At 62.4% G+C, this 56,812-nt stretch carries 56 protein-coding genes (2 of these 56 running past the window's edge); 24 read left to right on the top strand and 32 right to left on the bottom strand.

Annotated elements, in window-relative coordinates:
• The 4 genes from FXN63_RS25570 to FXN63_RS25585 all read right to left on the bottom strand — a co-directional run.
• Positions 1-194: the beginning of an MFS transporter gene (locus FXN63_RS25570; protein ID WP_148818378.1), read on the bottom strand. The gene continues 1,219 nt to the left of window position 1, outside the view; 194 of the gene's 1,413 nt are visible here — the first part of the coding sequence; its start codon is at positions 192-194; the stop codon falls past the left edge of the window.
• 96 nt (positions 195-290) lie between these two features.
• Positions 291-947 carry a methionine ABC transporter permease gene (locus tag FXN63_RS25575; RefSeq protein ID WP_148818382.1) on the bottom strand — a complete coding sequence of 219 codons (657 nt, stop codon included), beginning with the start codon at positions 945-947 and terminating at the stop codon, positions 291-293.
• Positions 925-2,082, bottom strand: a complete 1,158-nt coding sequence (locus FXN63_RS25580) for a methionine ABC transporter ATP-binding protein (RefSeq protein WP_148818384.1) — start codon at positions 2,080-2,082, stop codon at positions 925-927. The genes FXN63_RS25575 and FXN63_RS25580 overlap by 23 nt, the downstream gene beginning before the upstream one ends.
• An 82-nt stretch (positions 2,083-2,164) precedes the next feature.
• Positions 2,165-2,995 carry a MetQ/NlpA family ABC transporter substrate-binding protein gene (locus tag FXN63_RS25585; protein ID WP_148818386.1) on the bottom strand — a complete coding sequence of 277 codons (831 nt, stop codon included), beginning with the start codon at positions 2,993-2,995 and terminating at the stop codon, positions 2,165-2,167.
• A gap of 438 nt (positions 2,996-3,433) precedes the next feature.
• Here FXN63_RS25585 and FXN63_RS25590 point away from each other — a divergent pair, with 438 nt between their 5' ends.
• The 7 genes from FXN63_RS25590 (at position 3,434) to FXN63_RS25620 (ending at position 9,147) form a co-directional block, all read left to right on the top strand.
• Positions 3,434-3,769: a thioredoxin family protein gene (locus FXN63_RS25590; RefSeq protein ID WP_148818387.1), complete on the top strand. Its 336-nt coding sequence runs from the start codon at positions 3,434-3,436 to the stop codon at positions 3,767-3,769.
• Between the two features lie 98 nt (positions 3,770-3,867).
• Positions 3,868-4,806, top strand: a complete 939-nt coding sequence (rocF, locus tag FXN63_RS25595; protein WP_148818389.1) for an arginase — start codon at positions 3,868-3,870, stop codon at positions 4,804-4,806.
• A 137-nt stretch (positions 4,807-4,943) separates the two neighbouring features.
• Positions 4,944-6,167 (top strand): isochorismate synthase, encoded by a 1,224-nt coding sequence (locus FXN63_RS25600; RefSeq protein WP_148818391.1) that lies wholly within the window; start codon positions 4,944-4,946, stop codon positions 6,165-6,167.
• Positions 6,168-6,256: 89 nt separating this feature from the next.
• Positions 6,257-6,586, top strand: coding sequence for a lysozyme inhibitor LprI family protein (locus FXN63_RS25605; RefSeq protein ID WP_281290840.1), 330 nt, complete (start codon positions 6,257-6,259; stop codon positions 6,584-6,586).
• A 67-nt stretch (positions 6,587-6,653) separates the two neighbouring features.
• Positions 6,654-7,325, top strand: coding sequence for an isochorismatase family protein (locus tag FXN63_RS25610; protein ID WP_187395034.1), 672 nt, complete (start codon positions 6,654-6,656; stop codon positions 7,323-7,325).
• A complete protein-coding gene (locus FXN63_RS25615; RefSeq protein ID WP_246164968.1) occupies positions 7,322-8,194 on the top strand; it encodes a 2,3-dihydro-2,3-dihydroxybenzoate dehydrogenase in 873 nt (290 codons plus the stop codon). The genes FXN63_RS25610 and FXN63_RS25615 overlap by 4 nt, the downstream gene beginning before the upstream one ends.
• 173 nt (positions 8,195-8,367) lie before the next feature.
• Positions 8,368-9,147 carry an SDR family oxidoreductase gene (locus FXN63_RS25620; protein ID WP_148818395.1) on the top strand — a complete coding sequence of 260 codons (780 nt, stop codon included), beginning with the start codon at positions 8,368-8,370 and terminating at the stop codon, positions 9,145-9,147.
• Between the two features lie 61 nt (positions 9,148-9,208).
• On the opposite strand, the gene FXN63_RS25625 is transcribed toward FXN63_RS25620, so the two are convergent.
• Together FXN63_RS25625 and FXN63_RS25630 are read right to left on the bottom strand one after the other, a co-directional pair.
• Complete coding sequence (locus tag FXN63_RS25625; protein ID WP_148818397.1) at positions 9,209-9,649, bottom strand: DNA-binding protein; 441 nt, start codon at positions 9,647-9,649, stop codon at positions 9,209-9,211.
• Entirely contained in the window at positions 9,615-10,322 is a 708-nt protein-coding gene (locus FXN63_RS25630; RefSeq protein ID WP_246164969.1) for a MarR family transcriptional regulator, read from the bottom strand. Before FXN63_RS25630 ends, FXN63_RS25625 begins: the two co-directional genes overlap by 35 nt.
• A gap of 91 nt (positions 10,323-10,413) precedes the next feature.
• Between FXN63_RS25630 and FXN63_RS25635 the strand changes: the two genes are divergently transcribed.
• Positions 10,414-11,202, top strand: coding sequence for a competence protein CoiA (locus FXN63_RS25635; protein WP_148818399.1), 789 nt, complete (start codon positions 10,414-10,416; stop codon positions 11,200-11,202).
• A 106-nt stretch (positions 11,203-11,308) separates the two neighbouring features.
• On the opposite strand, the gene FXN63_RS25640 is transcribed toward FXN63_RS25635, so the two are convergent.
• The 4 genes from FXN63_RS25640 to FXN63_RS25655 form a co-directional block, all read right to left on the bottom strand.
• Positions 11,309-11,794 carry a secondary thiamine-phosphate synthase enzyme YjbQ gene (locus FXN63_RS25640; RefSeq protein ID WP_148818401.1) on the bottom strand — a complete coding sequence of 162 codons (486 nt, stop codon included), beginning with the start codon at positions 11,792-11,794 and terminating at the stop codon, positions 11,309-11,311.
• Between the two features lie 213 nt (positions 11,795-12,007).
• Positions 12,008-12,211, bottom strand: a complete 204-nt coding sequence (locus FXN63_RS25645; RefSeq protein WP_148818403.1) for a hypothetical protein — start codon at positions 12,209-12,211, stop codon at positions 12,008-12,010.
• A gap of 188 nt (positions 12,212-12,399) precedes the next feature.
• Positions 12,400-13,134, bottom strand: a complete 735-nt coding sequence (locus FXN63_RS25650; RefSeq protein ID WP_148818405.1) for an SDR family oxidoreductase — start codon at positions 13,132-13,134, stop codon at positions 12,400-12,402.
• A gap of 159 nt (positions 13,135-13,293) precedes the next feature.
• The gene (locus FXN63_RS25655; protein ID WP_148818407.1) at positions 13,294-14,403 is read right to left on the bottom strand and encodes a DNA alkylation repair protein; all 1,110 of its coding nucleotides are present in this window, start codon (positions 14,401-14,403) and stop codon (positions 13,294-13,296) included.
• Positions 14,404-14,578: 175 nt separating this feature from the next.
• Between FXN63_RS25655 and FXN63_RS25660 the strand changes: the two genes are divergently transcribed.
• A complete protein-coding gene (locus tag FXN63_RS25660; protein ID WP_148818409.1) occupies positions 14,579-14,959 on the top strand; it encodes a hypothetical protein in 381 nt (126 codons plus the stop codon).
• Positions 14,960-15,106: 147 nt separating this feature from the next.
• Here the strand turns inward: FXN63_RS25660 and FXN63_RS25665 are convergent, their stop codons facing one another.
• The 3 genes from FXN63_RS25665 to FXN63_RS25675 form a co-directional block, all read right to left on the bottom strand.
• Positions 15,107-15,424, bottom strand: a complete 318-nt coding sequence (locus FXN63_RS25665) for a YkgJ family cysteine cluster protein (RefSeq protein ID WP_148818411.1) — start codon at positions 15,422-15,424, stop codon at positions 15,107-15,109.
• 289 nt (positions 15,425-15,713) lie between these two features.
• The gene (locus tag FXN63_RS25670) at positions 15,714-16,826 is read right to left on the bottom strand and encodes an extracellular catalytic domain type 1 short-chain-length polyhydroxyalkanoate depolymerase (protein ID WP_148818413.1); all 1,113 of its coding nucleotides are present in this window, start codon (positions 16,824-16,826) and stop codon (positions 15,714-15,716) included.
• A 249-nt stretch (positions 16,827-17,075) separates the two neighbouring features.
• Positions 17,076-17,498: a CopG family transcriptional regulator gene (locus FXN63_RS25675; protein WP_148818415.1), complete on the bottom strand. Its 423-nt coding sequence runs from the start codon at positions 17,496-17,498 to the stop codon at positions 17,076-17,078.
• A gap of 232 nt (positions 17,499-17,730) precedes the next feature.
• Here FXN63_RS25675 and FXN63_RS25680 point away from each other — a divergent pair, with 232 nt between their 5' ends.
• Positions 17,731-18,150 carry a VOC family protein gene (locus FXN63_RS25680; RefSeq protein WP_148818417.1) on the top strand — a complete coding sequence of 140 codons (420 nt, stop codon included), beginning with the start codon at positions 17,731-17,733 and terminating at the stop codon, positions 18,148-18,150.
• A 54-nt stretch (positions 18,151-18,204) separates the two neighbouring features.
• Here FXN63_RS25680 and FXN63_RS25685 read toward each other — a convergent pair whose 3' ends face one another.
• A complete protein-coding gene (locus FXN63_RS25685; protein ID WP_148818418.1) occupies positions 18,205-19,128 on the bottom strand; it encodes a LysR substrate-binding domain-containing protein in 924 nt (307 codons plus the stop codon).
• A gap of 83 nt (positions 19,129-19,211) precedes the next feature.
• On the opposite strand from FXN63_RS25685, the gene FXN63_RS25690 reads away from it, so the two are divergent.
• The 4 genes from FXN63_RS25690 (at position 19,212) to FXN63_RS25705 (ending at position 22,008) form a co-directional block, all read left to right on the top strand.
• Entirely contained in the window at positions 19,212-20,135 is a 924-nt protein-coding gene (locus tag FXN63_RS25690) for a carbon-nitrogen hydrolase family protein (protein WP_148818420.1), read from the top strand.
• 27 nt (positions 20,136-20,162) lie between these two features.
• On the top strand, positions 20,163-20,894 hold the full coding sequence (locus tag FXN63_RS25695; RefSeq protein ID WP_148818422.1) for a glutamine amidotransferase: 732 nt from the start codon (positions 20,163-20,165) through the stop codon (positions 20,892-20,894).
• A gap of 108 nt (positions 20,895-21,002) precedes the next feature.
• Entirely contained in the window at positions 21,003-21,581 is a 579-nt protein-coding gene (locus tag FXN63_RS25700) for a nucleotidyltransferase domain-containing protein (protein WP_148818424.1), read from the top strand.
• A complete protein-coding gene (locus FXN63_RS25705) occupies positions 21,565-22,008 on the top strand; it encodes a hypothetical protein (protein WP_148818426.1) in 444 nt (147 codons plus the stop codon). Before FXN63_RS25700 ends, FXN63_RS25705 begins: the two co-directional genes overlap by 17 nt.
• A 59-nt stretch (positions 22,009-22,067) precedes the next feature.
• Here FXN63_RS25705 and FXN63_RS25710 read toward each other — a convergent pair whose 3' ends face one another.
• On the bottom strand, positions 22,068-22,964 hold the full coding sequence (locus FXN63_RS25710; protein WP_148818428.1) for a LysR family transcriptional regulator: 897 nt from the start codon (positions 22,962-22,964) through the stop codon (positions 22,068-22,070).
• Between the two features lie 181 nt (positions 22,965-23,145).
• Here FXN63_RS25710 and FXN63_RS25715 point away from each other — a divergent pair, with 181 nt between their 5' ends.
• Both FXN63_RS25715 and FXN63_RS25720 read left to right on the top strand, forming a co-directional pair.
• Positions 23,146-24,561 (top strand): coniferyl aldehyde dehydrogenase, encoded by a 1,416-nt coding sequence (locus FXN63_RS25715; protein WP_148818430.1) that lies wholly within the window; start codon positions 23,146-23,148, stop codon positions 24,559-24,561.
• 154 nt (positions 24,562-24,715) lie between these two features.
• A complete protein-coding gene (locus tag FXN63_RS25720; protein ID WP_148818432.1) occupies positions 24,716-25,405 on the top strand; it encodes a type 1 glutamine amidotransferase domain-containing protein in 690 nt (229 codons plus the stop codon).
• A gap of 261 nt (positions 25,406-25,666) precedes the next feature.
• Here the strand turns inward: FXN63_RS25720 and FXN63_RS25725 are convergent, their stop codons facing one another.
• The 8 genes from FXN63_RS25725 to FXN63_RS25760 form a co-directional block, all read right to left on the bottom strand.
• Positions 25,667-29,368 (bottom strand): hydantoinase B/oxoprolinase family protein, encoded by a 3,702-nt coding sequence (locus tag FXN63_RS25725; RefSeq protein ID WP_148818434.1) that lies wholly within the window; start codon positions 29,366-29,368, stop codon positions 25,667-25,669.
• Positions 29,369-29,518: 150 nt separating this feature from the next.
• On the bottom strand, positions 29,519-31,303 hold the full coding sequence (locus tag FXN63_RS25730; RefSeq protein WP_148818435.1) for a M14 family metallopeptidase: 1,785 nt from the start codon (positions 31,301-31,303) through the stop codon (positions 29,519-29,521).
• Positions 31,304-31,306: 3 nt separating this feature from the next.
• Positions 31,307-32,170, bottom strand: a complete 864-nt coding sequence (locus FXN63_RS25735; RefSeq protein ID WP_148818437.1) for an ABC transporter permease — start codon at positions 32,168-32,170, stop codon at positions 31,307-31,309.
• A gap of 4 nt (positions 32,171-32,174) precedes the next feature.
• Entirely contained in the window at positions 32,175-33,098 is a 924-nt protein-coding gene (locus FXN63_RS25740) for an ABC transporter permease (protein WP_148818439.1), read from the bottom strand.
• Positions 33,099-33,298: 200 nt separating this feature from the next.
• Positions 33,299-34,828, bottom strand: a complete 1,530-nt coding sequence (locus FXN63_RS25745; protein ID WP_148818441.1) for an ABC transporter substrate-binding protein — start codon at positions 34,826-34,828, stop codon at positions 33,299-33,301.
• 82 nt (positions 34,829-34,910) lie between these two features.
• Positions 34,911-36,782, bottom strand: a complete 1,872-nt coding sequence (locus tag FXN63_RS25750; protein ID WP_148818443.1) for an ABC transporter ATP-binding protein — start codon at positions 36,780-36,782, stop codon at positions 34,911-34,913.
• An 8-nt stretch (positions 36,783-36,790) separates the two neighbouring features.
• The gene (locus FXN63_RS25755; protein WP_148818445.1) at positions 36,791-37,312 is read right to left on the bottom strand and encodes a winged helix DNA-binding protein; all 522 of its coding nucleotides are present in this window, start codon (positions 37,310-37,312) and stop codon (positions 36,791-36,793) included.
• A gap of 235 nt (positions 37,313-37,547) precedes the next feature.
• Positions 37,548-38,456: a LysR substrate-binding domain-containing protein gene (locus FXN63_RS25760; RefSeq protein WP_148818447.1), complete on the bottom strand. Its 909-nt coding sequence runs from the start codon at positions 38,454-38,456 to the stop codon at positions 37,548-37,550.
• 212 nt (positions 38,457-38,668) lie between these two features.
• Between FXN63_RS25760 and FXN63_RS25765 the strand changes: the two genes are divergently transcribed.
• From FXN63_RS25765 to FXN63_RS25785, 5 genes are all read left to right on the top strand, one after another.
• A complete protein-coding gene (locus tag FXN63_RS25765; RefSeq protein ID WP_246164970.1) occupies positions 38,669-39,433 on the top strand; it encodes an ABC transporter permease in 765 nt (254 codons plus the stop codon).
• A gap of 51 nt (positions 39,434-39,484) precedes the next feature.
• Positions 39,485-40,513, top strand: a complete 1,029-nt coding sequence (locus FXN63_RS25770) for an ABC transporter ATP-binding protein (RefSeq protein WP_148818451.1) — start codon at positions 39,485-39,487, stop codon at positions 40,511-40,513.
• A 179-nt stretch (positions 40,514-40,692) separates the two neighbouring features.
• Complete coding sequence (locus FXN63_RS25775) at positions 40,693-41,772, top strand: extracellular solute-binding protein (protein WP_148818453.1); 1,080 nt, start codon at positions 40,693-40,695, stop codon at positions 41,770-41,772.
• 107 nt (positions 41,773-41,879) lie between these two features.
• Positions 41,880-42,698 carry an ABC transporter permease gene (locus tag FXN63_RS25780; protein WP_148818455.1) on the top strand — a complete coding sequence of 273 codons (819 nt, stop codon included), beginning with the start codon at positions 41,880-41,882 and terminating at the stop codon, positions 42,696-42,698.
• Complete coding sequence (locus FXN63_RS25785) at positions 42,685-43,203, top strand: TIGR00725 family protein (protein WP_246164971.1); 519 nt, start codon at positions 42,685-42,687, stop codon at positions 43,201-43,203. The genes FXN63_RS25780 and FXN63_RS25785 overlap by 14 nt, the downstream gene beginning before the upstream one ends.
• Before the next feature lie 110 nt (positions 43,204-43,313).
• Here FXN63_RS25785 and FXN63_RS25790 read toward each other — a convergent pair whose 3' ends face one another.
• Entirely contained in the window at positions 43,314-43,850 is a 537-nt protein-coding gene (locus FXN63_RS25790) for a cysteine hydrolase family protein (RefSeq protein ID WP_148818459.1), read from the bottom strand.
• 379 nt (positions 43,851-44,229) lie between these two features.
• Between FXN63_RS25790 and FXN63_RS25795 the strand changes: the two genes are divergently transcribed.
• Together FXN63_RS25795 and FXN63_RS25800 are read left to right on the top strand one after the other, a co-directional pair.
• Positions 44,230-45,450, top strand: coding sequence for an acetyltransferase domain-containing protein (locus FXN63_RS25795; RefSeq protein ID WP_148818461.1), 1,221 nt, complete (start codon positions 44,230-44,232; stop codon positions 45,448-45,450).
• Positions 45,451-46,863, top strand: a complete 1,413-nt coding sequence (locus FXN63_RS25800) for an OprD family outer membrane porin (RefSeq protein WP_148818463.1) — start codon at positions 45,451-45,453, stop codon at positions 46,861-46,863.
• A gap of 96 nt (positions 46,864-46,959) precedes the next feature.
• Here FXN63_RS25800 and FXN63_RS25805 read toward each other — a convergent pair whose 3' ends face one another.
• The 5 genes from FXN63_RS25805 to FXN63_RS25825 all read right to left on the bottom strand — a co-directional run bounded on the left by FXN63_RS25805 (position 46,960) and on the right by FXN63_RS25825 (position 52,027).
• On the bottom strand, positions 46,960-47,820 hold the full coding sequence (locus FXN63_RS25805) for a GNAT family N-acetyltransferase (RefSeq protein WP_187395035.1): 861 nt from the start codon (positions 47,818-47,820) through the stop codon (positions 46,960-46,962).
• Positions 47,817-49,001 carry an NAD(P)/FAD-dependent oxidoreductase gene (locus FXN63_RS25810; protein ID WP_246164972.1) on the bottom strand — a complete coding sequence of 395 codons (1,185 nt, stop codon included), beginning with the start codon at positions 48,999-49,001 and terminating at the stop codon, positions 47,817-47,819. Before FXN63_RS25810 ends, FXN63_RS25805 begins: the two co-directional genes overlap by 4 nt.
• Positions 48,998-50,371, bottom strand: coding sequence for an FAD/NAD(P)-dependent oxidoreductase (locus tag FXN63_RS25815; protein WP_148818467.1), 1,374 nt, complete (start codon positions 50,369-50,371; stop codon positions 48,998-49,000). The genes FXN63_RS25810 and FXN63_RS25815 overlap by 4 nt, the downstream gene beginning before the upstream one ends.
• The gene (locus tag FXN63_RS25820; RefSeq protein WP_148818469.1) at positions 50,353-50,661 is read right to left on the bottom strand and encodes a (2Fe-2S)-binding protein; all 309 of its coding nucleotides are present in this window, start codon (positions 50,659-50,661) and stop codon (positions 50,353-50,355) included. Before FXN63_RS25820 ends, FXN63_RS25815 begins: the two co-directional genes overlap by 19 nt.
• Before the next feature lie 88 nt (positions 50,662-50,749).
• Positions 50,750-52,027, bottom strand: coding sequence for an NAD(P)/FAD-dependent oxidoreductase (locus tag FXN63_RS25825; RefSeq protein WP_148818471.1), 1,278 nt, complete (start codon positions 52,025-52,027; stop codon positions 50,750-50,752).
• Positions 52,028-52,403: 376 nt separating this feature from the next.
• On the opposite strand from FXN63_RS25825, the gene FXN63_RS25830 reads away from it, so the two are divergent.
• Positions 52,404-53,873, top strand: coding sequence for an MFS transporter (locus FXN63_RS25830; RefSeq protein ID WP_425468636.1), 1,470 nt, complete (start codon positions 52,404-52,406; stop codon positions 53,871-53,873).
• 44 nt (positions 53,874-53,917) lie between these two features.
• Here FXN63_RS25830 and FXN63_RS25835 read toward each other — a convergent pair whose 3' ends face one another.
• The 3 genes in view from FXN63_RS25835 to FXN63_RS26855 are tightly spaced (at most 17 nt apart) and all read right to left on the bottom strand, a layout consistent with a single transcriptional unit that may run on beyond the window.
• Positions 53,918-56,293 carry a penicillin acylase family protein gene (locus tag FXN63_RS25835; protein WP_148818473.1) on the bottom strand — a complete coding sequence of 792 codons (2,376 nt, stop codon included), beginning with the start codon at positions 56,291-56,293 and terminating at the stop codon, positions 53,918-53,920.
• A gap of 17 nt (positions 56,294-56,310) precedes the next feature.
• Complete coding sequence (locus FXN63_RS25840; protein WP_148818475.1) at positions 56,311-56,802, bottom strand: Lrp/AsnC family transcriptional regulator; 492 nt, start codon at positions 56,800-56,802, stop codon at positions 56,311-56,313.
• Positions 56,799-56,812, bottom strand: the end of a protein-coding gene (locus FXN63_RS26855) for a hypothetical protein (protein ID WP_187395036.1). The gene runs 151 nt beyond the window's last position; only the last 14 of its 165 coding nucleotides appear in the window; its start codon lies beyond the right edge, outside the window; it ends in the stop codon at positions 56,799-56,801. Before FXN63_RS26855 ends, FXN63_RS25840 begins: the two co-directional genes overlap by 4 nt.

Here is a 56,812-nt window from a genome sequence, read left to right on the forward strand (position 1 = left end):
ACCAGCACCAGCATGCAGGCAATCGCGTAGGCGGCCTGCACCTGCACCACGGCTTGAGGCGGTGCGCCCACGCCGTGCATGATGGGCGACACGGCAAACACGAACATCGCGTTTTCCAGAAACTCGATGCCGGTGAGTGCGCCCAGCAGGCTCATCAGTAAATCGCGGCGGCGGCGATGTGCGGTCGTATCCATGTCTGCAGTCCGGGTAAGGACTGCAAGCTTAAGCCGATGCCGCAATCAATGTCTGGCAATTCTGCGCGGCGTGCGTGAGCTGCCTCAGCCGACAGCTCACCGCCGATGATCCACCTTGCGCGCAATCCACTCGCCCGTGAACTGCACGATAGACACCAGCGCAATCAGGATCGCGATGACCTCGAACATCACCCGCGTTTCATAACGCTCGTAGCCATAGCGGATCGCCAGGTCGCCCAACCCACCCGCCCCGACGGCACCCGCCATTGCAGACGCACCGATCATGCCGATGATGCACACCGTCATGCCGGTGACGATGCCCGGCAGCGCTTCGGGCAGCAACACATGGCGCACGATGTCGCGGCGGCGGCAGCCACTGGCGCGTGCGGCTTCGATCAAGCCGCGATCCACATCATTCAAGCTGACCTGCGCGATGCGCGTGTAGTAGGGCATCAGGCTCGCGCTCAGCGGCACGATGGCCGCCCAGGTGCCGAGCGTGGTGCCGACGAGGAACCGCGTCACCGGCAGCATCGCAACCAGCAAAATGATGAACGGGATCGCGCGGAACATGTTGATCACGATCGATAGGCTGCGGTTGAAACGCGGCAGTGGCCGTAGGCCGCCTACGGCCGTCACCGTCAGCGTCAATGCCAGCAAGAGGCCGCCGGAAATGGCGATCACGGCCGACACGCTGACCATCAGCAGGGTTTCCAGAAAGGCCTGGATGTACTTATCCAATACGGGCAGGGACATAACCAAGTATCTCGATGTGATCGGCCAGCGCGGTGTCGCCGACACGTGCTGCCTGGAACGTGTGCGTATGCAGGGTGGCGGCGGGCACTGACACCAGCAGACGGCCCTGGCCGTGGCCATCGATGCGATCCAGCCCGCCATGCAGCAGTGAAGCCCCTGGCCCCAACGCTGACAATGCCGCCAGTGGCACGCCCCCCATGTGGCTGTCCCCCGTGAACCGCAGCGCAATGATGGCGTTGCCTGCGCGGCCATCCAGGCTGGGCACCAGGGCTTGCGCAACATCGACCGGCAGATCGTGTTGCAAGGGGCGCAGCAATGCACGTGTGGCTGCCGCCTGCGGATCACCGAACACCTGCCACACATGGCCTTGCTCGACCAGCTTGCCACCATCGAGCACCAGTACACGCGTGCATACCTCGCGGATCACCGCCATGTCGTGCGTGATCAGCACCACCGTCAGGCCAAGGTCGCGATTGATGTCGCGCAGCAGGGCCAGGATGGATTGTGTGGTTTCAGGGTCGAGCGCGGACGTTGCTTCGTCGCACAGCAAGATGGCGGGCCGGTGCACCAGCGCACGCGCAATGCCAACGCGCTGCTTCTGTCCGCCCGACAGCTTGGCTGGATAGGTGTCGGCCTTGTCACGCAGGCCGACCAGGTCAAGCAGCGCATCGACGCGCTCGCGTACCTCGGCGGGTTTGACGCCCGCCACCTTCAAAGGCAGGCCGACGTTGTCGCGCACGGTCTTGGCCGACAGCAGATTGAAGTGCTGGAAGATCATGCCGACACGGCGGCGCAGGCCCAGCAGACCTGCATCGTTCAGGGTACTGACGTCCACATCGTCGATCAGCACGCGGCCCGCACTGGGCGGCTCCAGCATATTGATCGCGCGTAGCAGCGTGGACTTGCCTGCGCCGCTGCGCCCGATGATGCCGAATATCTCGCCACGCCCGATCGAGAAAGACACCTCGCTCAGCGCATTCACCTGTGCACCGCCCGGGCCGGCGTAAGCCTTGCGCACGCCGTCGAACACGATGTGCGCCTCGGCAGGCACGGTGGCAGCCACCGGCCGCGCGGGCGCAACGACCACTCCTTTCGAGGCGGCCAACGCTGACACCAGTTGCAGTTTCGCAGGCATGCTCAGAAAACCGGAATGAAGTGGCCCACGCAGGTAGGCAAGATCCGCAAGACAGAACGGCGAACGCTACGCATCGTCACGCTCAGAACACCGGCAGCACGGAACCTTCGAACTTGGTCAGGATGAACTTGCGCACTTCCTCGGACTGATAGGCCTTCACCAGCGGAGCCACCCACGGTGCGTTCTTGTCTTTCTCGCGCACCACGATGATGTTCACGTAGGGGTTGTTCTCTTTCTTCTCGACCGCAATACCGTCGCGCGTGGCGATCAGGCCGGCCTGATAGGCAAAGCTGTTGACGATGGCGGCGGCGTCGACGTCTTGCAGCGAGCGCGCCAGCACCACAGACGCGATTTCAACGAATTCCAGCTTCTTGCTGTTGGACGTGACGTCGGCCAGGGTGGCGGTGCCGGTAAACGGATCGAAGCCATCACGCAAGGTGATCAGCCCCTGGTCGCGCAGGATGACCAGGGCACGGGTCTGGTTGCTGGGGTCGTTCGGGATGCCGACCTTCGCACCCGCAGGCAGCTCGGCCAGGGACTTGTAGCCCTTCTTGGTATAGAAGGCGATGGGCGAGATCAGCGTATTGCCTACTGAGACGATGGTGTAGCCACGCTGCTTGACCTGGTCACGCAGGAAAGGAATGTGCTGGAAGGAATTGGCCTCCAGGTCACCGTTGTTCAGCGCCTCGTTGGGGCTGGCCGAACCGGTGATGACGATGGGTTTGACGTTCAGGCCCTGCTTCTTGGCAACCTCGGTCACAACTTCCCAGATCTGCTCATCGACGCCGCCGCGCACGCCCACACGCAAGGGGCTGGGATCGGCGGCATGCGCCGCGCCGGCTGCGATCACGGAAGTAGCAAGCACGCTGCCGATCAAGCGACCGAGCGCAGAAGTAAAGAAACGAGAAGTCATGTGAAGCGCCTTCCATCGAACGGGTTTGGGTGACCGCCGAGTGTAGGAAGCCGGGTGCGCGCCAACTACGAATCATTCGTTGGCTGTTAATAACCGAAGCCCTGACCAAGCTAATAACCAGGGATACAGATCGGTCCGGCCTATATCCCTGCAAGAAATAAGATCAGCACAAAGATATGGTTTGGCCCGCGCGCGCCCGCTTCTAGACTGCACCTTCCCCGATCCCTGTCAGACGCCACCGGAGGACAACCATGCGATCCAAGCTGCGGCAATCCCTGCGCGCACTGCTGCGTGCATTTGCGGACACCACCCCGGCCTTCATCCTGCCCGACGGTTTTGTGGCACTGCCCACACGCGCTGACGCGCCCGATGCACAGCACGGCGGTCAACGCGCCCGGTCGCACGCATCCGCTGCGGACGACGGGTTAAGCTTGTCGGATGGAACAGATCGAACTGAACGACGGCAATGCAGACCGTTTCTTGCTTGATGCCAAGGGCATCTCACTGGTTGTATTCACCAGCAAGACCTGCGGCAATTGCAAACTCGCCCGCGAGCAACTCCCCCTGATGGAATTGCCGGTTGAACGCGTCTGCTGGATCGACGCGGGCGACAGCGGCGGCATCACGCAGCGCTACGAAGTCTTCCATCTGCCGTCGATGTACGTGGTGCGCGACGGCGTGTATTACGGTGCGGTGGCTGCCACCTTGGCAGCCTGGGATATTCAGCGACAGGTGGGCTTGGCGCTGAACAGTTACCCGGCCGAGCTTCCCTGATGTAAACAACAAAAAGCGCACAGGCTTGCCTGCGCGCTTTTTTGCTTTGGGCAACACGGTTCCTCTGAATTCCCCCCAGCGTCGAGCAGAATCCTTCCATGACTCAATCCTCGCTTTATCCCGGCGTCAGCCTGATCGGCGTGCCCACCGACATTGGCGCGGGCGCGCGGGGCGCGTCCATGGGGCCGCAGGCGCTGCGGGTGGCGGGTCTGGCCGAAGCGCTGCTGCAACGCGGCGTAGACGTTGAAGACATCGGTGACCTGAGCGGACCACGCACGCCATGGCTGGCACCGGTCGAGGGCTTCCGGCACCTGGCAGAAACCGCCGAGTGGAACCGCAGCACACACGACGCCGTCTACGGCGAACTCAAGCGCGGCCGCCTGCCCATCATGATGGGCGGCGATCACAGCCTGGGCATCGGGTCGGTCAGTGCCGCCGCGCGCCATTGCCGCGACACCGGCAAGGAACTGCTGGTGCTGTGGCTGGACGCCCATGCCGACTTCAACACACACTTGTTGACCCCTACCGGCAACATCCACGGCATGCCGGTGGCCTGCTTGTGCGGACACGGGCCTGAAGTGCTGACCTCGATCGGCGGCCATGTGCCGGCGATTCGCCACGACCAGATTCATCAGGTGGGCATCCGCAGCGTCGATGACGGCGAACGCGAGTTCATCCACGAGGCCGGCATCGAGGTCTACGACATGCGTTACATCGACGAGATGGGCATGCGCGCCACCATGGAACGGGTGCTGGCAGGGGTAGACGACTCGGTGCACCTGCACGTGAGTTTTGATGTCGATTTTCTGGACCCGTCCCTGGCTCCCGGCGTCGGCACCACGGTGCCGGGCGGTCCCACTTACCGCGAAGCCCAGCTGTGCATGGAAATGATCGCCGATACCGGGCGGCTGTGTTCGCTGGACATCGTGGAACTGAACCCGGCGCTGGACTTGCGCAACCAGACTGCCGATATGGCAGTGGATTTGGTGGAAAGTCTGTTCGGCAAATCGATTCTGGTGCGTCGCCCGGCGGGCTGAACCGGCCTGGGACGTAGATATCCCGCATGACAATCAGTGTCATCCCAGGTGCAAGTCACCAAGCAGCGCTAAAATCGTGAACTATTCTTATTCTCACGACTGTGGTGCTGCGTGCACCGCATCTGCCTGGACCTTGCATGAACGCACCCGTCCCCAGTGTGGCCGCTGCCGGCCCCGCCGCTGATTCCTGGTTTGCGAACTACCGCGCCGACGACTACCTGTTCGTCTCGCCAACTGCCAGCGTGCTGGGGCGGGATGCTGCGCTTACGTTGGCACCGGGGCCAGAACCACTGTGGCAACGCGCAGCCGACTTGCTGGCTGAAGCCCAGAACAGCGGCATTGCCGCGCCCGTGCTGATCGGTGCGGTTCCCTTCGATGCGTCACGCCCTGCCCGTCTGGTCGTGCCACGCCAATGCCAGCTTGATGGCCCGCTGGACCGTCGATCCATGAAGCCGGCAGCAAAAACATCGATTGCTACGCCAATCACCATGACGTCGGTTCCGCCCGAGGAAGGCTACGAAGCGGCCGTGACCGATGCGCTGGAGCGCTTTGCGGCCCGCGAACTCGACAAGGTGGTGCTTGCCCGCACCCTGGACATCACCCTGACCAGCCCGCCTGATCGGCCGATGTTGATGCGCAGCCTGTTGCAGCGCAATCCGCATGGGTTCACGTTCGCCATCCCCTTGGACGATAGCCAGACGGACGCTGGCAACCCGCCCGTGTTCCTGGGTGCCAGCCCGGAACTGCTGCTGCGCCGCCAGGGCCGACGCGTCATTCTCAACCCGCTGGCAGGGTCGGCCGCCAGACAGGCCGATCCCGTCGCAGACCGCGCAGCCGCCGATGCCTTGCTGGCCTCGGCCAAAGACCGGCACGAACACGCCATCGTGATCGATTCGATCGCTGCCGCGCTGCGTCCCTACTGCCGTGACTTGCGTCTGCCGGATGGCCCGACGCTGACATCCACCGATGCACTGTGGCATCTGTCCACCTGGATCGAAGCCGAGTTGGATGACCCGGCCGTCAGTTCCCTGGAACTGGCTTTGGCCTTGCACCCCACCCCGGCTGTCTGCGGCCACCCCACGGGCGCGGCCTTTGCTGCCATTCACGACCTGGAGCCCTTCGACCGGGGCTTCTTTGCGGGCCTGGTGGGCTGGTGCGACGCGCAGGGTGACGGCGAGTGGGCCGTGTCGCTGCGCTGCGCCGAAAGTGATGGTGCCAGCCTGCGTTTGTACGCAGGCGCAGGCGTGGTGCCAGGGTCAGAGCCCGCGCGTGAGCTGGCAGAAACCGGTGTGAAATTCCGCACTATGCTGGCAGCGCTTGGGTTGATGACGAGTCAACAGCCTGCTTCAGGAAGAGACTAACCAGCGAGGAACCTATGTTTGCGAAGATATCTTTGGCCCTGTCGTGCTTCATATCCGTGGGCTGTTATGCCAGGATGCCTGAGCCAGCCATGTGCGCCGACAGCGACATGAACAATCAACAGATATACGAATGTTCCAGGCAAAAGATCATCGACGCAGATGCCGAACTGAACCGCAGCTACAAGATGTTGAACGACAGCATCTCAAGCGGCTACAAAGCAGATCCGAAGCTGGGCAATGAGCTCCTGGAGCATGTCAAAAAATCCCAGCGAGCCTGGATCACGGTCAGGGACGAAAACTGTGCCATCGAGAGCTTTGTGATCACCCCCAGCACGCCTGCATTTGCAGCCACCAGGAATCTCTGCCTGGCCAGAGAGAGTTTTGCCAGAAGTCGTTATCTGAAAGAACTGATGTTCTGACATCAGACCCAGCATTTCCCGCGCGGCCGCCTGTCGGCCCGCCAAGCCCCCAGGAGCAAGTCACGCCGTGAGCATCCCCGTCATCACCCCCTACGCCATGCCCAGCGGCGCTGTGAAAAACCGCGTCAACTGGCGTCCCGACCCCTCGCGCGCGGTGCTGCTGGTGCACGACATGCAGGAATACTTCCTGGCCAAATACGACATGTCGCAGGCACCGATTCCTACTTTGATCGACCACGCCGTTCAACTGCGCGCGGCGTGCAATGCAGCGGGTGTGCCGGTGGTCTACACCGCCCAGCCCGTCGAGCAACCCTCAGGCGATCGTGCGCTGCTGAACGACTTCTGGGGCCCGGGCCTGACAGCGGCCGACAAGCACGCGCAGCAACCCGTCATCGAGGCGCTGAAACCCGGTCCGCAAGACACCGTGCTGACCAAGTGGCGCTACAGCGCCTTCCAACGCTCCAACCTGCGCGATCTGATGCGCGAATGGGGCCGCGACCAATTGATCATCTGCGGCATCTACGCGCACATCGGCTGCATGGCGACCGCCCTGGAAGCCTTCATGCAAGACGTGCAGCCCTTCTTTGTGCTGGATGCCGTGGCTGATTTCTCGGCAGCGGAACACCAGATGGCAATCACCTATGTGTCGGGCCGCTGCGGTGCAAGCCTGACGGTGGACGAAGTGGTGGCGGCACTGTCGAGCGCGACCGCAGACAAGACAGCGGAGCAGATCTCATGAGCGCCATGCCCGACGACAACGGCGAAGACAGCATCGCCAAACCAGGCGAACCCGCCGCCAACGACCGGATCGTTCCCCACACCCGGCCCATCGTCGGCGACTTCGCCGAGTCCCGGGTGCTGGTCACGGGTGCCGCCAGCGGCATCGGCGCAGCCGTGGTGCGTGCCTTGCTCGCGCAAGGCGCACGAGTAGCTGCGTTGGATCTGGACGAACTTGGTCTGGAAACCCTGCGCACAGAAGCCGCGCCCGGGCAGCTTCACCTGGCAACGGTTGATGTGTCGGACTCGGCCGCCGTGGACCGTGCAGTGGTTGAGGCCGAAGCCGCCATCGGCCACTTGGACAAGCTCGCCTGTGTGGCCGGCGTATTGCAGATGGGCAAGATCGTCGACCTGAGCGACGAACAATGGGCACGCCCGTTCGCGGTGAACGCCACCGGCACCTTCAACGTCTGCCGCGCAGTCGCACGCGGCATGATCGAACGCCGCAGCGGCAGCATCGTCAACATCAGCTCGAACGCCGCCGGCACGCCGCGCACAGGCATGGGGGCGTATGCGGCATCCAAGGCGGCAGTCAGCCAGCTGACACGCTGCCTGGCGCTGGAACTGGCGGAATACGGCATTCGCTGCAACATCGTGTCGCCCGGTTCCACGGATACCGAGATGCAACGCGCCATGTGGCGTGAAGGTTCGTCACGCGAAACCGTCATCGAAGGATCGCTTGCCGGATACCGGCTGGGCATTCCGCTGCGCCAGATCGCCACGCCGGAAGAAGTGGCGGAATCGGTGCTGTTCCTGCTGTCGGACCGCGCCAGCCACATCACGCTGCATGATCTGCGGGTGGATGGCGGAGCGACCTTAGATCAGGGCTGATCTTCAAGCAGGTACAGGCGGTGTGTCGCTGAAGAGGATGCGCCGCCTGCGGCATGGGTAGACACGGATCATGATCGCGTCTGATCGATCCCTGCCCCGGGATCAACCCTGGCAACCCTAAAGCAGATGCGCATGCGTTCTACACTTTGCGTTCTCATCAGCAAAGGCCTGTCATGACCCCCATCGCTTCCGCTCCTGACTTCACGCTTTCGGGCCAGCGCGCCCTCGTCACCGGTTCCAGCCAGGGCATCGGCCTGGCGCTGGCCGTGGCCTTGGGGCGGGCGGGTGCACAGGTGGTCTTGAACGGCCGCAATATCACCAAGCTGGAAGCAGCCGTGGTCGCCTTGCAGGAAGCCGGCATCGACGCACATGCCAGCGTGTTCGACGTGCAGGACGAAGCCAGCATCAACACCGCCATTGCCGCGCTTGGCACGACGCTTGGTCCCATCGACATCCTGGTGAACAACGCCGGCATGCAACTGCGCCGCTCGCTGGAACAGATCGAAAGCCACGAATGGCGACAGGTGATCGACCTGAACCTGACCTCGGCCTTCCTGGTCAGCAAGGCCGTCGTGCCCGGCATGATCGAACGCCAGCGCGGCAAGATCATCAACACCTGCTCGCTGATGAGCGACCTGGGCCGCGCCACCACCGGCCCCTACACCGCCAGCAAAGGCGGTTTGAAGATGCTGACCAAGGCCATGTGCGTGGACTGGGCGCGCCACAATATTCAGATCAACGGCATCGGCCCTGGCTACTTCCGAACCGAGATGACCCAGGCGCTGGTTGACGATGCAGAGTTCAGTGGCTGGCTGGCGAAACGCACGCCGGCGGGGCGTTGGGGCGAGGTGGAGGAACTGGGCGGTCTGGCAGTGTTCCTGGCGTCACCTGCCGCGAATTTCATCAACGGACAGGTGATCTTTGTGGATGGGGGCTTGTCGGCGGCGTTGTGAGACGCGAGGGGTGATAGTGCGGCTCGCTCAAGGGGAACGATGCAAGCGTATCGCGAGTCCATCAGACCGGACGGTTGTGTTGATCAAGTGCCAACGATTTGCGTACCTGATCCAAAAGGTCTCTGGCATTGGCCAGGCAGTCGACCACCACAGAGTCCGGCACCAGATCTCCAGAGTAGTCCGACAAGTTGCGCTGCTTGCGCAGCGCATCGAGCACGATTACTTGCGTAGCTGATGTGCCTAAAGTCAGCGGCAGGGTCTGAATGACCGTCTGGTGATGACCGGGCTTGCTGGTCAGCGTGCGATACCCCTTCACATAGAGCGCCAGCATCGCGAGTTGCATAATGGCTTTGTATGCCGCGTCAAACCGATTTTCGGCGCTCAACTCATCAAGCTGCGCATCCAGGATGTTGCGCTCGGCCGCGGCAAGCAGCCGGGCGGCGTGAGCACCGTCGGGGCTGACTGCATCAAGGCTGATTCCCAACAAGTTCTGCAAGCTCACGGTCACTTCCCGTCAGGAACAACTTCGGTTTGGACAGCACGTCGTGCAGGAAAGCTTGGGTGCGCAGGGACGATACAAATGCGAGCTCAGAAAATACCTTGGGGTTGATTTCGCGCCCAAGGCTGGCCTGCGCGGGATGCAGCAGTTCAACTGCCTGCGCAAAGCCGATGTCCCCGATCAGCATTACGTCGACATCGCTGCCCGCCGTTTCTCGACCCTGGGCAACCGAGCCGAAAACGAAGGCTACACGCAGTTGCGGCATGACGGTTGTCAGTGCCTGGACCAAAACATCCACCACGCCGGAGGTCTTGCGAAGAATGCTGGCGACCTCGGCAAACACGGGGCAGTTGGTATCAGCCCAGTACAGCACCTGGTTTCCTCGCCGCTCGCGCGCGAGCAACCCGACTTCTGCCAGCCGTGTCAGCTCTCGGGTGATCGTGCCTGCGGGCAGACCAGTGCGACGCGCGATCTCGCGGCCATGCAGCGCTTCTTCGGGGCGAAGCAACAGCAGACCAAGAACGCGGCGACGATATTCGGGGAAAAGGGTAGCGGCAAGTGATTGATGCATAATTAGCGACGATTGTCGCCTTATTTGCATCGATATACCAAGCGATTTGCTTGGCGCTTGTCGGAAGCCAGCAAACTTGTGGGCCATCAGGAAGGAACTGGGCATTTACCTGCGCGCTGTTTGTCCACCCTCCCATTGACTAGGTGATCACCATCCACGATGGTGCTCGCTGGACATTCCGGGATGGGGACTACGCATGCTCACCGCAACTCGCCAGCAGGACGGGGTCAAGGTGGTGGCCGCTTATGTGGATAAATCCCATGGGCCTTTCCTGTGCACAAGTTGTCAACGCCCGCTGATCCTCAACAAGGGGCGGATACGGGTGCACCACTTTCGCCATCCGCCACAAGTGGCCCGCGCGCATGGGCAAGGTGAGAGTCTGGAACACCTGCACTGCAAGATGGAGATATTCGACGCGCTTGCGCAGCATGCATCTGTCACCGATGTTGAGCTGGAAAAGCATCTTGGCCCGGTGGTGGCCGATGTGTTTGCCTACATTCACGGGCAGCCCGTGGCGGTGGAAGTGCAGCGCAGTGTGCTGAGCGTGGCCGAGATTCGGGAACGCACACAGGCCTATACCGGGCTTGGCATCAACGTGTTGTGGATTGCCGTTTTCCCGGATGCCCCGACTGACACTGAACACAGCCCGAAGGCCTGCGAACGATGGCTGCACGCGGCATATCTGGGCCGCGTGTATTACTGGGTGAACGGCTTGTCGCTGCGGCCGGTGCACTTCGACGATATGCAGTTGCCGGTGGATGGACGAAGCTGGATCGAGCCGGGTGGTGCCAGGCGTTTCAGCTCGCCCTACACCCGCACGTCACAACGCTATCGAACACCTTGCGCCGGGCCGTTGGTGGACTTGGTCAACGACTTTCGGCCACGGTTGCTGGGGCCTTTTGCGGGCGGCACCATCGATGTGCCGCAGCGCCGTCTGTTCCTGGATCGCCGACCGCGCTGGTGGCAGGCGATCCGGCCAGATTGAGCTTGTTCAACCGAGTAGATCTGCGCCCGCGACAAGCTGCATGAATCTCGCCCCGGTTGGATAGAAATCACCCGTCAGTCCAAACCGGACATTCAACGCAGCACCGTCATTCCGACCATTCATCAAACGGGCTGCGTGCCTCGGCGGCTTTTGCGCTGCCGATCAAGGTCACCGTGATCTTGCGGTCATGGGGCACGGTGCGGTGTTCCCACAGGAATACGCCCTGCCACGTGCCGAGCGCCAATCGACCATCGGTGACGGGCACGCTCAGGCTGGTGGCGGTAAGCGTTGCGCGCACGTGGGCAGACATGTCGTCCGGGCCTTCTGCACGGTGCACAAACAACGCGTCACCGTCTTCCACCAGCCGCGCGAAATAACGTTCCAGGTCGTCGCGCACATCCGGATCGGCGTTCTCGGTGATGACCAGCGAGCAACTGGTGTGATGCACGAATATCTGCGCCACGCCGGTCTGAATGCCGCTTTGGCTGACCAGGCTGCGCAGCCGGTCACTGATCTCGACCGTGCCACGGCCGGAGGTCGATACCGCGAAGACATGTTGGACGAATTGGGTAGCGGATTGCAGCTTCGGCATGGGGCGCTCGGTGGGTGGCTGAGGCATCAGTCTAAAGGACTGGCTCATATGCGCTGACCAATATGAACTGGTTCACGTGGACCAGGCCCATGGGCTGCAGCACATGGACCGGGGCACCCGCACGAAGCACATGCATCAGCCATGCGCGGGTCCACATGCCAACAGGCCCGCCAGCGCTTGCATGGCGGGCCTGCGTTTCACATTTCAGTCGTGCTACTGGTCGTTCATCGACGCCTTGGCAGCCTGCTCGGGCGTCAGGCCTTCGTAGAACTGGTCGGTGAACCATTCGGCTTCTTCTTCAATGTAGCCCTGGGCTTCATCGAGCGAGGCACCAGCAGCCACCAGAAAGCCTTCCACTTCCGTACACCACTGGATCAACGCGGCGGTTTCCGGGTCCAGCTCTTCATTCTTTGCCATCGTTGGCTCCTTGGGACGTGCACGGCGAGCTGCCGTGCGTTCAATCAAGGTGAAACGATAGCGCGGATTTCGTCGCGCCAAGCGTTACCAGCACGCGTCTTGATCGCCTGGCGCAACACCCGCAATGCGGATCACGCACTGCTGACCACACACTTGCTGACCAAGCACTGCTGATCACGCGATACCAATCAATACGGGCTGGCCGTCGGACGCACCACCAGTTCGCTGACGTCCACATCGTCGGGTTGCTCGACGGCGTAGACAATGGCGCGGGCAATCGCGTCGGGCTGGATGGCGATGCGACGAAATTCCTTCATGCCTTGGCGCGCGGCTTCGTCAGAGATGGTGTCGGCCAATTCCGACTCGACCACACCGGGGCAGACCACCGTCACGCGGATCTTGTCGGTTTCCTGGCGCAAGCCGTCAGAAATTGCACGCACTGCATATTTGGTCGCGCAATACACCGCCGCCGTGGGCGATACCGACAGACCGCCGATCGACGAGATGTTGATCACCTGTCCGAAGCCCTGCGCTTCCATTCCCGGCAAGACTGCCGCAATGCCGTGCAGCACGCCCCGGATGTTGACGTCGATCATGCGGTCCCATTCGTCGATCTTGCGGGCGTTCAGCGCCGACAACGGCATGACCCCGGCGTTGTTGACGATGACATCCACCCGACCGAACTCGGCCGTGGCGAAGTCCGCGAAGGCCTGCATGTCGTCGCGCTGGGTGACGTCCAGCGCCCGAACACGCACCGAACCGCCCGCCGCCTGAATGCTGGCTGCCAGCGCTTCCAGCCGATCCACGCGGCGTGCACCCAGCACCACATGGGCACCGCGTTCGGCCAACAACTTCGCCACGGCTTCACCAATGCCGCTGCTGGCACCGGTCACGAGAACGACTTTTCCTTGGATATTCGACATGGTCTTGCTCCTGAGATGCGGGTTGTTTGTCCTGCCGACATCCGTGTAGTGGTGTGTCGGCAAGCAGTGCATGCATCTTAGAAAGCGCGGCCGCGCGCTTGAATATCCAGTCCTCCTGGGATCTTGCCTAATCCTCCACGGGGCTATTTTGGCGCGCGCCTACACCGTCAGAGCGAACGCGCTGCGTGCCAGGCACTCGCCGTTCACGAAGATTTCCACCTCGTGCCTGCCCGCGTAATGCACACGGGTCGTGAAGCTGCGAATACGTTGGGCACGGGTCAGTGTCACCGTCCCTCCAGCTCCCAACGTGATGGCCTTCAGTTTGAACACCTTGGCCGAACTGGTGCCCGACTTTTTCACGTAATGAATGGCGTAGTCGATCACCAGGCGCTGCGGTTTGCTGGAGGTAGAAACTATCTGCAAAGCCAAGTCGATAGTCTCGCCCAGGTGAATGGCAGCTGGGGTGACCGTGAAACTTCGTACCTCCACATCGGCCTTGGCACCGGCTCCGATCAAGGCCAGTGCCCGTTTGTCACCCTCCTTGATCAGACTGCGCAAGCCATGCCGGACGATCCAGGTGGTGTGCGGGTTGTCCTGCGGCCAGCCACCCAGGCGATCCAGCACCCAATCCGGGTTGTTCTTGGTGATGTCGTTCAGGTGATTGGCCACCGATTTGCGCACATACAGGCTGGGATCTGCCTTGAGATTCTCCAGGATCTCGGCCACGGGCGACGGATCACGCATCAGCGGTTCAAGCCGGAACGACCATGGCAGGCGTGGCCGGCAACCCTCGCTGGCCAAACGTCGCACGTGCTCATTCTCGTGCACGGACCACTGCTTCATGACCGCCAAGGTGCCGTCCAGGTCACGACGCAGGAAATGGCGGATGGCGAATTCCGAACTGCCAAAGCGCGTGAAGAATTCCAAGGCATCCAGCGATGCCTCGACATCATCGGCACCGTAAAGCGCCACAAATTCCGGCAAGGCGATGCTGACAAATCCACTGTTCAGACGTGGTGCCAGCGCCCGAAGAATCGTCAACGCCGCACGGTAATCCCTGGGCAAGGTGGCGTGCAGGGCTTCGCTGACGCGCCGCAGGCGCTGCATCAGGGACAGGTCATCCAGGCCCGACAGGCACAGCTGGACGAAGCGGTCACGATCAAAATCGGGGTAGACCGCAAGCGTTTCATCCGCAATGTGACGAATACGATCCGGGTCAAAAATATGCTTCAGTTCTGGGGCTTGTGTAACAATTTCACTGGTTGCCATGCGTGGTCGCAATCGATTGAACAGTCAGCATTTTCACGCAGATATCGGCCTTAAGTTCTGCCGGTTCGTGTCGTTAAATTTGTTATACGTGTAACCTCTCATTACCGTAAATCGTTACCGCAGTCCGCCCGCCCGACCCCGGTGCTGGCGATACGTTTCTACGGGAATGCTGATCGTGACCCATACACACGCAAGCGACGTTTTCGATACGGTGGACGCTCCCGAGGCTCCCCTTGAACCTCTGCTGCGGCATTGTTCTACCGCCGACCTGCTGCGCGAAGAACCTTATCGCCAATACAAGCTGGGCAAGGAACGTCGCGCAAAGAAGCTGAACCTGCTGGCCCTGGGAAGCGTTGCGATCGCCATTTTCTGCACCGGCATCTGGAACTGGTCGACTGAAGGCATGACCGACTTGTCGGTAATCCTGACGGCCTTCGGTTTCATGCTTGGTCTGGCCGCACTCAAGCGCCACGAGATGCCCAGCGAAGGCGAAGAAATGCAGATGTACGTCTTGCGTGAAATCGAGTGGCTGCTGCGCGAGCGTGGTGTTCGCTGAAGTTCAGCTTCAACGGTTCGGCTTCAGAGGTTCGGCTTCAAAGCTCTGGCTTCTGACGTTCGACCGCAGAAGTCTGGCGTCAGAATGTCGGTTGCTGAACCTGACACATTGCGCCCGATGACGCGTTTTGCTTAAAACGCCCAGCGCTTAAAGCGGCGGCAATTGCGGCAGCCCGTGATGCTGCCGTGCCCGATGGCAGGCCTCGCTGTAGGCATCGAATTCCCGGCACGTCGTTGAACGCTGGGCGTAGATATCACAACTCACCCCCTTCCCGACCTCGCCAGCCAGCGCCACGCAGCGCACTGGCGTGTTTTCCGTGCCGCGCATGGCCACCAGATATGGGCTGATCGGAATGGTGACGTGCTCGGGCACCACCCCGTGAAGATGATCGTCCGTCTCGCCAAAATAGAACGAGACGCGGTAGGTGGCGCAGCAGGCGCCGCAGTCCAGACAGGGCTGGGTCACGATGAGATCGCGGGCAAAAACGGGATGGCCGCACCCAGGAAATGGTGCGGGACAGGCAGAGCGCGGGCGCTAGTATGCCGTGCCGTTTGACGGCAATCGAGCACGATGTGAAGCGGTGTGGGAACGGGCCAACAAGCCGTCTGTCGGCCCGCTTCAACAGGCAATCTGCGGGTGTTTCAGTGGGTGCCTGCGCCACGCTTGCAGCCTGTCGATTCAGCTTATGGATGCAGCCCCTACTACTGCAACCCGCTACTGAAACCCATTACTGAAACCCACTATCGCAGCCCCCTTATTGCATGCCCGACCGACGCGGATGCTCGAAGAAGAATCGCAGCATTTCCTGGGTAGCGCTCGGCCCGCTGGCGTCGGCATAAGACCCGTTGCTGCTGCCACCCGACCAGGCATGACCCGCACCATGCACGACCCAGTGTTCTGCCACCACCCGGTCGCTGCGGTCCCGATGCACGTGGCGAGTGGCACCACGTCCACCCGAGGGGGCCACGCTGAGCACATCCTGCCTGGCCGCTATGCCGACGCTGGCCGCAATCACTTGCTGGCCGTTGCCCGCATGCACCGTGGCGTCGGCATCGCCATGGAACACGATGGTCGGCATGCCGCTGACCGCACCGCTGACGACCCGCCCCTGGCCCTTCATGGCAGCCAGTGCCGACGACAGGTCTGACGCGACGCCAGCGGCCAAGCCCGAGTGCACGCCCACCGCGCTGTACAGCTCGGGATAGGCATCGCCCAGAATCGCCGCCATGGCACCGCCTGCCGACAGGCCCGCAACATAAACACGGGCGGCATCGATGGCGTAGGTGGCCATCACCTCGCGGGTCATGCCTTCCAACATGGCAGGCTCACCGCGCCCCTTGACCTGGTGGTTGTGCTTGAACCAGTTCCAGCAACGCTGCGGGTTCGCCTGCGTCGACTGTTCCGGGTACAGCACGAAGAAGCCCTGTTCTTGCGCGGCCTGGTTCATCTCGGTACCGGCAGCAAAATCGTCGGGATTCTGCGTGCAGCCATGCAGCATCACCACCAAAGGCATGGGCTGCGTGCCCGCACCGGGCGGCACATACAACTTGTAGTTGCGCTGGCCTGCGCTATTTTGGAAGCTGCCAGCGATGAAACGCCCCGCATCGGCCGACGGCCGTGCCGTGTGGCGTTGATCGTGACGGGACGATGCGTCCGGGCGCGCCGTTGCCTGCCCGGATGTCACATCGCGGTCCGGCACTTCGCGTGCCTCGACTTCGATCACATCACCATCATCGTGTGACGCCTGGTGTGCAGATGCCTGGCCGCCGAACAGCGCGTTCTGAATCGCAGCCGTGGCCGCGCGCAGGTCACCAGTCTGGGTCAACCGGGTGGCTTCGTTCATCAGTCGTTGAAACTCTGGGCTCATGACGATGCTCCGTTAAAAATTGGGCGACGCTCGCCAAGTGGGGCGTCAAGCCGGGGGTCTGGGGTCTTCAGTACGGGGTACGCGGCAATCACCAGCGGGAATTCCACGTACGCCACAGACGTACGGGTCCGCCGCCGGATCAGGTGCAGATCCGTACGTGGTCAGGGCCAAAACCAGGCCAAAAAAACGACTTGGAAAATACAGGGCGAAGATCGGCGTCGCAGATCGACGTCAACATTCGATGAACAATCAACGTATCCGGTCGGCAAGTGCCGCCTTGACCGATGGACTGGCATGCCAGGCACCCAGCACGGTCAGCGACTCGATCGTCGCCAAGGCCAGCTCAGGCGTGACATCCGGGGCAATCGACACCAGGCCCAGCACCTTGATCTGCAAACGTTCGCCCGCCGCTTCGACAGCGTGAAGATCGTTCACCGAGTAATGCTGAATGCCCAGTACCAGCGTCTTGCGCAACACCACCTGCCGCACTACCTCGGCATGGGACGCAAGCTGGTTGCGGATGGCCGTGCGGATCAGATCGGTGCGGTTGGCATAGAAACCTTCCTGCACCAGCAAGTCGATCTGCCCAAGGTCTACGCAACCCAGGTTGATCGTGATCTTTTCGTCGGCCGGTTTGGCAGCGGGGTTGAGGGTGCTGGGCTTAGGAGGCATGGAACCATCCTATTACCATCCAAGTGGATGGAGCAAGGGTTCAGCGAAATTGTTGCAATGCAGCAGACGAACGGTAGATGTTTTGTCTGCCTGCGAGAACAGGCAGACGACAAGCCGGAAAACAAGCGCAGATTGCGTGCCAGACAAATCCGGCTTGCCAGCGCAAGACGCGCTGAATAAGCTGCCAAAGGCTGCCAGAAGCCCACCCCGCACGCTGCCCCCAGGAGAACGTATGTCTACCAACATCTTCGTCAACCTGCCCGTCAAAGACCTGCCCCGTTCCGTCGCCTTCTTCACCGCGCTTGGCTACACCTTCAACCCGCAATTCACCGACGCCAACGCCACCTGCATGATCATCGACGAGCACATCTACGTGATGCTGCTGGTCGAACCCTTCTTCAAGACCTTCACGCCCAAGCCGATCAGCGACGCGCACCAAAGCACCGAGGTGCTGGTCTGCCTGTCATGCGACAGCCGCGACGCGGTCGACGCACTGGTGGCAAAGGCGGTGGCAGCGGGCGGCAAGACGCCGAATCCGCCCAAGGACTACGGCTTCATGTATGGCCACGGCTACGAAGACCTGGACGGCCACCTGTGGGAACTGATGTACATGGACGTAAGCGCCATGCCGAAACCGGAAGAGATGCCGTAACGCATACTGGCCTGCTGCGACGCGTCCGCGACAGGCTGGTAACGCCATGCCAGCCTAGCGCCACGCCATTTCGCGCAACAGCTCGCCCAGCGCGGCTTTCACCAGCTTCACGGCGGGATCACGCAAGCTGTCCACGCGCCATCCCAACTCGATCGAATAACGCGGCACATCCAACGGGCACGGCAACAGCCGCAGCGAGGTGTGCGCGGCCAGCACACGCGCCGCGTGCAGCGGAATCGTGGCCACTGCGCTGCTGCCGGGCAGCAGGAAAGGCACGGCGCTGAAATGGGTGGACGACGCCAGCACCCGCCGCTGCAGGCCCTTCGCGGCCAGCATCTCATCGACCATGCCGACAAAACCGCCCGACGAGATCAGTACATGACCCCGTTGCAGGTAATCGTCCACTGAGAGCGCAGTCTGGCCGTCGCCCAGGCTTTCCGCCTCGACCAGACACGCGTAAGTCCCCTCACCGAAGGTTTCGCGGCGGAGCGCACGCGACGACAAGCCTCCTGATGTCAGCCCCAGGTCGAAAGCCCGCGCCATCAACATGTCGGCCACCACGCTGCTGTAGGTCTGGCGAAACACCAGACGCAGACCCGGTGCCAGTCGGGCGACGGCATCGATCAGGCGCGCGCCGACGGCAAGCTCGAAGTCGTCCGACAGGCCGATGGCAACCGACCGCCCCGCGTAGCTGGCCGCCTGCGTCGATGCCATCGCCAGACTTTGGCGGCATTTATCCAGCGCCTCGCCAATCAAGGGCATCAGCTCATTGGCCCGCAGCGTGGGCGACAGGCCCCGCCCAGTGCGGACGAACAAGGGATCGCCATACATCATGCGCAGCCGTCCCAAAGCGGCACTGACGGCCGACTGCGTCAGCCCGCAGCGAACTGCCGCGCGACTTGCCCCACCTTCCTGATACAGCGCTTCGAAGATTTTCAGCAGGTTGAGATCTGCTTCTTCGATATTGACAGTATTCATATCACTTACTCATGGCACACGATTGATTGATTCTAGTCGGCTCACCAGAATGCCTGGGTCCTCAACCCTGCCGAGTCATCCACATGCCCAAGTCCATCGTCGCCGCCCTGCAGATCGGTTCTTCCCCCAGCGGAAAAGCCGACACACTGCAGCACATCCTGTCGTTCGAATCGCAGATCATCGCGGCCGGCGCGTCGGTAGTGGTCATGCCCGAAGCCGTGTTGGGCGGCTACCCGAAAGGCGAAATCTTCGGCACTCGCCTGGGCTACCGCCTGCCCGAAGGCCGGGAAGCCTTCGCCGACTATTTCAATAACGCCATTGATGTGCCCGGCCCGGAAACCGAGGCCTTGGCAGGTCTGTCGGCCCGCACCGGGGCCAGCCTGGTGGTGGGCGTGATCGAACGCAGCGGCAACACGCTGTATTGCACGGCCCTGATGTTCGACCCCACCCACGGCCTGGTCGCCAAGCACCGCAAGCTGATGCCCACCGGCACCGAGCGACTGATCTGGGGCCAGGGCGACGGATCGACACTGCCCACCGTCGACACCGCCGCCGGCCGCATCGGCGCGGTCATCTGCTGGGAAAACCACATGCCCTTGCTGCGCACCGCCATGTACGCCAAAGGCGTTGAAATCTGGTGCGCGCCGACCGTGGACGAACGCGAGATCTGGCAATGCTCGATGCGCCACATCGCCCACGAAGGACGCTGCTTCGTGATCAGCGCATGCCAGGTACAGCCCTCGCCCGCCGAGCTTGGCATCGACGTCCCCGGCTGGGATGCACAACGCCCGCTGATCCGGGGCGGCTCGGTCATCGTCGGCCCGATGGGCGACATCCTGGCCGGTCCGCTGGTGCAGGAAACCGGGTTGATCACCGCCACCATCGACACCGACGACCTGGTGCGCGCCCGCTACGACTTCGACGTGGTCGGCCATTACGCGCGCCCGGATATCTTCCGTCTGAGCGTCGACGAACGGGCCAAGCGTTCGGTAGACTTCCTGGCTTGATCCCGTCCTTTTGTCCCGTCGAGCGTCATGACCTCCAACCCCCAAAAACCCTGGCTCATCGTGCAGATGGGCAACCCGCCCGACGATCTGCGCGCGCACATCGGTGAACAGTCCGACTGGTTCCGCGCGGCACTCGGCGAACACGGCGCAAACGCGCTGGTCGTGCGCCCCTTCGCGGGCGAAGCGCTGCCCGCGCCGGACAGCGTCAGCGGTGCCGTCATCACAGGCTCGTGGTCGATGGTGACGGACAAGGAAGACTGGAGCGAGCGCACCGCCGACTGGGTGCGCCTGGCGATCGATGCGGGCACACCGCTGTTCGGCGTCTGCTACGGACACCAGCTGATGTCACACGCGCTGGGCGGCGAAGTGGCGTACCACCCCAAAGGCCGCGAGATCGGCGTCAAGCCCATTACGCTGACCCCGGATGCTGCCAACGACGTGATCCTGGGCGATTTCCCTGCTGCCTTCGCCGTGAACCTGACACACGAACAAAGCGTGGTGCGCCTGCCGCCCGGCACCACGGTGCTGGCCGGGACAGAACATGACCCGTTCCAGATTCTGCGCTACGGGCCGCGTGCGATGTCGGTGCAGTTCCACCCCGAGTTCACGCCGAACATCATGACCCACTGCGTGACGCGGCGTACCGAAGTGTTGAGCGGAGAAGGTTTTGATGTCCCGTCGCTGCTGGCCGGCGTACAGGCAACGCCTCATGCGTTGAGGTTGCTGCGGCAGTTCATGGCAGAGACGGCAGCGAGGTGAAGGTGTGTTGAGCTGATCGGTCCGTTACGGATCTGATCGGCTCAATCGATTGGCACACGCGCGCATGAAAGTCCTATAATAAGACTTAAAAATCCTTTTTTAAGACTTATGAGCGCTGTCGATTTCATGTTTGCACCACCGGTGCAACGCATCCTTGGTGCGACCTTGCTGAATCCCGAGCGCTCATACCGTGTGAAGGATCTCATTGCACTGTCCGGTGGAGGGGTCGGCAACACGCGACGTCATCTGGCAAAGCTCATCTCGGCCGGTATCCTGGAAGAAGACCCGAGACGCGGACATGAACGCAGCATTCGTATTAATGCTGCGCACTTTCTGTACAAAGACCTGCAGAGCATCGCGCGCAAGACGTTCGGGCTGGTGGAACCAGTCCGCGACGCGTTGACACCGTTCGCCAAACAGATTCAACAGGCATTCATCTTCGGCTCTGTGGTCAGCGGGCAAGATACTGCCGACAGCGATATCGACCTGATTGTGGTGGGCCACCCCGATTTGATTCTCGCCGTGGGCGAATCGCTGCTTCAAGCCGAAACGGTGCTTGGCCGCAGGATTCATTTGTCCTTGTACGACGAGCAGGAATGGGCGCACCTGCGGCAAACTGATCCGGTCGTGTCACAAATCCTTGAGGGCGCGACCTTGACGGTGCTCTCTGATGGCAAGACCGACTGAATACGAAAATCTGATTCGCACGGGTGCTTTTGCAGCCGTGCAACCTACAGCCGGTGCAGTGGCAGGCTTTCTGGCACATGCAGAAGACTATCTCGCGGTGGCCAACACCATCGACTCCAGCCGCTCAATGCAAGTCTTTACCTTGGCTTATGAAGGCACATATCAAGTGGTCCAAGCGGTCTTGGAACATTACGAAGTGCGCACCAAAGATGCTGGGCGTAACGCCGCCATTCTCCGTGTCTGCGCAGATTTGAAGCTTTCGTCTCAAGAAACTCAAAAGCTTGCTGCCGCACACGCGCGACGCAATGGCACGGCATATCAATCACCATTTCCGCCCATCTCCAAAGCCGAAGCGGCGCTGCTTGTCTTCATTTTGAGAAAGCTGATTCCGTCGGCCCGTGCCCTCACAGGCCAAACATCAGCCTGAGCGACCAAACTACGGAAAGAAGCTCAACCGGCACTCGCCGTCAAAGCCTGTTTTCTCACTCAGCCCGCAGTCCGCTTCCCCAAACTCCACAAGATCGTCTGCCGTGCATGCGCAACGCGCGTTTTGCGCAGAGCACCTGCTGACCAGATCAGGTGATAACTCAAGCTGGTTCGTGCGACTGGTGGCGTGATTTCCATCAGCTCGCCACGGGCAATGGCTCCCGCGCACAGGTACTGCGGCAACGCGGTCCAGCCGAAGCCGGTGGTCAGCAGACTGCGCAAGGTGCGCAGATCCTGACCGATCAGCGCCGGGCTTGCCGGCCCGCGCCGTAGCTGGTTTTTGTCCAGCCATTGATCGATCAGCGGCAGTTCAAGGTTGTAGGCAAGCAGCGGTTCCGCGGCAAGCGCATCAGCCAAGTCTGGCGCGGCCTGCAACCTGGCCGCGACGGCTGGCGCTGCCACCACCAGCACTTCTTCGGCGCGGATCAGATCGCTGCGCAGGCGTTTGTCCGTGCTGGCATACGCCGAAATCCCCAGGTCGCAATGGCCCTCGATCAGCATGTGTGTGGTCATGTCCGCGCCACCGGTCTGCAAGCGCACGTTGATGCCTGCTTCCAGCAGCGGGACCAGTTCGGCGGCCACCACTTCGGCCAGGAAGTCGGCGTGACCGATGATCTGAATCGACCCCGCCATTTCCTCGGACCGGATGCGCGCCGAGGCCAACGCCGCTTCTGCTGCGTCCAGCTTGTCGCCGATGTCGGCTGCTAGTTCATCTGCTGCCGCCGTTGGCACCACGCCGGTTGACTCGCGCAGGAACAGCGATCGGCCAATGGCTTCTTCCAGCCCGGCAATGTGTTGCGACACCGCAGGCTGGGTCAGGTGCAAGGCGCGGGCAGCCGCACTGAGCGAGCGCTGGCGATAGACCTCGATGAATGTTCTAAGGCGGCCGAGTGACATCAGGGCATCATAAATTAATTTATACCCCCATGCCGATCTCTTGATTGGCGCGATATGGCGGCAAATCCCAGAATCGAATTTCTCCAGACAGCTTCATCGAACGCAGCAATCTTGATCCGCTGACGATGCGCGATTCGATTGATCCGGCTGTCTCTGCAAGCCATTCATCACAGGATTTGCCATGAACGCCGCCAATATCTCGGAAGACCTTCGCGCCATCGTGACGGCGATGAAGCGTGCTCACCTCAGCAACGGCCCTGCCAACGCCGCCCTGCGCATTGATCGCCTGGAACGCGCCGCAAAGCTGTTGGTGGGAAATCATCAAGACATCGCGAAGGCCATTTCCGCAGACTTCGGCAACCGCAGCGAATTCCAATCCCTGACGGCCGACCTGATGACGCCGGTGCATTCGCTTCGCCACGCCGCCGAGCATCTGGAACAGTGGATGCAGCCGGAAATCGTGCAGGCCCCCGCCCCCGGCATGAATGCGTGGATTCAGCAGCAAGCGCTGGGTGTGGTCGGCATCATCAGCCCGTGGAATTTCCCGATCAATCTGGCATTCGGCCCGCTGGCGGGTGTGTTTGCTGCAGGCAATACCGCGCTGCTGAAACCGTCGGAACTCACCCCGCGCACCTCGGACTTGCTGGCCGAACTGGTGGGCCGCTATTTCGACCCGATGGAATTCGGTGTGGTGCTGGGCGATGCATCGATCGGCGTTGCGTTCAGCGGCCTGCCCTTCGATCACCTGGTGTTCACCGGCAGCACCACGGTGGGCCGCCATGTGATGCGCGCGGCCGCAGAAAACCTGGTGCCTGTCACGCTGGAGCTAGGCGGCAAGTCGCCGGTTGCTATCGATGACGATGCCGACATTCGTGTGGCGGTCGAACGGGTGTTGACCGTCAAGACCTTCAACGCTGGCCAGATCTGCCTGTCGCCCGATTACGTGCTGATGCCGACGGACAAGCAAAACGCATTCGTCTCCGAGGCCCAGCAGTTCGTGGCCAAGATATTCCCCACGATGCTGGCCAACCCCGACTACACCAGCATCGTCAGCGACAAGCATTTCCATCGCTTGGTCCAACTGATTGAAGACGCCCGGAACAAGGGTGCGCATGTGGTCAGCCTGGCCCCTGCTGGCGAACCCGCCTTCGATGCGGCCACCCGCAAGATGGCACCGCATCTGCTGCTGAACGCAGACGACAGCATGCTGGTCATGCAGGAAGAAATCTTCGGCCCGCTGCTGCCCATCAAGGGCTACGCGAACCGCGCCGAGATAGTCGACTACATCAACGCGCATCCCCGTCCGTTGGCCGCCTATTATTTCGGCGACGACGCCACCCGCCAACAGGACTTCGCCGCACAGACCACCTCGGGCGCGCTGGTGTTCAACGACATCATGAGCCACGCCGTCATCGAAGGCCTGCCCTTTGGGGGCGTGGGCGCTTCGGGCATGGGGGCCTATCACGGCGTGCACGGCTTCCGTCGTTTCACGCATGCGAAGGCAGTCGTGCAGCAGGAAGCAAGCGGTGCCAGCGGCCTGCGACTGCGCGCGCCCTACGCAGAGAAGACAGCTGCCATCAAGGCGTCGTTGGGCTGATGCAGACTGGCACGAAAGACGCGGTGACGCATGGCGATAAACGTGACTGACCACACTTTCGAACAACACGACTGACAACGACTTTTCCAAACGCCGACATCCACACCAGAACGCGGGTCGGTAAGCAACTCAAATCAATAAGAAAGGAATGAACATGAAAGTTCTGATGGTGCTCACCTCGCACGACCAACTTGGCAACACCGGCCTGAAGACCGGCTTCTGGCTGGAAGAATTCGCCGCCCCCTACTTCGTCTTCAAAGACGCTGGCGCAGAAATCGTGCTGGCCTCGCCGGCAGGCGGCCAACCGCCGCTGGACCCGAAAAGCGACCTGCCCGAATTCCAGACCGGATACACCCAGCGCTTCAAGGAAGACCCCGCCGCCCAAGCCGCGCTGGCCAATACGGTGCTGCTGTCATCGGTACGCGAAGCCGACTTCGACACCGTGTTCTATCCCGGCGGCCACGGCCCCCTGTGGGACCTGGCGGAATCCACGCTGTCGATCCAGCTGATCGAAGCTTTCGACCGCGCCGGCAAGCCCTTCGGACTGGTGTGCCATGCCCCCGGCGCACTGCGCCACGTGAAGGCCGCCAACGGCGACCCGATCGTAAAAGGTCGCCGCGTAACAGGCTTCACCAACGGAGAAGAAGCCGCCGTGGAACTGACGGATGTGGTCCCCTTCCTGATCGAAGACGAATTCAAGGCGCAGGGCGGCCTGTACGAAAAGGGCCCGGACTGGGCACCGTACTTGGTCGTGGATGGACGCTTTGTCACCGGCCAGAATCCGGCCAGCTCGGAAGCCGTGGCGCATGAACTGGTGTCGCAGGTTCGGGCGCGCGGCCAGTAAGCGCCTGGGCAGATGCGGTAGTAGTGAGCCGATTAACTCGTTACGGGTCAAATCGGCTCAAATCGGGTCATTAAAGCTCATTGCGGGTCAAATACGGCTCAAAATGAGCCGCAAATGCTCGGTTCGGCTCATTTTGAGCCGTAACGCATGCTCCGCAGTGCACGACGAAACCAAACACGTCAGCATCACCAGCATGAAAAAGGGGCGCCCTGAAGCGCCCCTTGTCACGTGCATCGCCTATCTATCAGCGACGTAAACCGCTTACTTCACCGCCTTCCCGAACCCGCCACCACCCGGCGTCTGCACGACAAAAATATCGCCTGCCGCCAGTTCAGTCTTGTCCTGCGGGCCCAGATTCGTGACCGAGCCATCGACACGTTCCACCCAGTTGCGGCCCATCTCGCCGGGTTCACCACCTTCTTGGCCGAACGGTGCAAACACGCGGTTGTTCGACAGAATCGATGCCGTCATCGGCTCCAGGAAACGCAGACGACGCGTGCCGCCGTTGCCGCCTTGCCAGCGGCCTGCCCCGCCAGAACCTTCACGAATCTCATACGACTCCAGGCGCACCGGATAACGGAATTCCAGCACTTCCGGGTCGGTCAGGCGCGAGTTGGTCATGTGGGATTGCACGACCGACGTGCCATCAAAACCTTCCGATGCTTCGCTGTACGCGGCATCCACATTCACCAGCCCGGCACCCGTGCCACCGGCGATGGTTTCGTAGTACTGATAACGCGCGTTGCCGAAGGTGAAGTTGTTCATGGTGCCCTGGCTCGATGCCAGCACGCCCAATGCACCGTAGATGGCGTTGACCACGCACATCGAGGTTTCGACGTTGCCCGCCACCACCGCTGCGGGCGACACGGGACGCAGCATCGAGCCTTCGGGGATGATGATCTCGATGGGCTTCAGGCAGCCGGCGTTCAGCGGGATTTCGTCGTTCACCAAGGTGCGGAACACGTACAACACCGCCGCCACACCAATCGCGCCGGGGGCGTTGAAGTTGTTGTCCAGCTGCACGGACGTGCCGGTGAAGTCGACCACGGCGGAACGGTTTTCGCGGTCGGCGGTGATCTTCACCAGAATCTCGGCGCCGTTATCCAGCTTGTAGTGGAAGCTGCCGTCGCGCAGGTGCGCAATCACGCGGCGCACTGCTTCTTCGGCGTTGTCCTGCACGTGGTTCATGTAGGCCTTCACCACGTCCAGGCCGAAGTGGTCGCACATGTTCAGCAGTTCCTGCACACCCTTCTCGTTGGCGGCGATCTGGGCCTGCATGTCGGCGATGTTCTGATCCGGATTGCGCGCGGGCCACTTTGCACCGTTCTTGCCGGTCAGGATGTCGCGGGCGGCTTGTTCGCGGAATTCGCCGTTCTTCACCAGCGGGAAGTTGGTGAACAGCACGCCTTCGTGTTCGACCAGCTTGGAGTCCGGCGGCATGGAGCCGGGCGTGGTGCCGCCGATGTCGGCGTGGTGGCCGCGCGAGCCGACGTAGAACAGCACTTCCGATCCCGTGCGGTCGAACACCGGCGAGATCACCGTCACGTCGGGCAAGTGGGTGCCGCCGTGGTACGGGTCATTGATGACGTAGCTGTCGCCCGGTTGCATCGCCGTCTTGCCGTCGGCACCCTGGTTCTCGCGGATCACCGTCTTGATGGATTCGCTCATCGAGCCCAGGTGCACGGGCATGTGCGGGGCGTTGGCAATCAGGTTGCCGTCGGCATCGAAGATCGCGCACGAGAAGTCCAGGCGCTCTTTGATGTTGACCGAGTACGCGGTGTTCTGCAGGCGGTAGCCCATCTGTTCGGCAATCGACATGAACAGGTTGTTGAACACTTCCAGCATCACCGGGTCGGCGGTGGTGCCGATGGCACGGCGCTCGGGGCGAGCCACGACGCGCTTCAAGACCAGGTGGTCGCGCTCGGTGACGATGGCCTGCCAACCCGGTTCAACGATGGTGGTCTGGTTGGGTTCCGAGATGATCGCGGGGCCGTTGATGCGGTCGCCGGGGATCATGCCGGCGCGCACATACAAGGGCGTGTCGTGCCATTCGCCTGCGCTGTACATGCGGACAGAAGACGACGCCACCACATCGCCTGCGCGGGTAGCCGTCGGCGTAGGTTCGTCTACCGATTCCCCACCGCCCACGGCTTCCACGGAGACGGCTTCGACCACCAGCGCGCGGCTGGGCATCAGGAAGGAATAACGCTGGCGATAGGCGGCTTCGAAATCGGCCGTCATCGCGGCGATGTCGCCTGCGGCCACTTCCAGTGCGGTGTCGGTACCGTCGTATTTCAGGTGCACACGGCGATGCATACGGATGGTCGATGCGGCCAAGCCTTGGCGCTGCAATTCGGCATCGGCATCGGCTGCCAGGCGATCCAGCGTGCTGGCAATCGTCACCAGCGTGTCGTCGTTCAGACGCGCTTCGATGGTCTGTTCACGCAGCTCGGCCTGATCGGCCAAGCCCATGCCGTAGGCGGACAGCACGCCGCCGAAGGGGTGAGCGAAGACGGTGGTCATGCCCAGCGCATCGGCCACCAGACACGCGTGCTGGCCACCTGCGCCACCGAAGGTGGTCAGCGTGTATTCCGTCACGTCGTGGCCGCGTTGCACCGAGATGCGCTTGATCGCTTCGGCCATGTTGCCGACTGCGATTTCGATGAAACCTTCGGCCACTTGTTCCGGCGACATCTCACGGCCGGTGGCTTGGCTGATCTCGGCCGCAAGCGCAGTGAATTTCTGCACCACCACATCACGGTCCAGCGGCTGGTCGGCATTCGGGCCGAACACGCTGGGGAAGAACTGCGGCTGAATCTTGCCCAGCATGACGTTGCTGTCGGTCACGGCCAGCGGGCCGCCACGGCGATAGCTGGCGGGGCCGGGGTTGGCACCAGCGGAATCCGGGCCGACACGCAGGCGCGCGCCGTCGAAGTGCAGAATGGAACCACCACCGGCGGCCACGGTGTGGATGCTCATCATCGGTGCACGCATGCGCACACCGGCCACTTGGGTCTCGAACTCGCGCTCGAATTCGCCGGCGTAGTGCGACACATCCGTAGACGTGCCGCCCATGTCGAAGCCGATGACTTTCTTGAAGCCCGCCAGTTCACTGGTGCGTGCCATGCCGACGATGCCGCCTGCGGGGCCGGACAGAATCGCATCCTTGCCACGAAACGCGCGTGCATCGGTCAGGCCACCGCTGGACTGCATGAACATGATGCGGATGCCGGGTAGCTCGGAAGCAACCTGGTCCACGTAACGCTGCAAGATCGGCGACAGATACGCGTCCACCACGGTGGTATCGCCACGCGACACGAACTTGATCAGCGGGCTGACTTCCGACGATGCGGACACCTGCGTGAAGCCGATCTCGCGGGCGATTTCTGCTGCGCGTTTCTCATGTTGTGGATAACGCCAGGCATGCATGAAAACAATCGCCACGGCGCGAACGCCCGCAGCAAAGGTTGCTTCCAGGGAAGCACGGAGCGCCACTTCATCCAGCGCCTTGACCACCGTGCCATCCACACCCAGACGCTCGTCGGCTTCCACCACGGTGTCATACAACAATTCCGGCAGACGCACATGGCGCTCGAACAGCTTCGGCCGGTTCTGATACGCAATGCGCAGTGCATCGCGGAAGCCGCGCGTGGTGACCAGCGCGGTGCGGTCGCCCTTGCGTTCCAGCAGCGCGTTGGTGGCGACCGTGGTGCCCATCTTCACGCATTCGACCTGATCCGCAGGCACGGCCTCACCCGGCTTCAAGCCCAGCAGTTTGCGGATGCCGGCGACGGCCGCATCACGGTACTGCTCGGGGTTCTCCGACAGCATCTTTGCCGTGTCAAAGCTGCCATCGGGCTTGCGCGCCACGATGTCGGTGAAGGTGCCGCCCCGGTCGATCCAGAACTGCCAGCGGGGATCGTGGGGAATGGCTGCGGATGATGCGGAAGCAGAATGGCTCATGGCGTGACTCTGGTGGCAGATGGCAATGTCGGAGGCGGCACAAGGCCGCAGGGAATCTGGTCGTGCAGGCAGCGCAAGTCAAACGCGCTGCCGCCTTGCGAAAGCGGGGTCACCGCGTTGCACGCATGGCTCACGTGCAACGCGGTCGGATCACAAGCTGCGATACACATCCACGGCAGCCGTCACCGTCAGCATCTGCGCGGTATGCGCAAACACAAAGGCGTCGCCGTAGATGGTTTCGTCGGGGAACTCGGTGATCAGCGAAATGGGCGTGGGCTCGGTCGCGGACTCCGAAATCAGGCACGGAATGCCATTGATGATCTCGAAACCGTGCGCACCGGCGTGCGCTTCGAACGCCGCCACTTGCCTGGCGTTGAACTCAACCAAACCGGGCATTTCAGCCAACCTCAAAGTCACGCCTTCCACCAGTCGGCGCGACTTCTCGGCCAGACCGGGCTGATGACGCAACACCAGGAAGAAGCCCTTCGGAATCGTCCACATCTCGAACTTGCGCGGCAGGTAACCCGACCACGGACGCGTCCACTCGTGCGAGGGATAGCCGTGCAGATTGATGTGCAGCTCGGCCCCCGTCATGGCCACCGCATCGCGGCGTGCACCGGTTTCGAACCACGGTGCTTTCTCACGATAGGCGAGGTCATCCCCCAACGCGCTGTAACGTGCCGCGTGGTGCATGTGATGCGGATGCGTCTTGATCAGACGCTGATGCATCGCATATCCATCGGGGTTCTCAAGCGCAATCAAAGTGAAGTGCGCATCTTCACGGGCATCCAGCTGCTGCGCGGCACGCAGTATTCCCACCGGGCCAGACGTCTCGTTGGCATGCTGCGCCGCCGAGATCAGCACCGACGGGCCACTGCCCTTGCGGTAGACGGCCTGCACCACACGGCCTTGCCGTGAATGCGCCGAGAACTGCTCGCCGCGAATGCGCGTCATGGCTTCCGCAATGCGCATTTCCGACAGCGGCGCATCCTGCTTCTCGAAGGGATCACGCCCGGCTGCAAAGGCTTCGGCATCACCGCTGACAGCCGGGTCAACGGGCATCGACTCAAACGCGGGATACGAACCCACTTCCACGCGCACACGCGCATCGCCATCATGGCGTCGAATGTCCGGCACGATCTGCCCAGGCTGCATGCCACGATTGCCCACCGGCCGCGCCGAGTGCTGCTGGAACACTTCCAGCAACGCGAAGTACAGGTCTTCGTGCATGGCCTCGAAGGTGCTGACCTGTTCCTGGCCGTAGCCCAGCATGAACTCCATGCCCGGCATGTCGACACGAATGTCCATGCGCTCGAAGAACGGTTCTTCGTTGCCCCAGGAATGCGTCTGCACGGCCTGAACGACAGCTTCGAAAACGCCTTCGGCTTCCGTAGGCCAGGCCTGATCGATATCGGCTTCATCGGCGCAATTGCTGACGCAGACCCAGCCGGCCGGCGAAATCTGCGCCTGACCAACGTGATCAACGCATCGCACATTGGGGGCCAGCACGTCACGCTTTTCGATGCGGCCATCGGCGTAGTGCAGGTCCAGCTGATAGCGCAGCGCGCGGTCTTCATGCTCCACGGGGCCGGGCACTACCGTCCACGCGATGTCCGCGAACATGGATTGCAGCGGATACGATTCCAGCAGGAAACGCGTCGGAATCGCATGGTCGTGACGGGGATATTGCACCGTCACTGCGGTCAGACCGGCGTGGTCGATTTCTTCCAGAAACGCGTGCAACAGCGGCTTGTAGGCGCTGCGGATGGTGGCCTTGACGCCGTGCGCAGCCAGCGTGGCTTCCGCCGCGCGGCGGGCCTCGACGCCTTCGAACAACCAGGCCTGAAGCTGTGCACCCGCATAGGCCGGCGCAGAGAAATTCGTCACCAGCGCATCCAGACTGCGGGGGAAACTGCGATCGAGCAGAACACGCATGACTTATACCTTTCCAGTGGGATCGAGACGGTCGCGCAGCCAGTCACCAAGCAGGTTCAGGCCCAGTACGGTCAACATGATGGCCAGACCCGGCACCACGCTCACCCACCACGCGTCTTGCAGATAGGTACGGCCGTCAGCCAGCATGCCTCCCCAGCTCGGGATCATCGGATCGACACCCAGGCCCAGGAAGGTCAGGCTGCTTTCCAGCAGGATGTTGTTGGCGACGTTCAAGGTCATCAGGATGATCAGCGGGCCGATCACATTCGGCAGCACGTGGTGGCGGATCATCGCCAGGTCACGCACGCCAAAAGCACGAGCCGCCTGGATGAATTCACGCTCGCGCAGCGCCAGCACCTGGCCACGAATCAGGCGTGCGTACTGCACCCACTGCGAGATCACCATGAAGAAGATCACGTTGGTCAGGCCGCCACCCAGAATCGAGATGAAGGTAATCGCCACCAGAATGAAAGGCAGCGCCAGTTGCACGTCGGCAAAGCGCATCACGATCATGTCCCAGAAGCCCCGGTAGTAGCCAGAGATCAGGCCCATCACAGTGCCCAACAAGGCACCGGCGATCACCGACGCAAAGCCTACGGTCAGCGAAATCTTGCCGCCGACCACCACGCGGGCCAGCACGTCACGACCCAGCGGGTCGGTGCCGAAGATGTGGTCCCAGCTCTGGAACGGCGCGATCAGCCGCGAGCCGAGGTCCATGCTTTCGCCACCATCGGGAAACAGGAACCCCGACAGCAGCACAGCCAGGATCACGATGCCGCTGAGCGAAGCACCCAGGATGAATTCAAGCGAGCCGTAATTGCGACGGCGCGACACCACTTTCGCGGCGGGAGAAACGGTTGTCGTCATCTGTTTACTTGGTACGAATGCGGGGATCGACGATGCCGTAGGCAATGTCCACCACCAGGTTGACGATGACGATGACCAGCGCAAGCACCGTCACCGAGCCTTGCAGCACGGGGTAGTCGCGTCCGCCGATGGCGTCGAACGCAAGCGTGCCCATGCCGGGCCAGTTGAAGACTTTCTCGATCACCACGATGCCGCCGATCAGGTTGCCGAATTGCAGGCCCAGATAGGTGATCAGCGGAATCGCGCAGTTGCGCAGCGCGTGCTTGTACAGCACCACGCGTTCACGCAGGCCTTTGCTGCGCGCCACCATGATGTATTGCGCAGACAGCGTCTCCAGCATGGTGGTGCGCACCAGGCGCACGGTGGTTGCGCTCAAGATGATCGCCATGGTCAGCGAAGGCAGCACCAGGCTCATCGGGCCGTCCCAGCCCGAAGGCGGGAAGATCGGGAACACGATGGCCAGCAGCAGCACCAGCATCAGCGCCAACCAGAAGTTGGGGAAGGACAGGCCCACCAGCGACAGAATGCGAATGCCCTGGTCGGTGCTGGTGCCCTTTTTGACAGCCGCACGAATGCCCAGCGGCACCGAAATCACAATGGACAGGATCAAGGACGAGAACGCCAGCATCAGCGTGGCAGGCAGCGCGTCACCGATCAGACGGCTGACAGAGGTGCCGCCCATGAAGCTCGCGCCGAAGTCACCGGTGAACACGCCTTGCATGTACGTCAGGTATTGCACGTAGAAGGGGCGGTTCAGGCCAAGCGCCTGGCGGATGTTGGCAAGGTCTTGTTCGGTCACGCTGCCCGCGCCCTGGCTGAGCATCAGCGCAGGGTCGCCGGTCAGGCGCACCGCGAAGGCGACCAGCAGGGTCACGGCCAGGATCACGAAGAGCGCCTGCAAGCCGCGTTTGATGAGGAATCCGGTCATTGGCTACACATTGGCGAGCATTGGCTGACGGCCAGCCCACAAATTCGGGACGGCGCCGTCATGCTTGAAAAGGGGAAAGGGGGAAGCCCCCACGCTTTCCGCTGCGCGGAGGCGCTGCCCCCCGAAGGGGGCTTTTTTTGTCTTGGGGCGGCCCGGCGACAAAAAACCGCACCGCCCCTGCCGAGCAAACGTGATGACGATCAGTCGACCGTCACTTCGTTGAAGCGATAACGGATATCGCCAGGCACGGCGAAGTTCTTCACGCGGTCGTTCACACCGATCACCGTGTCCTGGCTGTACAGCGGCAGTTCCAGCGCGTTGTCGGCCACGTAGCGAGCCACATTGCGCAGCACGGCCTGACGGGTCTTGGTGTCGTAGGTCGCACGTTGCGACTCCAGGATCTTGTCCAGGGCCGGGTCGCTGTCATACGGGTTCCACTTCTGGCCCGTGTGATACATCAGGTACGCGGTGTTGTCGTAGTCGTAAGTCCAGCCGCCCCACACGAAGTGGAACATGTCACCCGTCTTGCCGCTGGGGATGATGTCGTTGATCAGCACACCGGTTTCATACGGCTTGAGCGTCGTGCGAATACCCACGCCTTGCAGGTAACCGGCGACGGCTTGCGCCACTTCGCGGAAGGTCGGGTCGGTACCGCGGAAGTCCAGCTGCACGGTCGAGCCCATCTTCACGCCCGCAGCCTGCAACATCTTGCGCGCCTCAGCCTGGCTGAACGGCAGCGGCTTCAGGTCCGGGTCGAAACCGAAGGACAGTTCGCCCTGGAAGCTGGCGATCGGCTTGCCGTAGCCCAGCAGAATCTGCTTGATGATGGCTTCGCGGTCCACGGCCATGATCAGTGCCTTGCGCACTTCCTTGTTGGCGGTGATGCCCGACTTGGTGTTGAAGCGCAGCACCACGGCCACCGGGCCGCTGGTGGTGACGACCTTCACGTTCGGCGCTTTCTTGATCGTGGCAACCATGCCCAGCGGGATGGCGGAAGCGATGTCGATGCGGCCGGCTTGCAGTTCCGACGCTTGCGTGCCCGGCTCTGCGATGAAGCGGTAGTTCACGCCATCGAGCTTGGGCGCGCCGGCCCAGTAGGCGTCGTTACGCACCAGCGACAGGCTGGTCTTGGGTTTGTATTCGGCCAGCTTGAACGGGCCGGTACCGACCGGATGCTCGTTGAAGTAGGCATCGCCCTTCTCGGTGATGTACTTCGGCGGCACGATCATCGCGCCGTAGCCGGCCAGCTTGGTCAGCAACACCGGGTCGGGCTGCTTCATGTGGAAATCGACCGTCAGGTTGTCGACCACTTCCACCTTGCCGATGGCGTTGTAGTTCGACTGCTGCGGGCCCTTCTTGCCTTCTTCGCCCAGCAGACGGTCGAAGGTGAACTTCACGGCGGCAGCGTTGAACGGCTCGCCGTTGTGGAACACCACCTTGTCACGCAGCTTGAAGCGGATGCGGGTGTCGTTGTCCAGGAATTCCCAGCTGGTGGCCAGGCCAGGAACCAGCTTCATGTCGGCACCGCGAATCGTCAGGCCGTCATAGATGTTGCTGCCGACCGAGCCCCACCAGGTCACGAAGGTGTCGATCGGGTCCCAGCTGCCGGCGTCTTGCGTGATCGCGACATTGAGCGTGCCGGCGGCGTGGGCCGCAGGCGCGGCGATGGCCAGCGTGCTGGCAACCAGTGCGGCGCCGAGCGCCAGCGGGGTCTTGGACAATGCGAACATGAAACTCGCCTTTACAGTGGGTAGGCCCGGGGAAGGCCGTGGACGAAAAATGGGGGGATGTCTTTGCAATGCGGCGAACGGGTCAGGCCGCGACCAGATGGCCGGGCGCGACTTCAACCAGGCGCGCCAGCGTCGGCTCGTCGCCCACCTTGCGGATCGGGCTGGGAATCTCGCTGACGTTGATCTCGGTGTCGATCGGGCGGCCAGGTTCAGCCACCGGCACGGCCGACAACAGCTTGCGGGTATACGGGTGTTGCGGGTTCTCGAACACGTCGCGGCGGCTGCCCAGTTCGACAATCTGGCCCAGGTACATGACCGCCACACGATGGCTGATCTTCTCGACCACCGCCATGTCGTGCGTGACGAACAAATACGCCAGGCCGCGCGACTTCTGCAGATCCATCAGCAGATTCAGAATCTGCGCCTGGATCGATACGTCCAGCGCGGATACCGATTCATCGGCAATGATCAGTTTCGGGTCGCAGGACAGCGCACGCGCAATACACACGCGCTGACGCTGACCACCCGAGAATTCATGCGGGAAGCGATTCGCGTGCTCCGGCTTCAAGCCGACCAGCACCAGCAATTCCGCCACCCGGCGATCGATCTCTTTCTGGTCGCTCATCAAGCCGTGCGTGACGATCGGCTCGGCAATGCTGAAGGCAACCGTCTTGCGCGGGTCCAGCGACGCATACGGGTCCTGGAAGATGTACTGGATTTCACGGCGCAGCAATTGGCGGCCTGCGCCGTCCATGCTGAACAAGTCCTTGCCCTGATAACGCACCACACCACCGGTGGGTTCCACCAGTTGCTGCAAGGTCTTGCCGATAGTGGTCTTGCCGCTGCCGGACTCGCCCACCAGCGCCAAGGTTTCGCCCGGGAACAGGTCGAAGCTGACTTGTTCCACCGCATGCACGCGGTGGGTCACACGACCGAAGAAGCTGTGGCCGATGTCGAAGCGCGTGGTCAGCTTCTCCACGCTCAGCAGCGGTTCCTGATAATTGGCGGTGTCTTGCACATGCATGTCGCCGACTTCACGCAGCACGCCGTTTTCCAGCACCGTGTGCGGCGTGCGCACCGGGAAGTCCTTGCCTGTCATGCTGCCCAGACGCGGCACGGCAGCCAGCAACGCACGTGTATACGGGTGCTTGGGTGCCGAGAAAATCTGGCCCACGGGGCCTTGTTCAACCTTCTTGCCCTGCCACATCACCACGACTTCATCGGCCATCTCGGCCACCACGCCCATGTCGTGGGTGATGAAAATCACCGCGGTGCCCAGGTCACGCTGCAGCTCACGGATGATGTTCAGAATCTGCTTCTGAATGGTCACGTCCAACGCGGTGGTGGGCTCGTCGGCGATCAGCAGGCGCGGCTTGCACGACAAGGCCATCGCGATCATCACGCGCTGGCGCATGCCGCCCGACAACTGGTGCGGATAGCGGTCGAGCAGGCGCTCGGTGTCGCTCAGGCGCACCTTTTCCAGCAGTGCACGGGCCGCCTTGCGTGCCTCGCCTGCCGACAGCTGCTGGTGCAGCATGATGGCTTCCACGATCTGGTCGCCGACCGTGAACACCGGGTTCAGCGACGTCATCGGTTCCTGGAAGATCATGGCGATGTCGTTGCCACGGATCGCGCGCATGGTTTCATCCGATGCGGTGGCCAAGTCGATGGCCTTGCCTTCAGCGGGCTGGAACACGATCTGGCCGTTGACGATGCGGCCGTTGGTGTAGTCGGTCAGGCGCATCACCGCCATTGAGGTCACCGACTTGCCGGAACCGGATTCACCGACGATGGCAACCGTCTGGCCGGGACGCACATCGAAGCTCAGGTCATCGACCGCGCGGAACGGGCCGCGATCGGTGTTGAATTCCACCGAGACATTGCGAACCGACAACAGCGCGTCGGTGTTCTTGCCGACGTGATTACCAACAGCGGCCGTCGAAGGGGTATTCATGGATGCGCTCACAGCGAAGTGGCGGCACGGGCCGCCTGGTCATAAAGGCCGGACAGCGCACGCAGCGTGTTGCCAAGTTTGTGATTGACGTCGGTGACCACGTTGGAATCGCCCAGGTTGTCCAGCAGGCACTGCTGACGAATGTCTCGATAGCGCTCGATGGCAGCCTGACCTTCCGGCGTGGCCGAATAGATCACTTCCTTGCCCACCTTCTGGCCAGCAACCACCCCCAGGCGCTCAAGCTTTTTCAGCGAGTAGTTCACCAGGTGCGTGTCTTCGACGTTGAGCGTGAAGCAGATGTCGGCCAGCTTTTTGCCGCGACCACGATGGAACACGTGGTGCAGCACCAGCACGTCCAGGGACGTCAGGTCGCGCAGGCCGGCAGCGGCCATGCAGCGAACCATCCAGCGATTGAAGGCGTGGGAAGCCACGATCAGGCCGAATTCGACTTCGGACGCCTCGGGCACACCGGAAGCAAGATGCGAAGACGACACGATCGGCGTCGGTTCTGGCGAGGAAGGTGGAGTCATCGATAGAAAGGAGCAGTCCGGACAATCACAAAACGTTGAAGAATTATCAACGATTTACAGACAGCATCATCGCATGATCACAAAGGGTTTACCCTTAATTCACTGCCATTTTTTTGCAACGTCGGGCATTTTCGAATAAGTCACATGCATTCGAAGGAAATAAATCCCCAGCAAGGTGCATGACCAAAGCCCCGATTGGCTTATTGCACCAACTCAGTGCATATGGGGATACCGACTAGACCACGTGACTTTGGTCCCGCAGCCACTTGCGAAACACCCCGAGTACCGGCGACTCGGTACGCTCGGCCCGGAAACACAGGTAATGACCTTGATCCAGGGTGACGGCCATGCCGGTCAAGGTGATCAGGTGGCCTTGCGCAAGTTCTTCTTCCACCAGCAGCCGAGGCACCAGCCCAACCCCCAGGCCGCTCGCAACTGCCTGAACCAGCGCCGAATATCGCGTGAATCGCGGGCCGGTCAGCGTAGGCAGGTCGGGCGCGCCATGCTGGGCCGCCCATTGACGCCATGCCCCGGGGGCCTCTTCGTGATGCAACAAGCGCTGGCTACGTAGCGCATCGGCGCCTTCTGCGCGCTTGCCGCCCAGCAGGTCGGGCGCACCGATCGGCACGAACTCTCGCCCGCCGATGTATTCCACCATCAGCTCGGGCCATTGCCCGACACCGTATCGAATGGCCGCGTCGACACCAGGCGCAATCGCATCGTCGCGGCTCAGATGCTGGCCGAAACTCAAGGTGATGCCGGGGTGCCGCTGCCGGAAGTCCGGCAGACGCGGGATCAACCACTTGGTCAGAAAGGTAGGCACACTGGCCAAGGTCAGCAAGCCGGTGGCGGTGCCCGCAGCCGCATCGTTTGCCCCGGCCCGAAGCTCGAAGCTGGCGGTTTCGATCTCGCGCAGCCCGCCCGACACGCGCTGCCAATAGCTGCGCGCAACGGGCGTCAGCTGCACGCTGCGCCCGTGTTTTTCCAATAATTCCACGCCCAGAAAAGACTCCAGGCTTGCCAGCTGCTTGCTCACCGCACTGACGGTGATGCACAGCGCGCCGGCCGCCTGCGTCATGTTCTGGTAACGCGCGATGGCGTCGAGCGCCAATAATTCCTGAATGGTTGGGCAGCTGCGTTTCATGACGCAAGCTTGCCCTCGCTTGATGACAAGGGCGTGAAACCCTTTCCATTTACTCAAGTCTTGTCATCGACGGTTCATATAGCGCGTCCATCATCCGGCTCTGTTGAATGCGCGATCAGCCTGATTGCGCAGCGCAAAGCATCGGATGCTGTCCAACGCGGAAACAATCGTGTTTCTCGCCAGACGCAGCCGTCTCCGCTGAGGACACTGGTTTGGTACGCGGCGTTTCCCTGGTCTATGGCGTCTATCTGTTGTTGCCGATCGTGTTGCTGTTGATCGGCAGCGTCGGCCAATCGTGGACCAACAGCCTGCTGCCCAGTGGCTTCACCGGCCAATGGTATGTCGACCTGTGGCAAGACAGCTCGTTTCGACGCGCTTTCGTCAACAGTCTGCTGGTGGCCGGTGCAACCTGCGTGATAGATCTGTTGCTGGCAGTACCGCTGGCGTACTCGCTGTATCACGGCGCACGCCGACGCGGCAGCCTGGCGGCGCGCATCGTCAGTGTGATGCCGGTAGCCGTGCCGACGATCACGCTGGGCTTTGGCTACATGATCGTGTTCAACACCGACCTGATGCCCTGGCTGGGCAGCATGCCGCTGCTGATCGCAGCGCACGTCATCCATACCCTGCCCTATCTGACCCATACGCTGCTGGCAGACCTGCGCCATTTGCAGCCCGAAAAGCTGGAACAGGCGGCCGCCACGCTGGGCGCATCCGGCTGGCAGCAATTCGCCGGCGTGGTGCTGCCCAATCTGCGCCACAGCATGGTCAGCGGCCTGGTGATGGTCGCAGCGATATCGGTGGGCGAATTCAACCTGTCGAACCTGCTGGTGAGTTTCCAGAACCGCACCTACCCCGTCGTGCTGCTGCAAGCCTTCTACGGTGCCACCGGGTTTGCGTGCGCGGCCACCGTGATTCTGTTGGTGCTGGCCTGCGCATCCGCGCTGATTTCCTCGCGGGTGGTTCGTCATGCCTGATCGTCATTCTCTTCTGCGGGCGCAGGTCTGCACTGCACCCAGGACGCCATCATGAGCCTGATTCTCGACCACGTTTCCTACACCTATCCCGGCAGCGCACACGGCCTGCACGACGTGTCGATCGACGTGAAAAGCGGTGAACTGGTGGCGGTCATCGGCCCCAGCGGTTCGGGCAAGTCAACGCTGCTGAAACTGGTATCGGGCTTGAGCACCGGCCACAGCGGGCGCATCGCGCTCGGTGGCGAAGACTTGGCCGGTAAACCGGTGCACCAGCGCGAACTGGGCATGGTGTTTCAGAGCTACGCGCTGTTCCCGCACCTGAGCGTGCTGGACAACGTGGCGTATGGACTGAAGCTGCGCAAAGTCGCCACTAACGAGCGGCGCAGACGCGCGCAGGAATTGCTGGAGACCGTGGGGCTAGGTTCCTACGGAGCCAGCCCGGTCACGCAATTGTCGGGGGGACAGCAGCAGCGTGTGGCGCTGGCCCGCGCACTGGCCATCGACCCCAAAGCATTGCTGCTGGACGAGCCGCTGGCAGCTTTGGACGCGGGTATTCGCGGGCATCTGCGCGACCAGATTCGTCAACTGCAACAGCGCTTCGGTGCCACCACGCTGCTGGTCACACACGACCAGGAAGAAGCGCTGACCATGGCCGACCGGGTGGCCGTGCTGAAGGACGGACGACTGCTGCAACTGGCCACGCCGCGTGACATCTACACGCGCCCTGCCACCCGTGCGGTGGCGGAATTCGTCGGCTTGTCGACACTGCTACCGGGGCGGGTGTCGGCAGTGGATCGTGTCGATGTGGGCTTTGCGGAATTGAAGACGGCAACGGGTTCGCGTGCCGCAGGCAGCACCGTGTGCGCGTTGATCCGCCCCGAACACATGCGGCCCGATCCTGAAGTCGATGCGGCGAATCGCTTCCTTGGCACACCTGGGCAGCAACGTTACCTGGGTTCCGTTGTGCGCTACGACTTCCTGGTGGCAGGTGCCTCGCAGCGCTTCCTGGCGGAGTCGCCGGTGCCTGCGCGTGAGGCCATCGCCATTGACCCTGATCACATCCATTTGCTGGACGAATGAGGGATCGCCAGTGCACAAAAACGCATGCGTGTTTTGCATTGGCGATGTCTTTGTCCTTCCGATTTTGCAGACATCATCACGAGCCGACTGCCGGCAATTTTCTGTGCGCAGTCAGGCGCATTCGTGATCTTCGATTCTTTCTTCCCCTCGCCCATCGGGCAGCTTTTTCCAGAGGCACCATGCAACGCAGACAACTGATCCAGGCCGCCGGCGCACTGTCACTCGCCGCCTTGCTGGCCGGCCCGGCCGCCGCCTTCGATGGCCCCGAACTCTACAGCGGTGAAAAAGCGCTGTACGCCGACGCGCAAAAAGAAGGCCTGGTCGTATCCTTCGACACCGGCCCGGAATGGGCCAACTGGAAGTCGCTGTTCCGTGACTTCAAGAAGCGTTACCCGGAAGTGGAAATCACCTACAACGACATCGGCTCGGCCGCTACTGTCGTGGCCCTGGACAAGACCCGTCGCCGCCCGCAGGCCGACACCGCCTACTACTTCGCCGCCTCTGCCGTGGACGCCGTGAAGAAGGACGTGGTTGCGCCTTTCAAGCCGATCAACTTCGACAAGCTGCCCCCGGTGTTCCGTGAAGACGAGGGCCGCTGGTTCACCATCCACACGCTGAACATCGCGTTCCTGGTGAACACCAAGCTGGTCAAGAACGTGCCCACCAGCTGGGCCGATCTGCTGAAACCCGAATACAAGAACAGCGTGGTCTACCTGGACCCGCGAACCGCTGGGGTCGGCCAAGTTGTTGTGTTCGCGGCGGCCTACGGCAACGGTGGCAGCGTTGAAAACGTGCAGCCCGGCACCGACTATCTAGGCAAGCTGCACGCCGCCGGCAACGTGCAACGCATCGAAGGCACTACGCCTTACGCCAAGTTCCTGAAGGGCGAAATCCCCATCTGGATCGGCTACGAAAATGACGGCCTGAAAGCCAAGTACACCGACGGCATGGGCGACGCCGTGCAGGTCGTGATCCCGAAGGAAGCCAGCGTGGCTGCACCGTATGCGATCAGCCTGGTGAAGAACGGTCCCAACCCGAATTCCGGCAAGCTGTGGCTCAACTTCATCATGAGCAAAGCCGGCCAGAACCTGTTCGCGCAAGGCTATGTGCGCCCGTCCGTGCCGGGCATCGCCTTGTCGGACGAGGTGCGCGCCAAGATGCCTGACGCACCGCAGGTCAAGCCGCTGGATGTGGTCAAGGCAGCCGAGCGCAAGGCAGAAGTCGACAAGCTGTGGACCGCAGCCACGGTGGGTAAATAAGCAATGTCCGCGACGCACCTGCGGTACCTGGCCGGGATCGGTTTTGCTGCATCGGATCGGCCGCTTGCCGAGTGCAGCGATCGCCGGCTGCCGGAAGGCACTGCGCGATGAAACGCGTTGGTGGCTGGCCGGCCTGGCTGTTCATGGCCTTGTTCTTTGCCGCGCCCCTGGCGGCGCTGCTGCCCGAAGCCTTTGGCGAAGGCGGCAGCGCTTTCGGCCGGGTATTTGCAGATGACTTGTTCTGGCAGGCCTTGCGCAACACGCTGGGCCTGGGACTGACGGCAGGTGCCGTATCGGCCGTGGTCGGCACCCTGATCGCCATCGAGCTTGCACGCCAGCCAGCCCATCGCCGTCACTGGATGATGAGCCTGCTGGGCCTGCCGCTGGCGTTCTCGGGTCTGGTCATTGCCTACGGCTTCATCCTGGCCTTCGGGCGCGCGGGCTTCGTCACTCAATTGCTGGCCTTTCTGGGTGCAGACCCGGCCGTGGTCGGCAACTGGATCTACACCGTGGGCGGGGTGGGCCTGGCCTACGCCTACTACCTGGTGCCGCGCGTCGCGCTGTCACTCTACCCCTTGTTCGCCAACCTCGATCCGCGACCGATGGATGCCGCTCGCACCCTGGGTGCATCGCGCTTGCAGGCCTTCATCGACACCGTGATCCCTGAAGTTGCGCCATCGGTTTTTTCCAGCGCCTGCCTGGTGGCAGCGCTGGCCATGGGCACCTACGGCACGGCGCTGGCCTTGGCCGGCACCCAACTGAATATTCTTCCGCTGATGTTGCTTTCGAAAGTCAGCGACGGCGGCTCGGACTTCGCGGGCGCAGCCGCCTTGTCCCTGCTTTTGATGGCTGTCTGCGTGTTCGTGATGGGAATCGGTGATGTCGTCACCTCGAAGCGAGACCGGGCTGCCCATGGCAGTCACTGATATGCAACTGGCCCTGGCACGTCGCCAGCGTGGGGGCGGACGCCTGCGTCAGCCAGTGGCCATGATCGGCCCGGGCGATGGCTCCCCTGCCGTATGTGCCGATGCACGCGAAATCGCGGGCTACCTGGCACGTGCAGGCATGACCATCGTCTGCGGCGGTCGGGGCGGCGTGATGGAAGCCGCATCACGCGGCGCGACGGAAAACGGCGGCATTGCCATCGGCTTTCTGCCCGAGGAAGACTTAAGCGCCGCCAACCGTTATCTGAGCATCGCCCTGCCCACCGGCATGGGCGAAATGCGCAATGCCCTGATCGCCCGCAGCGCCGTCTGCCTGGTGGCCGTGGGCGGCGGCATGGGCACCATTTCCGAGATGGCGCTGGGCCTGAAATGGGGCAAGCGTGTGTTCACACTGCACGCCGACCTGGTGTTGCCGGGGGCCACCGCATGTGCGGATGTGCCCAGCTTGTTGACGGCGGTGATGGGGTACCTGGTGGACGTGGAGTGATGCCAGGGTTTGTCGCCTGACATCTGCTGCCTGCGACCTGATTTGCAGGTGGTCGCCCGTTCCTGCGGGCGATTGATAAGCCGCGACCGCTTCCCCCACTGCCAGCCAGTTCACCCCAAGCTGATTTCGCCCGAGGGCACCGCGACAATCGGTTTGCCGAAGCTGGTGATCGCCGGCAAGGTCGCGTTGTGATGCGCGCGGATCTGTGCAGCCGACGCGTGCGGTTTGTCCTGCGTGGTGTGGGCATCTGCCGCGATGGTCACCGAATAGCCCAATGCAGCGGCGCGGCGCACTGTCGTGTCCACGCAGAACTCGCTGGCGTAGCCGCAGACGATCACATGCTCGGTTGCCTGATCGGCCAACAGCTCACCCAATGCCGTGCGCAGGAAGGAATCTGGCGTGGTCTTGCGCACATGCTGGTCGCCTTCCGCCACGCGCAGGCCGTTGGCAAGCTGCCACCCGTCGCTGCCGCGCACCATCGCACCGCTGTCGGTTTCGTGTTGCACGAAGATCACCGGCACCTTGGCCTGCCTGGCTCGCTCGGTCAGCGCGTTGATGCGATCGATGGTGGCGTCCGCCTCGAAGGGACGCGGCTCTTCGTCGAACAGGCGGCGCTGGACATCGATCACAAGCAGGGCAGAACGCATCGGCAATTCCTTGAAGACAGCACGGGCGCAACCACGGGAAGTGGTGGCGCACCGGACTTCTGTGCGCCTGCGCAATCGCGCATTTTACGCGCCAGCTCTGGCGTCTTCAGGTAAGGATTTCCCCCTTGCCGGGCAGGCGCTGGAGAAACCGCATCACACGTCTAACACCACACGCGACCGATGAAAGTCAGTTGGAAAAGCGGCATCAACGGCGTGTCATGTTTGCCGGCGCAACGCTATTGCTTGCGTCTTGCCTGCATATCGCGTTCATGCCGTTTGCATGACGACCTCATCTCTTGCGGCACAAATGCAACTTAGTATCGTTTAAACACAATCATTGATATGATACTAAGTTGCATATAGATGAATTTTTGATCTCATGGCCTCCACCTTCGTCCACTCCGCCAACCCGTCTGCGACGGGCGGCGCGTCAAGCGCCACCGGGCGGCTGCTGTCCATCGACGCGCTGCGCGGCCTGGTGATCCTGTTCATGTTGCTCGATCACGTGCGCGAAACCTTCTACCTGCATCACCAGGTACCCGACCCGATGTCGGTGGCCGACACCGACCCGGCGCTGTTCTTCAGCCGCATGCTCAGCCACGTCTGCGCACCGGTGTTTGTGTTCCTGACGGGCTTGTCGGCGTATCTGTATGGGAACCGGTACGGAAGCCAATCCAGCAACTCACAACATGCCAGCCGCGCCGCCGCCTCCAGCTTCCTGGCCAAACGCGGCTTGTTCCTGGTTGTGCTGGAAATGACATTGGTCAGCTTTGCCTGGACCTTTGTATTCCCGCCCAATGTGCTGTATCTGCAAGTGATCTGGGTCATCGGCCTGAGCATGCTGGCCCTGGCCGCCCTGGTGTGGTTGCCGCGCCCGGCGCTGATCGCCGTTGGTGTGGTGCTGGTGGCAGGCCATAACCTGCTGGATGGTCTGCACTTCCCGGTCGGCCACTGGATGCATGTGCCCTGGGCCATCCTGCATGACCGTGGCTGGATCAACGTGTCGGACACCTTCCGACTGCGCACCTCTTACCCGCTGCTGCCCTGGATCGGTGTGATCGCCTTGGGCTACGCAACCGGCCCGATGTTCCTGCCGCGTGCCGACGCCGCGCAGCGTCAGAAAAAGCTGCTGGGCTGGGGCATGGGGCTGCTGGCGGGCTTTGCCGTCTTGCGCGTGCTGGACGTCTACGGTGAAAAGCCCTGGGCGCTTGGCGACACCCTGCTGCGCAGCGTAATGAGCTTCGTCAACATCACCAAGTACCCGCCCTCGCTGCTCTTCCTGATGCTGACGCTGGGCGTGGGCCTGTTGCTGCTGCGTGCGTTCGAACGCCGACAAGGCGCAAGCTGGCTCGCCCCCCTGGCGGTCTTCGGGGCTGCGCCCATGTTCTTCTATCTGCTGCACTTGTACGTGCTGAAGTTCCTGTACCTGGGGGCCGTGGCAATGTGGGGATTGAACTACGGCAAGTTCTTCGGTTTCGATGCGGTCTGGCAGGTATGGCTGGGGTCTATCGTGCTGGCGCTTGCGCTGTATGCGCCGGTGCGCGCCTTTGCGGCGTTCAAGGCACGCCGTCGTGACATTGCCTGGTTGAAGTACCTGTAAATGCAGCAGACTCTTTTTGCAGCAGCGCTGCTGCTGTCGCCCGCGCTCGCCTGGACTCAGGCCCAGACGGCCCCGGTGCCGGCACAAACAGCCATCCAAGCACCCGCAGAAACACCATCACTGCTTCAACCTAGCGGTGCTCAAGCCACCGCTGGCGGCTTCATTCAGGACGCCCGCTGGAGCCTGCTGAACCGCAGCGTCTACGACTATCGCGACTACCGCCACGGCGACAAAAGCAACGGTGCCCGCAACGCCTTCCGGCCGCGCGCGCAACGCAGCGACAGCGCCGAGGAATGGGGCTACGGCTTGATGGGCACCGTTGAATCCGGCTTCACGCAGGGCGTGATCGGCGTAGGGCTGGATGCCCAGCTCTACCTTGCACAGACCTTGGGCGGCGATGACTACAGTGCGGGCAAGGCGCGCCTGTTGGCACTGGACGATCAAGGGTATCTGAGCAACAACAGCGCACGCGGCGGCGCAGCGCTCAAGCTGCGCGTGTCGTCCACCGTATTGAAGGTGGGCGAACAACGGGTGAAGACACCTGTATTCGGATCTTCCGACACCCGCTTGCTGCCCGAGACCGCGATGGGCTGGCTGCTGACCAGCAAGGAAATTCCTGCGCTGACTCTGCAGGCCGGCCACTTCACCCATTCGGCCGACCGCAATGCCCGGCGCAGCAACAATCCGCTGACGGTGAACTATTCCAACGCCCCACGCGGTGATGCCTTCGACTTTGCTGGCGGCACCTACACCGGCATCGAAAACCTGTCGGCCAGCGTCTACCTGTCGACCTTCCGCGACACCTGGCGCGGACAGTATGCGGGTGCCACGTACACCGTGCCGCTGGCAGACAAACGTGCCGTCGTATTCGACACGCATCTATACCGCAGCACCGATACCGGCCGACGTCTTGCAGGCGAGATCGACAACACCACCGGCAGCCTGATGGCCAGCTACGTGCAAGGTCCGCATCGCATCGGTCTGGGTTATCAGAAGGTCGATGGCGATACGCCCTTCGACTATGTGTCGCGCGGTGCCATCTGGCTGGGCAATGCCATGCAGTTGTCGGACTTCAACGGCCCGGGCGAACAGTCGTGGCAACTGCGCTACGAATTGGACCTGGGTGTGTTCGGCATTCCGGGATTAAGCGTGGCGGCCGCCTACACACGCGGCAGCGGCATCGATGGCAGTGGTGCCGACCCGAAAGGTGGCTATACCTGGCTGGGTTATGGCCGTGGCGGGCGTCATTGGGAACGCGATCTGTTCCTGAAATACACCGTGCAAAGCGGTGCCGCCAAAGGGCTGATGCTGACCTTGCGCCACGACGTACACCGCAACAACAAGGCACAGGCGGAACTGAATACCGAACGGGTGCGCGTGGCGCTGGAGTACCCGCTGGGGGGTTCGTTCTGACGAAACCTGAGCCTTACGGCACCTGCCGATCTTCTGCGTAACGGGGCGTACATGAACACGGCAATGGGCGAACCAGAAAAAGGATCGCCCGCCGTGCTACCCCAGCGCCAGATTCACCAAGGTGAACAAGCGCATCGTGGCGTCTCCTTGCGGAGCCTCGCCACGTACCATGCTCAGGAAGGTGATGGCCGGCAGCAGGCCACGCGCGTTGATCCACGTATCCAGCGGCGGGCAACCAACCACATCGATACGCAGATACACGTCCAGATGCGTGGCCATCCAATGGTTGATCAGCAGCTTTGCGCTGTCGATGTCCGGAGCCACGACCGGGCCGATCACGTGTGCACCGCCCACCCGACGGCACAGCGCAAAACCTTGGGCCACACCGTCGCGTTCCAGCACCACACAATCCCGTGCCGGGCGCAGATTTTCCAGCGCATGTCCGCGTGAAATACCCGCTGCGCGCGCGCACAGCGCGGCCAGTGCCGGGCCTTCTCCCACGCTCATCGGCCGCACCCGCTGGCCAGGGGCCAGTGCAATCGGCTGCGCCTCGAACACGGCACCCTGGTGTCGCTCCACGCGACCCACCAAGACAAAGCCCAGGTCTTCGTACATGCTCCGGCTGTCGGCAAACGCGTTGACCAACACACTGCGGCCCGCCAGTGCAGGCATCACCCGTTCGACCATCTCACGATCGATACCCTGCCCTTGATAGTCCGGCGCGGTAATGACCATGCCGAGGCTGGCGTGCGTGTCGTCGTGCAGCCAGTACATGGCTACCCCCACGATCTCGTCACCCGCCAGTGCAGCCACGCCCGTGCCATTGCGCAACAAGGCCTGCCAGTCGATCAGGCGATGCGACCAGTGAATCGACTGCGTCAGCCGATGCGCAGCGGCAGCATCTGCCGCGTGCAGCGGACGATAGGCAAGCACCGCATTCGCATCCGTTGTCTTCACTCGTCGACTCCTCCGGCAACCGCCACCGGCACGGCAAAGCGTGCCATTTGGAAAGGTTCGATCGGGGTGGTGGTCGACCCCGTATCGATCAATTCAGCCATTACATCACCCACGCCCGGCCCCAGTTGAAAACCGTGGCCGCAGAACCCGAAGGCGTAGAACAAACCGCTTACTTTGCCACTGGGGCCCATGATAGGCCGGTCATCGGGCATGTAGCCTTCAATACCGCTCCAGGTGCGGATGATATTCAAGCGACCGAACGCCGGAATCAGGCGGCGAATCTCGGCCATCTGCGTCATGGTGCTGGTGGGCAGTGCGTACGCACGACGAATGTCGGGGAAAGCCGGGCCTCGCGTGCTGCCGCCGATGATGATGTTGCCGCGCGGAATCTGGCGGCAATACACCACCTCGCGCTCAATCTTGGTCATCACCCCGAACACTTCGCGCATCTTGTACGGAATAGGTTCGGTCACCGACATCTGCGGACCGCGCGCCACAATGGGCACGGCCTCGCCGAATTGTTCGGACAGCAGGCTGCCCCAGGCACCCGCGGTGATCAGCATCGCCGGCGCGCGGAAAATTCGCCCATCGGTCGCCGTCGCGCGGAAATCTTCGCCGTCTTTTTCGACTGCCGCGATCTCGGTGTTCTCGATCACCTTGGCACCTGCGCGCACCGCAGCACGGGCAAATGCCGGTGCGGCCAGGCGGGGGTTCGCGTGGCCGTCGACGGGCGCGTAGGACGCCCCCGCCACTTCGTGTGTCAGGTACGGAAACCGCTTGCGCACGGTCTGTTGCGACAGCAGTTCCAGGTCCAGGCCCAACTGCCTGGCAGCCTTGGCGTATTCCTCCAGCGCATCCAGGTGCACCGGGTCGTAACAAAGCCGCACATGCCCGGAAGGCAAAAATTCAACGTCTTCACCCAGCAGTTCCGGCAGCCGTCCCCAGATGGCACGCGAGCGATTGGCCAGCGGCAGTTGCGGCAGGAAACGACCCTGGCGACGCACGTTGCCGAAGTTCACACCGCTTGCCTGCTGACCTACCAGGCCACGTTCCAGCAAGATCACCGAACGACCACGCTGACGCAGGAAAAATGCTGTTGCCGCGCCCATGAAGCCGCCACCGACAATCACCACATCGGCGTCATAACGGCGCTGGTCCGGGGCATTCATCAGCGTGCTCATGCCGGGTCCTCTACCGCAATCGTCAAGGGCTTGATCGGGGCCTGCCCACGCAAGCGACCCACCAGTTCCACCGGCACCCCAGCCGCCTGCGCAATGATCTCTGCACCCGCCACACCGCAATAACGGCCCTGGCAACGGCCCATGCCCACGCGGCTGAAGGCCTTGGCGCGATTGGCTTCCTGTGCACCCATCTCGTTCACCACGTGGCGCAAGTCGCCTGCGGTAACGTTCTCGCAGCGGCACACCACCGCGTGGTCGGGCAGGTCTGCTGCCTGCGCATGCGGCCACGGGAAAGCCTGGTTCAAACCGGCCTGGAATCGGCGGATGCGCGCCAGGCTGGCTTCAGCCGCCTGCACCTGATCGGCGGGCACCTTGTGGCCGTGATCCTGCAACACCGCAAACGCAGCCAGCCGGCCACTGGCTTCGGCCGCATCGGCACCCAGCACGCGCGCACTATCGCCCGCCAGATAAACCCCCTTCACCGAGCTGCGCCCCATGTCATCGACCTTGGGCATCCACAGCCGGCGACCCGCATGGAATTCGAATTCGCAGCGCGCCAGATCGGCCAGCTGGGTTTCGGGCCGCAGGTGGTAGCCAAGCCCCACGGCATCGCACTGCACCGTGCGACGTACATCCTTGCTGTCATCGAACACCACGCCTTGCACACCGTCGTGGGCGTCGCCGGTGATTTCGATCAGCTTCACACCCGAATACAGCGGCACACGCGCGCGCTTCAAAGATGCAACCAGCCTCATGCCCTTGGCCAAGGCAGCCGGTTGCGCCAGCAGCTTGGGCAAGGCACCGATGCGCAGGCTGAAGGGCGAGGTGTCGAGCACCGCCGCCACCTTGGCTCCTGCCGCCACATACTGCGCAGCCACCAGGTACAACAAAGGCCCGGTGCCCATGAACACCACCTGACGACCGATCGAGCACGCCTGCGCCTTCAGGGCGATCTGCGCACCACCCAGGCTGTAGGTGCCGGCGAAGTCCCAACCGGGAATCGGCATCAGGCGATCGGTCGCGCCTGCACACACCACCAGCGCGTCGAAGGGCACGGGCGTGGACACACCTGCCTTCACCGCATAGACCATGCTGTTGGCCACGTTCCAGGCCAGCGTCTCGGGCCGGTAGTCGATCTGCGATCTCAGCGCGTCGAAGTCGCTGTGCAAGGACTTTGCGCGGTCGGCGGTGTCGCCATACAGGGTTTCGTACGAGCGCTTGAAGGACTCGGGCTGACGACGGTAGATCTGCCCGCCATCACGCCGCCCCTCTTCGATCACAGTGGGACGAATGCCGGCAGCCACCAGGGTCTGCGCGCAACGCACGCCAGCCGGGCCGGCACCAATCACGATCACACGGGGCTGAGCCACGATCCCTCCGGCTGATTGGTCAGAATCGACATGCCGCTTTCCGCCTGGGTCGAACAGGCGCGCAGCCGGTCACCGGCTTGCGTCCACACCCAACAGTCCTGACAGGCCCCCATCAGACAGAAACCCGCGCGATGGGTGTCGCTGAACTCGGACACACGCACGTGGCGGGTCGTGGCGAGCAGCGCCACCAGCAAGGTGTCGCCCTGCAACGCAAAGACCGGCCGACCATCGACACGCAGTTCGATGGGTGCACGATCGGTTTCCGCCAATCGATAAAAACGTGCGTTCATAACCCTCGTTCCTGCCGCAATCGGATCACGGCCTGGGGCACGGGCAGGACGCATCGACCAGGACAGCCGACGAGTCAGCCGGACCCGTTCAATACAAGACGTCTTTCATGCGGTAGTACAGCCCGGCCAGAGGCAGGAACCACGGCTTGCCCGAGTAGCCCGGCAGGCTGGGCCAGTCACGGTCGCCCCAGGGATTGGCCTGCGGCGTGCCGTTGATCACATCGGCCATCACGCCGCCCATGTGCACCGACATCTGCACGCCGTGGCCGCTGTAGCCCATGGCGTAATACAGGCCGTCACGCTCACCGGCGTGCGGCAGACGATCGGCGGTCATGTCGACCATGCCGCCCCAGCAGTAGTCCAGCCGGGTGTCTTTCAATTCGGGAAACACCTCCTGCATGCCGGCCCGCAGGATGTCGCCGCTTTTCATGTCGGACGTGGGGTTCGACATCGCAAAACGTGCCCGGCCACCAAACAGCAGGCGATTGTCCGGCGTTGTGCGGAAGTAGTTGCCGATGTTCTTGGTGGTGACGCAGTTGCGGCGCTTGGGCATGATCCGGTCGAGCTGCGCAACTGACAGCGGTTCAGTCACCACAATGAAGCTGCCCACCGGCACAATGCGCCGCTGCCACCATTTGAAGGGACCGATGTTCGAGCAGCCCGTCGCCAGCAATACCTGGTTGGCACGAATGGTGCCGCGTGCCGTGACGACTTCAAAACCGCCACCCGCCTGCTTGTTCAAGGCGGTGACCAGCGCCGACTCATAGATTGTTGCGCCCGCCCGCACCGCCGCCTGCGCCAGGCCCACGCCGAACTTGCCCATGTGCATCTGCGCGCCCTTGTGCTGCACCAGGCCGCCGTAATAGCGGTCCGAGCCGACTTCGTCGCGGATGCGGCTGGCGGGCACCAGATCGACATCCCGGTCCACGTTGTCACGCAGGCCGTGATACGCCTTTTCCAGCTTGGCGAAGTGCTCGGGCTTGGCGGCCAGCTTGATCTTGCCGACACGCTTGAAATCGCAATCGATGTTTTCGCTGGTAACCAGGCCGGACACCGTTTCCACCGCCGCATCGTAGGCGTTGTAGAACAGGCGGGCACGGTCGGCACCATAACGCGCGGTCAGCGTGGCGAAATCCTGCGAGGTGCCGTTGTTGCAGTGGCCGCCATTGCGGCCCGAGGCCTGGCCGATCACCCTGCCCCCTTCCAACACCACCACAGACGCATTGCGCTTGGCCAGCGACAACGCAGACGACAGGCCGGTGAAGCCACCGCCGATCACCACCACATCGGCACGGGCCGGCAGGTCGCCATAAGCCCCCCCGGTGAATGCGGGGGCGGTATCCAACCAGTACGGTTCGAGTTTCATGCCAGCACCGCCTGGTCGCCCTGAGCGGCCGATGCCCGTTGTCGGGAAGCAGTGAACGAAGCGCGCGTGGGGGTCGTTTCCATATCGGTTCTCAGGGGGCAACGCACGAGGGGCGTGGTGTATTCATTACAGCACCCAAGAGGCGGCGTCTTGATGCGTAGTGGCGTTCATGCACACGCGGATTCCACTTTTTTTGGCATCTTGCGCAGCATAAGTGCTTACCCGAGCGCTTGGCTGACTGGTCCGGGCAGGCTTTCCCCTTGTGACTTTTCCACACCTCACGTTCCACCTTGTCCATTGACGCAGCCCCGGAAAGCGCGGACAGTGCAGCCTCGATGTACCGATGCGGCTGTCCCCCACCAGCCGGTAAAAGATTATGTCCGCCCCCTCTTCGCCCCCTTCGGGCGACGCCCCGCGCGCCGCTGCGCCAGGCGACTCTCAGCAAGACGCCGCCACCCGGCGCTCAGCAAAAATGATCCCCTGGCTGGTCGGCGTGGCGCTTGCCATGCAGATGCTGGACTCCAACATGGTGGCCTCGGCGCTGCCCGCCATGGGTCTGGCACTTGGTGTGACACCCGTCAGTCTGAACGTGTTGATCACCGCCTACGTGCTGGCGGTGGCGATCTTCGTGCCCATCAGCAGCTGGACCGCAGACCGATTCGGTGCCAAGCGTGTCTTCCTGTGGGCAATTGCATTGTTCGTGCTGGGTTCGGTGTGCTGTGCGGTGTCCCAGACACTGGGGCAGATGGTGGCCAGCCGCATTCTGCAAGGGTTGTCGGGTGCCATGATGGTGCCGGTGGGCCGGATCATTCTGCTGCATACCGTGCCACGCCAGGACCTGCTGAAAGCGATCTCGTTCCTGTCGGTGCCCGCGCTGGTCGGCCCCGTGTTCGGCCCGCCGCTGGGCGGGCTGCTGGTGACCTATCTATCCTGGCACTGGATCTTCCTGATCAACATTCCCATCGGCATATTGGGCATCGTGATGGTCAGGCGGCACATCGTGGAAGTGCGGCCCGACACTGCCCCACGCCTGGATTTCCTGGGCTTCCTGCTGCTGGCGTTCTGCATGGCAAGCCTGGTGATCTGCATGGAAGCGGTCAGCCACGGTTCGCTGTCGGCCAGTGCAGTGGCCGGGCTTGCAGCGGCCGGCGTTGCCTGTGCGTGGTTCTATCGCGGACACTCGCGCCGCGTGGCGGAACCGCTGATCGACCTGGACCTGCTGAAGACACCCAGCTTTGCGATCTCGGTGCTCGGTGGCAGCGTCAGCCGCTTCGTGGTGGGTGCCACGCCCTTTCTGCTGGTGATGCAATTGCAGGTGGGCATGGGCTATTCGCCGCTGATGGCAGGCTTGATATCGCTGTCGGGTGCCATGGGTGCGCTGGTGATGAAAAGCATGGCCACGCGCATTCTGGGCCGCTTCGGTTTCCGAAACGTGTTGCAGACCACCAGCCTGATCACCGGCGTAACCATCGCCGCCTGTGCGACCTTCACTGCCAGCACACCGATCTGGCTGATGGTGTCGATTCTGCTGGTCAGCGGTTTCTTCCGGTCGTTGATGTTCACAGCCGTGAACTCCTTGGCCTACGCCGATATCGACAGCGCGAACATGAGCCGCGCCAATGGCTTTGCGACCATGGCAACCCAGGTCGGCATCAGCCTGGGCGTGGGGATTGCAGCGGCAGCCCTGAACCTGAGCACCTTGCTTCGCGGTGCCGCCTCGCTGGCGCTGGTGGATGTGATGGTGGGGTATGTGGTGATCGGGGTAGCCTGTGCGGCATCGTCGCTGGCGTTTCGCAAGCTCGATCCGCACGCCGGGCATGCCTTGCTCAGCCAGGATAAGGACTGAACAGTAGGCTGGTCAGTGCAATGATCAGCCGTCGCAAAGCTGGCTCAGTCCGTCACCGGGTCCAGGTATATCCGCGATTCGGTCGCCGCATCCACCGCTTCCTTGCTGTAGCAGAGCGGGAAATACTCCCCCGCTGCCCAGGTCTTCGCCAGGTCCGCATAGTGCGGACTGGCCGGGTCGCCTGACTGCCCCGGCGTATTGATGGCGACACTGTTGTCCCAGGCCCCCACGTCCATCACCATGCGCATGGACGCGCCAAAGGAAGCGCGGAAATCGGCCGGGCGATAACTGGCATTCATCACAGTCGATTCAGACCCGCCGAACGGCAATGGCCCGACATCGAGTTCTGGTGCATCCACCACCTTGCCGATGGCATGCTCGAAGTGCGCGTGGTGCAACGTCCCCCAGCCCCAGCCCTGGGTATCGGCCCCCATTTTGTCGCGGCAGAATGCAAAGGCTTGCCCCAGGCTATGTGCCATCAACGAATCGCGGATCTCGATGGCATCGCCCTCGAAGACGGTGGCGGGGTCTTCGACAATAGCCAGCAGCGTGGCCACGTCTCCAGGTACCAGCAGACGCCGCACCACCGCGTCATCAACCAAGATGTCGAACAGTGCGGCCTTCAGGAAACGGCCCCACCAAAGCTCGAACACTGCTGCCGCCGCACTGTTCACGCTCAGCCTGAAATCCCAGTCGCGCAACAAGGCCAGCGCCTGGGCCGCGTCGGCGTTGTGCGCCACGTGCCGGTCCAGATTGCCGGTCAGTGCGCACACCCGCCGCGCCGGGATAGACAGCACATCGGTCTGCAGGGCAGTCGATTGTGCAATCGTGTGCTGCGGCTGCTCGGCCAACACTTCGCGCACACGGCTTGCACGTGATTTTTCGGTCCACTCGAAGCTTACGTGCAGCGCCGGGTCGAAGTCGGCCGGCAATACGTTTTCGTTGGCGCTGGCGACGAACCCGCAGGCCGGATCGACTTCACTGGGCAATGCGCTGAAAGGCCGGAAACCATCCCATTCATAACGGCCATCGCCCGGCACCGGCAACAGGCCATCCCAGTTGTTTCGCTTCGGCCATTTGCCCACCGGCATGTGCGCCACGTGGCCCGCCACATCGGCATAGAGGTGGTTCACTGCTGGCACTGACCATGACGACAGCGTCTGCTTGTAGTCGTCCAGATTGCGCGCTTCAAGCAGCCCCAGGCTGTTGAAGTAGGCCGCACTTCCTGGCTCGGTCCACACCGTGCGTACCGCAAAGGCGCGCGACTTCTCGATGTCGACGCAGGTCACCGGCCCGTGCCGCGTGAACATCATTTCAATCGCCTGCTCGTCGTACCCCTTCACTGCGATGGCCTCGTGCTCGACACGCATGGTTTCCCAGTCATCGCCGTAGCGATAACGCAGCGGGTCGGCCGGGTCGGTCTCGTACACGTAGACGTCTTCCTGGTCCATCATCAAGATGGTCAGCGCAAACGCAATGTCGGCGTTGTGGCCCAGCGAGATGCCCGGCTGCACCGGTTCGCCCGCGCCGATCACATCCAGCCCCGGTGCCTGCAGGTGCACCAGGTAACGCAGTGAAGGCATGGTGTAGGCGCGGTGCGGGTCGGTTGCCAGCACCGGTCGGCCGGTGGCGCTGCGCGACGGGCTGACCGCCCAGTTGTTCGAGCCCTCGGCGTCCGGGTCGATGATCACCTCGCCCAGCAAGTCCACCTTGCACCACTTCCATGCATCACTCAGCGTGCAAGCCAGGCGTTCCGGCGAAAACGTCACCGGCGCACAAGCCAGTTTGAAGTCTTCCAGCGCATCTTCGCGCAGGTCCGACAGGTCCAGGCCCTCGGGGACTTCCGGCACACGGAAAGGATCAATGGAGCGACGCAGCAAGTCGGTCTCGGCATCGCTGCGGCCCATGATCAGACCGCGCAACAATTCCGAATCGGCATTGCGCATCAACGCATGGCTGCGCACCCGCACCACATCCTCAGGCGACCAGTGCGCGGGCGTGGTGCCCATGTGCACGAATTCCGGCGGCAGCCGGAACGGCTCGGCCAGCACCAGATCGATGTAGGCATTGATGCCGGCCACAAACGAGGTGGCAATGTCCTTGGCTTGCGGGTGGCTGTAGGCCGCCCATTCGGCGTCCATGTCACCGCGATACAGGAACAGGCGCGCTGCCCGATCTTGCGCCAGGTAGCCGGGGCCGAAATCACCTGACAACAGCCCCAGACCGCGCTTGCGCCACAGGTCCAGATGCCACAGGCGATCCCGTGCGGCGTTGAAGCCCTGGGCCAGAAACACATCGGGCTGATTGCCCGCGCGGATATGCGAAACACCCCAGCGATCGATGTTGATTTCGACCGCTTCGCGCAGACCGGCAACGGTATGGCGAACGTCCGTGGGGGTGGGCTTCGCGTCTGCGCTCATGAGGTGTTCCAAAGAGGTTATTGGGGGTCGAGCAGGCTCTCTATAGGATAGCTGTGCTTGACCATCGCCGTCTTGATGACCAGATAGCTGAAGTACTTTTCGATGCCCACCTTGTTTTCCAGCATCTGTTCCATCAGAGCCTGGTATTCGGCCACCCCGTGCGTGACGAACTTCAGCAGGTAGTCATAGCCGCCGCTCATCAGATGGCATTCGACCACTTGGTCGATACGACGGATGTGGTCTTCGAAACGCGCGAAGTCTTCACGTCGGTGATCCGACAGCGTCACTTCCGTGAAGACCGTTTGCACCACGCCGATCTTGTCGAGCTGGATGTGCGCGCCGTAACCCGAGATGAAGCCGGCTTTCTCCAGACGTTTCACGCGGATCAGGCAGGGACTTGCGGACAGGCCGACCGCGTCGGCCAGCTGCACATTGGTGATCCGCGAATTCTTCTGCAAGTGCGACAGAATTCGAAGATCGATCCGATCCAGTTTGCATCTCTCTTTCATGTCGGCATCC

The organism is Pigmentiphaga aceris (assembly GCF_008119665.1).
Classification (GTDB): domain Bacteria; phylum Pseudomonadota; class Gammaproteobacteria; order Burkholderiales; family Burkholderiaceae_B; genus Pigmentiphaga; species Pigmentiphaga aceris.

Bases quoted from the DNA above. Each gene is read 5' to 3' on its own strand.
- FXN63_RS25575 (WP_148818382.1), bottom strand. From the start codon at position 947: ATGTCCCTGCCCGTATTGGATAAGTACATCCAGGCCTTTCTGGAAACC.
- FXN63_RS25580 (WP_148818384.1), bottom strand. From the start codon at position 2,082: ATGCCTGCGAAACTGCAACTGGTGTCAGCGTTGGCCGCCTCGAAAGGA.
- FXN63_RS25585 (WP_148818386.1), bottom strand. From the start codon at position 2,995: ATGACTTCTCGTTTCTTTACTTCTGCGCTCGGTCGCTTGATCGGCAGC.
- FXN63_RS25590 (WP_148818387.1), top strand. From the start codon at position 3,434: ATGGAACAGATCGAACTGAACGACGGCAATGCAGACCGTTTCTTGCTT.
- rocF (WP_148818389.1), top strand. From the start codon at position 3,868: ATGACTCAATCCTCGCTTTATCCCGGCGTCAGCCTGATCGGCGTGCCC.
- FXN63_RS25600 (WP_148818391.1), top strand. From the start codon at position 4,944: ATGAACGCACCCGTCCCCAGTGTGGCCGCTGCCGGCCCCGCCGCTGAT.
- FXN63_RS25605 (WP_281290840.1), top strand. From the start codon at position 6,257: ATGTGCGCCGACAGCGACATGAACAATCAACAGATATACGAATGTTCC.
- FXN63_RS25615 (WP_246164968.1), top strand. From the start codon at position 7,322: ATGAGCGCCATGCCCGACGACAACGGCGAAGACAGCATCGCCAAACCA.
- FXN63_RS25620 (WP_148818395.1), top strand. From the start codon at position 8,368: ATGACCCCCATCGCTTCCGCTCCTGACTTCACGCTTTCGGGCCAGCGC.
- FXN63_RS25630 (WP_246164969.1), bottom strand. From the start codon at position 10,322: ATGCCCAGTTCCTTCCTGATGGCCCACAAGTTTGCTGGCTTCCGACAA.
- FXN63_RS25635 (WP_148818399.1), top strand. From the start codon at position 10,414: ATGCTCACCGCAACTCGCCAGCAGGACGGGGTCAAGGTGGTGGCCGCT.
- FXN63_RS25640 (WP_148818401.1), bottom strand. From the start codon at position 11,794: ATGCCGAAGCTGCAATCCGCTACCCAATTCGTCCAACATGTCTTCGCG.
- FXN63_RS25645 (WP_148818403.1), bottom strand. From the start codon at position 12,211: ATGGCAAAGAATGAAGAGCTGGACCCGGAAACCGCCGCGTTGATCCAG.
- FXN63_RS25650 (WP_148818405.1), bottom strand. From the start codon at position 13,134: ATGTCGAATATCCAAGGAAAAGTCGTTCTCGTGACCGGTGCCAGCAGC.
- FXN63_RS25655 (WP_148818407.1), bottom strand. From the start codon at position 14,403: ATGGCAACCAGTGAAATTGTTACACAAGCCCCAGAACTGAAGCATATT.
- FXN63_RS25670 (WP_148818413.1), bottom strand. From the start codon at position 16,826: ATGAGCCCAGAGTTTCAACGACTGATGAACGAAGCCACCCGGTTGACC.
- FXN63_RS25675 (WP_148818415.1), bottom strand. From the start codon at position 17,498: ATGCCTCCTAAGCCCAGCACCCTCAACCCCGCTGCCAAACCGGCCGAC.
- FXN63_RS25680 (WP_148818417.1), top strand. From the start codon at position 17,731: ATGTCTACCAACATCTTCGTCAACCTGCCCGTCAAAGACCTGCCCCGT.
- FXN63_RS25685 (WP_148818418.1), bottom strand. From the start codon at position 19,128: ATGAATACTGTCAATATCGAAGAAGCAGATCTCAACCTGCTGAAAATC.
- FXN63_RS25690 (WP_148818420.1), top strand. From the start codon at position 19,212: ATGCCCAAGTCCATCGTCGCCGCCCTGCAGATCGGTTCTTCCCCCAGC.
- FXN63_RS25695 (WP_148818422.1), top strand. From the start codon at position 20,163: ATGACCTCCAACCCCCAAAAACCCTGGCTCATCGTGCAGATGGGCAAC.
- FXN63_RS25700 (WP_148818424.1), top strand. From the start codon at position 21,003: ATGAGCGCTGTCGATTTCATGTTTGCACCACCGGTGCAACGCATCCTT.
- FXN63_RS25705 (WP_148818426.1), top strand. From the start codon at position 21,565: ATGGCAAGACCGACTGAATACGAAAATCTGATTCGCACGGGTGCTTTT.
- FXN63_RS25710 (WP_148818428.1), bottom strand. From the start codon at position 22,964: ATGTCACTCGGCCGCCTTAGAACATTCATCGAGGTCTATCGCCAGCGC.
- FXN63_RS25715 (WP_148818430.1), top strand. From the start codon at position 23,146: ATGAACGCCGCCAATATCTCGGAAGACCTTCGCGCCATCGTGACGGCG.
- FXN63_RS25720 (WP_148818432.1), top strand. From the start codon at position 24,716: ATGAAAGTTCTGATGGTGCTCACCTCGCACGACCAACTTGGCAACACC.
- FXN63_RS25725 (WP_148818434.1), bottom strand. From the start codon at position 29,368: ATGAGCCATTCTGCTTCCGCATCATCCGCAGCCATTCCCCACGATCCC.
- FXN63_RS25730 (WP_148818435.1), bottom strand. From the start codon at position 31,303: ATGCGTGTTCTGCTCGATCGCAGTTTCCCCCGCAGTCTGGATGCGCTG.
- FXN63_RS25735 (WP_148818437.1), bottom strand. From the start codon at position 32,170: ATGACGACAACCGTTTCTCCCGCCGCGAAAGTGGTGTCGCGCCGTCGC.
- FXN63_RS25740 (WP_148818439.1), bottom strand. From the start codon at position 33,098: ATGACCGGATTCCTCATCAAACGCGGCTTGCAGGCGCTCTTCGTGATC.
- FXN63_RS25745 (WP_148818441.1), bottom strand. From the start codon at position 34,828: ATGTTCGCATTGTCCAAGACCCCGCTGGCGCTCGGCGCCGCACTGGTT.
- FXN63_RS25750 (WP_148818443.1), bottom strand. From the start codon at position 36,782: ATGAATACCCCTTCGACGGCCGCTGTTGGTAATCACGTCGGCAAGAAC.
- FXN63_RS25755 (WP_148818445.1), bottom strand. From the start codon at position 37,312: ATGACTCCACCTTCCTCGCCAGAACCGACGCCGATCGTGTCGTCTTCG.
- FXN63_RS25760 (WP_148818447.1), bottom strand. From the start codon at position 38,456: ATGAAACGCAGCTGCCCAACCATTCAGGAATTATTGGCGCTCGACGCC.
- FXN63_RS25770 (WP_148818451.1), top strand. From the start codon at position 39,485: ATGAGCCTGATTCTCGACCACGTTTCCTACACCTATCCCGGCAGCGCA.
- FXN63_RS25775 (WP_148818453.1), top strand. From the start codon at position 40,693: ATGCAACGCAGACAACTGATCCAGGCCGCCGGCGCACTGTCACTCGCC.
- FXN63_RS25780 (WP_148818455.1), top strand. From the start codon at position 41,880: ATGAAACGCGTTGGTGGCTGGCCGGCCTGGCTGTTCATGGCCTTGTTC.
- FXN63_RS25785 (WP_246164971.1), top strand. From the start codon at position 42,685: ATGGCAGTCACTGATATGCAACTGGCCCTGGCACGTCGCCAGCGTGGG.
- FXN63_RS25790 (WP_148818459.1), bottom strand. From the start codon at position 43,850: ATGCGTTCTGCCCTGCTTGTGATCGATGTCCAGCGCCGCCTGTTCGAC.
- FXN63_RS25795 (WP_148818461.1), top strand. From the start codon at position 44,230: ATGGCCTCCACCTTCGTCCACTCCGCCAACCCGTCTGCGACGGGCGGC.
- FXN63_RS25800 (WP_148818463.1), top strand. From the start codon at position 45,451: ATGCAGCAGACTCTTTTTGCAGCAGCGCTGCTGCTGTCGCCCGCGCTC.
- FXN63_RS25810 (WP_246164972.1), bottom strand. From the start codon at position 49,001: ATGAGCACGCTGATGAATGCCCCGGACCAGCGCCGTTATGACGCCGAT.
- FXN63_RS25820 (WP_148818469.1), bottom strand. From the start codon at position 50,661: ATGAACGCACGTTTTTATCGATTGGCGGAAACCGATCGTGCACCCATC.
- FXN63_RS25825 (WP_148818471.1), bottom strand. From the start codon at position 52,027: ATGAAACTCGAACCGTACTGGTTGGATACCGCCCCCGCATTCACCGGG.
- FXN63_RS25830 (WP_425468636.1), top strand. From the start codon at position 52,404: ATGTCCGCCCCCTCTTCGCCCCCTTCGGGCGACGCCCCGCGCGCCGCT.
- FXN63_RS25835 (WP_148818473.1), bottom strand. From the start codon at position 56,293: ATGAGCGCAGACGCGAAGCCCACCCCCACGGACGTTCGCCATACCGTT.
- FXN63_RS25840 (WP_148818475.1), bottom strand. From the start codon at position 56,802: ATGAAAGAGAGATGCAAACTGGATCGGATCGATCTTCGAATTCTGTCG.